The 57,671-nt window shown below is 58.3% G+C and carries 47 protein-coding genes and 2 tRNA genes (1 of these 49 cut by a window edge); 14 read left to right on the top strand and 35 right to left on the bottom strand.

Translation table 11 applies throughout. The features are described from left to right. From AU182_RS09720 to AU182_RS09705, 4 genes are all read left to right on the top strand, one after another. A protein-coding gene (locus tag AU182_RS09720) for an ornithine cyclodeaminase family protein (RefSeq protein ID WP_066964283.1) crosses the window boundary here: on the top strand, window positions 1-614 show its 3' portion. The gene continues 364 nt to the left of window position 1, outside the view; 614 of the gene's 978 nt are visible here — the last part of the coding sequence; its start codon lies beyond the left edge, outside the window; its stop codon occupies window positions 612-614. Between the two features lie 125 nt (window positions 615-739). Then, window positions 740-2,008 (top strand): hypothetical protein, encoded by a 1,269-nt coding sequence (locus AU182_RS09715; protein WP_066964281.1) that lies wholly within the window; start codon window positions 740-742, stop codon window positions 2,006-2,008. Between the two features lie 453 nt (window positions 2,009-2,461). Further along, a tRNA-Cys gene (locus tag AU182_RS09710) sits at window positions 2,462-2,535 on the top strand. Window positions 2,536-2,607: 72 nt separating this feature from the next. Then, a tRNA-Leu gene (locus AU182_RS09705) sits at window positions 2,608-2,694 on the top strand. A gap of 182 nt (window positions 2,695-2,876) precedes the next feature. Here the strand turns inward: AU182_RS09705 and AU182_RS09700 are convergent. Then, the gene (locus AU182_RS09700) at window positions 2,877-3,392 is read right to left on the bottom strand and encodes an HNH endonuclease family protein (protein WP_193754322.1); all 516 of its coding nucleotides are present in this window, start codon (window positions 3,390-3,392) and stop codon (window positions 2,877-2,879) included. Between the two features lie 515 nt (window positions 3,393-3,907). Here AU182_RS09700 and AU182_RS09695 point away from each other — a divergent pair. Further along, window positions 3,908-5,236 carry a S8 family serine peptidase gene (locus AU182_RS09695; protein WP_082859340.1) on the top strand — a complete coding sequence of 443 codons (1,329 nt, stop codon included), beginning with the start codon at window positions 3,908-3,910 and terminating at the stop codon, window positions 5,234-5,236. A gap of 124 nt (window positions 5,237-5,360) precedes the next feature. On the opposite strand, the gene pgsA is transcribed toward AU182_RS09695, so the two are convergent. The 12 genes from pgsA to AU182_RS09635 form a co-directional block, all read right to left on the bottom strand. Then, window positions 5,361-5,933: a CDP-diacylglycerol--glycerol-3-phosphate 3-phosphatidyltransferase gene (gene pgsA / locus AU182_RS09690; RefSeq protein ID WP_066964278.1), complete on the bottom strand. Its 573-nt coding sequence runs from the start codon at window positions 5,931-5,933 to the stop codon at window positions 5,361-5,363. A 98-nt stretch (window positions 5,934-6,031) separates the two neighbouring features. Then, window positions 6,032-7,846 (bottom strand): excinuclease ABC subunit UvrC, encoded by a 1,815-nt coding sequence (uvrC, locus tag AU182_RS09685; RefSeq protein WP_066964275.1) that lies wholly within the window; start codon window positions 7,844-7,846, stop codon window positions 6,032-6,034. A 127-nt stretch (window positions 7,847-7,973) separates the two neighbouring features. After that, window positions 7,974-8,618, bottom strand: a complete 645-nt coding sequence (locus AU182_RS09680) for a response regulator (RefSeq protein WP_066967838.1) — start codon at window positions 8,616-8,618, stop codon at window positions 7,974-7,976. Window positions 8,619-9,045: 427 nt separating this feature from the next. Beyond that, complete coding sequence (gene murB / locus AU182_RS09675; RefSeq protein ID WP_066964272.1) at window positions 9,046-10,062, bottom strand: UDP-N-acetylmuramate dehydrogenase; 1,017 nt, start codon at window positions 10,060-10,062, stop codon at window positions 9,046-9,048. Window positions 10,063-10,154: 92 nt separating this feature from the next. Next, window positions 10,155-10,928: a 3-deoxy-manno-octulosonate cytidylyltransferase gene (gene kdsB, locus AU182_RS09670; protein WP_066964269.1), complete on the bottom strand. Its 774-nt coding sequence runs from the start codon at window positions 10,926-10,928 to the stop codon at window positions 10,155-10,157. Beyond that, complete coding sequence (gene lpxK / locus AU182_RS09665; RefSeq protein WP_066964266.1) at window positions 10,925-11,956, bottom strand: tetraacyldisaccharide 4'-kinase; 1,032 nt, start codon at window positions 11,954-11,956, stop codon at window positions 10,925-10,927. The genes kdsB and lpxK overlap by 4 nt, the downstream gene beginning before the upstream one ends. A 50-nt stretch (window positions 11,957-12,006) precedes the next feature. Beyond that, window positions 12,007-13,845: a lipid A export permease/ATP-binding protein MsbA gene (gene msbA / locus AU182_RS09660; RefSeq protein ID WP_066964263.1), complete on the bottom strand. Its 1,839-nt coding sequence runs from the start codon at window positions 13,843-13,845 to the stop codon at window positions 12,007-12,009. A 114-nt stretch (window positions 13,846-13,959) separates the two neighbouring features. Then, window positions 13,960-14,379 carry a biopolymer transporter ExbD gene (locus AU182_RS09655; protein WP_066964260.1) on the bottom strand — a complete coding sequence of 140 codons (420 nt, stop codon included), beginning with the start codon at window positions 14,377-14,379 and terminating at the stop codon, window positions 13,960-13,962. A gap of 31 nt (window positions 14,380-14,410) precedes the next feature. Further along, complete coding sequence (locus tag AU182_RS09650) at window positions 14,411-15,034, bottom strand: MotA/TolQ/ExbB proton channel family protein (protein WP_066964257.1); 624 nt, start codon at window positions 15,032-15,034, stop codon at window positions 14,411-14,413. A 238-nt stretch (window positions 15,035-15,272) separates the two neighbouring features. Then, window positions 15,273-16,028 carry a hypothetical protein gene (locus tag AU182_RS09645; protein ID WP_066964254.1) on the bottom strand — a complete coding sequence of 252 codons (756 nt, stop codon included), beginning with the start codon at window positions 16,026-16,028 and terminating at the stop codon, window positions 15,273-15,275. 90 nt (window positions 16,029-16,118) lie between these two features. Continuing rightward, complete coding sequence (locus AU182_RS09640) at window positions 16,119-16,955, bottom strand: hypothetical protein (protein ID WP_066964251.1); 837 nt, start codon at window positions 16,953-16,955, stop codon at window positions 16,119-16,121. 174 nt (window positions 16,956-17,129) lie between these two features. Continuing rightward, entirely contained in the window at window positions 17,130-19,742 is a 2,613-nt protein-coding gene (locus AU182_RS09635; RefSeq protein WP_066964248.1) for a DNA internalization-related competence protein ComEC/Rec2, read from the bottom strand. Between the two features lie 230 nt (window positions 19,743-19,972). Here AU182_RS09635 and AU182_RS09630 point away from each other — a divergent pair, with 230 nt between their 5' ends. Beyond that, a complete protein-coding gene (locus AU182_RS09630) occupies window positions 19,973-20,905 on the top strand; it encodes a porin (RefSeq protein ID WP_066964245.1) in 933 nt (310 codons plus the stop codon). 192 nt (window positions 20,906-21,097) lie between these two features. Further along, window positions 21,098-24,034: a pitrilysin family protein gene (locus AU182_RS09625; RefSeq protein ID WP_066964242.1), complete on the top strand. Its 2,937-nt coding sequence runs from the start codon at window positions 21,098-21,100 to the stop codon at window positions 24,032-24,034. Window positions 24,035-24,117: 83 nt separating this feature from the next. Here the strand turns inward: AU182_RS09625 and AU182_RS09620 are convergent, their stop codons facing one another. Then, window positions 24,118-26,370 carry an OsmC domain/YcaO domain-containing protein gene (locus AU182_RS09620; RefSeq protein WP_066964239.1) on the bottom strand — a complete coding sequence of 751 codons (2,253 nt, stop codon included), beginning with the start codon at window positions 26,368-26,370 and terminating at the stop codon, window positions 24,118-24,120. A 229-nt stretch (window positions 26,371-26,599) separates the two neighbouring features. Here AU182_RS09620 and AU182_RS09615 point away from each other — a divergent pair, with 229 nt between their 5' ends. Both AU182_RS09615 and AU182_RS09610 read left to right on the top strand, forming a co-directional pair. Further along, the gene (locus tag AU182_RS09615) at window positions 26,600-28,783 is read left to right on the top strand and encodes a S9 family peptidase (protein ID WP_082859339.1); all 2,184 of its coding nucleotides are present in this window, start codon (window positions 26,600-26,602) and stop codon (window positions 28,781-28,783) included. A 210-nt stretch (window positions 28,784-28,993) separates the two neighbouring features. Beyond that, window positions 28,994-29,434, top strand: coding sequence for a hypothetical protein (locus AU182_RS09610; RefSeq protein ID WP_066964236.1), 441 nt, complete (start codon window positions 28,994-28,996; stop codon window positions 29,432-29,434). A 99-nt stretch (window positions 29,435-29,533) separates the two neighbouring features. Here the strand turns inward: AU182_RS09610 and AU182_RS09605 are convergent, their stop codons facing one another. The 7 genes from AU182_RS09605 to AU182_RS09575 form a co-directional block, all read right to left on the bottom strand. Then, on the bottom strand, window positions 29,534-30,622 hold the full coding sequence (locus AU182_RS09605) for a lipocalin-like domain-containing protein (RefSeq protein WP_066964233.1): 1,089 nt from the start codon (window positions 30,620-30,622) through the stop codon (window positions 29,534-29,536). Continuing rightward, the gene (locus AU182_RS09600) at window positions 30,615-33,008 is read right to left on the bottom strand and encodes an ABC transporter permease (protein ID WP_066964230.1); all 2,394 of its coding nucleotides are present in this window, start codon (window positions 33,006-33,008) and stop codon (window positions 30,615-30,617) included. The genes AU182_RS09605 and AU182_RS09600 overlap by 8 nt, the downstream gene beginning before the upstream one ends. Continuing rightward, complete coding sequence (locus tag AU182_RS09595; protein ID WP_227718204.1) at window positions 32,984-33,709, bottom strand: ABC transporter ATP-binding protein; 726 nt, start codon at window positions 33,707-33,709, stop codon at window positions 32,984-32,986. The genes AU182_RS09600 and AU182_RS09595 overlap by 25 nt, the downstream gene beginning before the upstream one ends. A 107-nt stretch (window positions 33,710-33,816) precedes the next feature. After that, the gene (locus AU182_RS09590) at window positions 33,817-35,328 is read right to left on the bottom strand and encodes a dipeptidase (protein ID WP_227718203.1); all 1,512 of its coding nucleotides are present in this window, start codon (window positions 35,326-35,328) and stop codon (window positions 33,817-33,819) included. Between the two features lie 56 nt (window positions 35,329-35,384). Continuing rightward, on the bottom strand, window positions 35,385-36,788 hold the full coding sequence (gene dbpA / locus AU182_RS09585) for an ATP-dependent RNA helicase DbpA (protein ID WP_066964224.1): 1,404 nt from the start codon (window positions 36,786-36,788) through the stop codon (window positions 35,385-35,387). Between the two features lie 128 nt (window positions 36,789-36,916). Then, entirely contained in the window at window positions 36,917-37,366 is a 450-nt protein-coding gene (locus AU182_RS09580; RefSeq protein WP_193754321.1) for a GNAT family N-acetyltransferase, read from the bottom strand. A gap of 66 nt (window positions 37,367-37,432) precedes the next feature. Then, window positions 37,433-38,005 carry a tRNA-uridine aminocarboxypropyltransferase gene (locus tag AU182_RS09575; RefSeq protein ID WP_066964222.1) on the bottom strand — a complete coding sequence of 191 codons (573 nt, stop codon included), beginning with the start codon at window positions 38,003-38,005 and terminating at the stop codon, window positions 37,433-37,435. Between the two features lie 8 nt (window positions 38,006-38,013). Here AU182_RS09575 and AU182_RS09570 point away from each other — a divergent pair, with 8 nt between their 5' ends. The 4 genes from AU182_RS09570 to AU182_RS09555 all read left to right on the top strand — a co-directional run bounded on the left by AU182_RS09570 (window position 38,014) and on the right by AU182_RS09555 (window position 40,778). Continuing rightward, the gene (locus tag AU182_RS09570) at window positions 38,014-38,463 is read left to right on the top strand and encodes a GNAT family N-acetyltransferase (RefSeq protein ID WP_066964219.1); all 450 of its coding nucleotides are present in this window, start codon (window positions 38,014-38,016) and stop codon (window positions 38,461-38,463) included. A 152-nt stretch (window positions 38,464-38,615) separates the two neighbouring features. Further along, on the top strand, window positions 38,616-39,050 hold the full coding sequence (locus AU182_RS09565; RefSeq protein WP_066964216.1) for an OsmC family protein: 435 nt from the start codon (window positions 38,616-38,618) through the stop codon (window positions 39,048-39,050). 139 nt (window positions 39,051-39,189) lie between these two features. Further along, a complete protein-coding gene (locus AU182_RS09560) occupies window positions 39,190-40,143 on the top strand; it encodes an MlaD family protein (protein ID WP_066964213.1) in 954 nt (317 codons plus the stop codon). Next, a complete protein-coding gene (locus AU182_RS09555; RefSeq protein WP_066964211.1) occupies window positions 40,140-40,778 on the top strand; it encodes an ABC-type transport auxiliary lipoprotein family protein in 639 nt (212 codons plus the stop codon). Before AU182_RS09560 ends, AU182_RS09555 begins: the two co-directional genes overlap by 4 nt. Before the next feature lie 8 nt (window positions 40,779-40,786). On the opposite strand, the gene AU182_RS09550 is transcribed toward AU182_RS09555, so the two are convergent. The 3 genes from AU182_RS09550 to AU182_RS09540 form a co-directional block, all read right to left on the bottom strand. Beyond that, a complete protein-coding gene (locus AU182_RS09550) occupies window positions 40,787-41,347 on the bottom strand; it encodes a cytochrome b (protein ID WP_066964208.1) in 561 nt (186 codons plus the stop codon). An 82-nt stretch (window positions 41,348-41,429) separates the two neighbouring features. Continuing rightward, entirely contained in the window at window positions 41,430-42,275 is an 846-nt protein-coding gene (locus AU182_RS09545) for a PA4780 family RIO1-like protein kinase (RefSeq protein WP_066964204.1), read from the bottom strand. A gap of 65 nt (window positions 42,276-42,340) precedes the next feature. Further along, complete coding sequence (locus AU182_RS09540; RefSeq protein ID WP_066964201.1) at window positions 42,341-43,264, bottom strand: M14 family metallocarboxypeptidase; 924 nt, start codon at window positions 43,262-43,264, stop codon at window positions 42,341-42,343. Window positions 43,265-43,794: 530 nt separating this feature from the next. Between AU182_RS09540 and AU182_RS09535 the strand changes: the two genes are divergently transcribed. Then, the gene (locus AU182_RS09535; RefSeq protein ID WP_066964198.1) at window positions 43,795-44,079 is read left to right on the top strand and encodes a hypothetical protein; all 285 of its coding nucleotides are present in this window, start codon (window positions 43,795-43,797) and stop codon (window positions 44,077-44,079) included. 615 nt (window positions 44,080-44,694) lie between these two features. Here the strand turns inward: AU182_RS09535 and AU182_RS09530 are convergent. The 11 genes from AU182_RS09530 to AU182_RS09480 form a co-directional block, all read right to left on the bottom strand. Then, window positions 44,695-47,085, bottom strand: a complete 2,391-nt coding sequence (locus AU182_RS09530) for a DNA polymerase II (RefSeq protein WP_066964194.1) — start codon at window positions 47,083-47,085, stop codon at window positions 44,695-44,697. Between the two features lie 171 nt (window positions 47,086-47,256). Continuing rightward, the gene (locus AU182_RS09525; protein WP_066964191.1) at window positions 47,257-48,405 is read right to left on the bottom strand and encodes a tetratricopeptide repeat protein; all 1,149 of its coding nucleotides are present in this window, start codon (window positions 48,403-48,405) and stop codon (window positions 47,257-47,259) included. 91 nt (window positions 48,406-48,496) lie between these two features. Next, window positions 48,497-48,985, bottom strand: a complete 489-nt coding sequence (locus tag AU182_RS09520) for a hypothetical protein (protein ID WP_066964188.1) — start codon at window positions 48,983-48,985, stop codon at window positions 48,497-48,499. A gap of 41 nt (window positions 48,986-49,026) precedes the next feature. Beyond that, window positions 49,027-49,989 (bottom strand): 15-cis-phytoene synthase CrtB, encoded by a 963-nt coding sequence (crtB, locus tag AU182_RS09515; RefSeq protein WP_066964185.1) that lies wholly within the window; start codon window positions 49,987-49,989, stop codon window positions 49,027-49,029. After that, on the bottom strand, window positions 49,979-51,484 hold the full coding sequence (locus tag AU182_RS09510) for a phytoene desaturase (protein ID WP_066964182.1): 1,506 nt from the start codon (window positions 51,482-51,484) through the stop codon (window positions 49,979-49,981). Before AU182_RS09510 ends, crtB begins: the two co-directional genes overlap by 11 nt. Beyond that, complete coding sequence (gene crtY / locus AU182_RS09505; RefSeq protein ID WP_066964179.1) at window positions 51,481-52,671, bottom strand: lycopene beta-cyclase CrtY; 1,191 nt, start codon at window positions 52,669-52,671, stop codon at window positions 51,481-51,483. The genes AU182_RS09510 and crtY overlap by 4 nt, the downstream gene beginning before the upstream one ends. Window positions 52,672-52,695: 24 nt before the next feature. Continuing rightward, the gene (gene fni, locus AU182_RS09500; protein WP_066964176.1) at window positions 52,696-53,757 is read right to left on the bottom strand and encodes a type 2 isopentenyl-diphosphate Delta-isomerase; all 1,062 of its coding nucleotides are present in this window, start codon (window positions 53,755-53,757) and stop codon (window positions 52,696-52,698) included. Next, window positions 53,747-54,271 carry a sterol desaturase family protein gene (locus AU182_RS09495; RefSeq protein ID WP_227718202.1) on the bottom strand — a complete coding sequence of 175 codons (525 nt, stop codon included), beginning with the start codon at window positions 54,269-54,271 and terminating at the stop codon, window positions 53,747-53,749. Before AU182_RS09495 ends, fni begins: the two co-directional genes overlap by 11 nt. A 14-nt stretch (window positions 54,272-54,285) precedes the next feature. Continuing rightward, a complete protein-coding gene (locus tag AU182_RS09490; RefSeq protein WP_066964174.1) occupies window positions 54,286-55,473 on the bottom strand; it encodes an ABC transporter permease in 1,188 nt (395 codons plus the stop codon). 17 nt (window positions 55,474-55,490) lie between these two features. Beyond that, window positions 55,491-56,504 (bottom strand): ABC transporter ATP-binding protein, encoded by a 1,014-nt coding sequence (locus tag AU182_RS09485; protein WP_066964171.1) that lies wholly within the window; start codon window positions 56,502-56,504, stop codon window positions 55,491-55,493. Between the two features lie 9 nt (window positions 56,505-56,513). Continuing rightward, window positions 56,514-57,395, bottom strand: a complete 882-nt coding sequence (locus AU182_RS09480; protein ID WP_066964168.1) for a polyprenyl synthetase family protein — start codon at window positions 57,393-57,395, stop codon at window positions 56,514-56,516. Window positions 57,396-57,671 lie beyond the last annotated feature (276 nt).

Genomic DNA, 57,671 nt, shown 5'->3' with positions numbered 1-57,671 from the left:
CACCGACGGATGCGAGCGTGCTCTTGATGGTGGGCACAGGGACACTTGCTCCCGAGCTGATCCGGGCGCACGCTTGTGTTCGTCCCATTAAGGAAGTACTGCTATGGGGTCGCTCCGCCGCCAAGGCGCAGCGAGTTGTTGATTCCATCTCGGATCTGCCGTGCTCGGCCAAAGTGTGCGAAGACATCCAGCAAGGCATGGCACAGGCAGACATTGTGAGCTGTGCAACCCTGAGCAAAACACCCATCATTCGGGGGGAGTGGCTACGACCAACACAGCACATTGACCTGGTCGGCGCCTACCGGCCGGACATGCGAGAGGCCGATGATGCGCTGATCAGGCAGGTAGCGCTGTATGTCGATGTGATGCCACATGCGCTGTCGGAAACCGGCGATCTTTACATCCCCCTAAACAACGGCGTGATTACCGAGTCTTCGGTACTCGGGCACCTGCCCTCACTGTGCCAATCGACGGCACCGGCCTCCCGCGAAGGTGTCACCTGCTTCAAGTCCGTCGGCCATGCACTGGAGGACCTGGTGGCGGCGACACTGGTTCATGCCATGGAGCGAGCGTCGGAAGGCCGTCAACCGACTTCTTCGCGGACCAATTTGTGACGTGCGAACAACTTGGCGCAGACCGGGGTCGCACACCGGCCACTTGAGCGGTAATCTCTGGCACTGTTATCAAAATACGTTGTCATATCATCACTGCATGACATCAAATCAGAGCCAGAAGTTTTATGCTGCACATTTTGAAAGCTTGGCGTTCCTGCAAGCTTGTCATCCTCGGTCTATTGTTGGCGTCTCTCAATAGTTGGTCACCGGCTGCCTACGCGGACAAAAACAAGAGCGTTTACGATATCGACTACCGGGTTCAACTTGACCCGGGTGACGATTTTGCCCAGGTGACGATAGCCCTGTCGGGGAGCGCCCTGCCCAGCCAGTTGACACTGCACTTCAATCCCGAGCGGCACATCGATATCACCGGTGAACACCTTACCCAGAAAGGCGACCGTACCGTCTGGCAGCCGGAACCCGGACGCGCGCAAATCACGTATCGCTTCAAAATCGACGAAAAACGGTCGTCTGGCAGATATGACTCACTGATGACGGAACGCTGGACAATTCTGCGTACCGATAAGCTGATCCCACCGGTCTCCACACGAGCCTCCAAATCCCTCAAGTCCCGGGCAACCCTGCGGGTCAACACACCGAAAAACTGGAACACCCTCGCCCCGTATGCAAAAGACGAGCACGGGGTTTTCCAGCTGAAAGATCCGGGCCGTCGCTTTGTTCGACCGAAAGGCTGGATGATTTCCGGGCGCATCGGCAGCCGCCAGGATGTTATCGACGGCACAGATACCGTGGTGGCAGCCCCGCTGGGTAAAGGCGTGCGCCGACAGGACACCCTGGCATTTTTAAGCTGGACGCTGCCCGAGCTTAAAAAAGTATTCCCGGAGTTCCCCCAAAAGCTGCTTATCGTCATGGCCGGCGATCCCATGTGGCGGGGCGGACTTTCCGGTACCCGCTCCCTGTTTATGCACGCCGACCGACCTCTCATTTCCGGCAACAGGACCAGCAGCATGTTGCACGAGCTGGTGCACGTGGGAACCGGAATTCGCGGCGACAAAGAAAGCGACTGGATTGTCGAGGGTATCGCTGAGTACTACTCACTGGAAACACTGCGCAGGACCGGTGGTATCAGCGAGCGCCGCTATCAGCAGGCACTTGAGGAGCTTGCTGATTGGGGGAAGGAGTCGCCGAACCTGCTAGTCAGACGCTCTTCAGGGCCGATTACCGCTCGGGCCACGGTTGTGCTGCACCAGGTGGACCAAGCGATTCAGAAAGCCAGTAAGGGTCAACGCAGCCTTGATAACGTAGTAACCGCGCTGGCCGCCAACCGCGGGGAAGTAACCCTGCAGAAGTTTCGCGCACTGGCAGAAGAGGCCGCAGGTGCACCCTTGCCCCAGCTGGAAAGGACATTTCTTTCAGGCAAAAAAAAGCCCTGACGTCGGGGGGGGGGGAGAGCGTCAGGGCCAAGACCATTAGGAGTGAAACTTGGAGGATTTCATCCTTACAACACACTGGGTGCCCGTATGGAGGAAGGCACCCGGCCGGCACTACTAAACACGACGTGGGGGAGATGTGTGCTAGCCAGCTACTTTGAGTATTAGCCACACCCGGTGGATTGCCAGTGGATGCCGAAAAAACTTTAGAACGATTGGCAATAGAAACGGCCTTTGCAATACCTCAGGTTATTAGTAGACCCGGAAATGCTCACGCTGATCAAAATAACAGCAACGAGACAATCAACAAGACTGCCCCTTGACTAATCCCCGGCAAACCCTAGAATAGCGCCCTCTTACACGCCAGACGGCGCGTAAGTATCAGAAAATGCTAGGATTTTTTCAGCTTATCCGCTAGAATCCGCGGCGTTTTCACCGCTATCACAGCGGCACCTTGGCTAGGTGGCAGAGTGGTCATGCAGCGGACTGCAACTCCGTGTACGCCGGTTCGATTCCGACCCTAGCCTCCATTTTCCCTCCCGGTCTCACTAGCAGACTGGCTTAGTCGACGGACCATTCTGAAACCGTCGACCGCCCTATCCGCCCGGATGGTGGAATTGGTAGACACAGGAGACTTAAAATCTCCCGTCCTTTGGGACGTGCCGGTTCAAGTCCGGCTCTGGGCACCACCTTCCGTTTTATTCTGAACCTCTCGGCAAATTCACAACTGACAGACAGACCGCTCCCGCAGCAGCTGGCGCAACAGGAATTCCCTGTCACACCATACCCCTTAGCCGATCGAACAGCGCTTTGGCTAATTCTCGATACTCTGTACCGCCCCCCTACGTACCGCACCCCTACCCTGCTGAGCTCAGCCGCGATACGGACTTTCCAGCATCGCCAGAAAAATTCGGGACTCCGCCGGGGTCGCTTGCAACCCATACTTTTCGGCCACCGCCATAAACCGTCGCAAGTAAAATTGCCGAACCGGACCGTACGGGGGCATCCATTCATCCGGGCCCCGATGGCCCTTGCTTTGATTGCGCCCGTCATCCACCAGCCAGAGATTGTCGGGGTCCTCCGCAAATGCCCGCTTCTGTGCGCGGGACCAGTGTGCGCCGCCGCGCTCGTGGGCCCACTTCAGCGGCACGATATGCTCGACGTCGAGATCCGATGCCAATTCAAAGAAGCTCCCCGTATAGGGGTCCATCCACAATCCACTTTCCACCTTGCAACTACTGCGGTCGGTGTAGGTGACCGGCGCCAGCGAATAACGAATCAATAGCTCGTGGCGCGTATCCTGGCAATCACGGTCTGTATCCGACCAGCGCGGCAGCCACTCGCTGCGGCGATATTTATCGCTCTCATCCGCGAGCGCACTCGCCATTGGCGCCGCCAGGATCAGCAAAGACAGAAGAACGAAAACAGGCGAGGTAACAAAATGCAGAGAAGGTTTTAGACGCGGCACGACAGCTCCATTGGCGCGAAAAATCTCAAGTGAGACTATCGTACCGGAAGCGGTGTGACGTGCAAATCCTCAGTTTGCCGAAATCGTGAAAGGCACGGGAGTTGCTGACCACGAAAAAAACCACTCACTGTGGAAACCAGCAAAGCAAGATGTCGATTTCACTGAAATATTATTCCCCGCAGCAATGAAGCAGATGCCAACTGTGCACACTTTTCGACAAAATCGCCCATATATGCCGGAGACATTGCTTTTGCCGGCAGCCCCTTTACTCCCCGGCCATGTCGGCGTTTATATTGTCCCTTCGCCAGGATTGGCGAACACAATAACCGGCAACCGGTCGCGCTGCTCTTCGGGGATTCTTTGCGCGGTTGAGTTGCTTTCGCTTCCCAGATTTAGCCGTAGGGAAATAGGCATTTAGACCAAGGGGGCAATTCATGCTTCTAAGTTGTATTCGTAACTTCTTCGCTGTCATCACCGTTGTATTCTGCTTTTCTGCCGGGGCCGTCGCCGAGTCCTGGGTACTGGTGGTACATGGCAATAAAATTCACCAGAAAACATTGGACGATATTGCTGCCGCAGGCGGAAAAATCACCCTCACTGTGCCTGAGATCGGCGTATTGCTGGTAGAAGGTGACAGTAGCTTTGGCGAGAGCGTCAACACCCTTTCCGGTGTTAAACACGCGGGCGTCAACGCATCCTTCCAGTTCTATGAGCCGATTGTCGCTGAGGGCATGACACTCGACGCCGCGGCGAACCCACCGCTCAGTGGTGATGATGATTTCTTCTTCGACCTTCAGTGGGGGCATGTCGCCGTGAATGCGGTGGAATCCTGGAACGCTGGAAACACAGGCAAAGGCGTACGGGTAGCCATTATCGATGGCGGCTACGACCTGGATCACCCGGATCTGGCCCCCAATATCGACTACAACGCCAGCATGGATTTCACCGGTGAAGGGCTTGCCTACACCCTGCCAGACACCTTCAGCCACGGCACCCATGTTGCGGGTACCGTTGCGGCTGCCGACAACGGCATTGGCACCATCGGTGTGGCGCCCGACGCGACGCTGATCTTGCTCAAAGCCCTGGGTGATGCCGGCTCTGGCTCATTTGGCGCTGTCGCTGCGGCGATTGTGCATGCGGCCAATCAGGACGCAGACGTCATCAACATGAGCCTGGGTGCTGCCTTCCCCGCGAGCGAGCCCGGCGCTGCGGCACTGCGCACCATGATGTCTCGCGCTACCAACTACGCCTACCAGGCGGGGGTGACCATCATCACTGCCGCGGGCAACGACTCAACCGATGGCGACAAAGACCGCAACAACCTGAATCTGCCGGCTGATTCGCCTCACGCCATTTCCATTTCCGCCACTGGCCCGCAGGGCTGGGCTGCAGGTAACGGCAACCTCGACAATCTGGCGATTTACTCCAACTATGGTCAGTCCTTGATCGACTTCGCGGCGCCGGGTGGCGACTACACCTATTACCTAAGCAATAACGATGTGTGCACCGTTGGCCCCATCACCAATCTCTGCGGTGTCTTTGATTTTGTGTTCAGTACCGGTAACGGTGGCTGGTACTGGTCGGTCGGCACCAGCATGGCATCGCCGCATGCGGCGGGCGTTGCAGCGCTGATCATCGGTGCAAATGGTGGCGACATGCACCCTGCCCAGGTTGAGGCAGCCCTCGCCCAGGGGTCACTGGATCTGGGCAAGCCCGGCAATGACGATGTGTATGGCGCAGGCCTGGTTCAGTCTCCCAAATAAGGAGAGAGTCAAAAAAACGCCTTACTTCAGAAACAGCAAAGCCCCCTGACGGGGGCTTTTTTTGTGGGGCTGGCGAGCTGCGTTAGGCCTCTGCCGGTGCCGGCCCTACGAGGTGTACTACCAATCAGCCTTCAGAATCATCGACAGGGTCAGCGGTAAGTGCCGGCCAGGCAGCGCGAATGTACAGCACCATGGTCCAGAGCGTCAGCGCAGCGGCGATGTACAGCAACACATAACCGATGGTTTCCATGATCGGGAACTCCCGCACATCAAACGCCAGAAGTACGATGATTGCCGCCATCTGGGCGGTGGTTTTGATCTTACCGATAAATGAGACCGCGACACTGTTGCGCTGCCCAAGCTCGGCCATCCACTCTCGCAGTGCCGATACAGCAATCTCCCGGCCAATAATCACCGCTGCCGCGATGGTAAACAGACGGTGATTATGCAAATCCACCAGCAAAACCAGAGCCGTAGCCACCATCAACTTGTCAGCGACGGGATCGAGAAAAGCCCCGAACGGCGTGCTTTGATTCAATTTGCGGGCGATGTAGCCATCCAGCCAGTCCGTCGCGGCGGCAATGGAAAATATGAGCGCTGAGGCGATATAGCTCCAATTGTACGGAAGATAAAATACCAGCACGAAAACCGGAATTAGCGCTACGCGCAGCAAGGTCAATTGATTGGCTAGGGTCATGCTGGTCCTTCTACTGTCCGGGAACACACATCGTCGGCAGTGCGTAACTTAGCAACCTGAGACAAAAAAATAAACGTCGGTGAGGTATTTCCGCTGCTCTATTCGTTGTGCAGGGTCGAGTATATATCCTGAGCAAGTTTGCGGCTCACGCCCTCAACACTGGATAGCTCATTCACGGAAGCGCGCATAATCTCTTGCAGCCCCCCAAAATGGCGCAGTAGCGCCCGCCGCCGCGCTGGACCGACACCCGGTATGCCTTCCAGCGGGGATTCGCGACGCTTTTTGTCACGGCGCTGCCGGTGCCCGGTGATAGCAAACCGGTGGGCTTCGTCCCGCACCTGCTGGATGAGGTGCAAAGCGGGAGAATCGGCCCCCAGTACCAACTCACGGCCTTCGGCAACCACATGCAGGGTCTCAAAGCCCGCTTTCCGGGTGGTCCCCTTGGACACGCCAATAATCTGCACACCGGTGACGCCGAGCTGGTTCAGGGCATCCACAGCCTGGGTCACCTGCCCCTTGCCTCCGTCGATGAGCAGGATATTCGGAAACCGCCCCTCACCATTCGACAAGCGGGTGTAGCGACGCTTCAGGGCCTGGCTCATTGCCGCATAATCGTCGCCGGCGGTAATGTCCTCAATATTGAAGCGGCGGTAGTCGGATTTTACCGGGCCACCGGTGTCAAACACCACGCAGGACGCCACCGTCGCCTCACCACTGGAGTGACTGATATCGAAACATTCGAGGCGCTCGGGTAGCCCATCGAGCCGCAGTACTTCCTGCAGGTTTTCGAACCGGTCTTGCAGCTTTTGTTGTGATGCGGTGCGGCTCTGCAGGTTCTGGCTGGCCGCCTGCTGCGCCATCTCGACCCAGGTAGCGCGATTACCCCGCAGGCGATGCACGACTTGGATGTCTTTCCCCGCCTGCTTGGTCAGTGCCTGCTGCAAAGCCTCTAAGTCGTCCAATGGCTCCGACACCAGAATCTGGCGGGGAAGCTCCCTACTGGTGCCCAGGTAGAACTGGGGAATGAAGGCAGACAGCAAGGCGGCATCATCCAGGCCGAGCTTTTCGCTGGGGTAGTAACTTCGGCTGCCGAGGATTCTTCCCTGGCGTACAAACAACACATGGACACAGCAGATCCCGCCGGAAGTCGCGACCCCAAGCACGTCCACATCTGCACCGCCGCTCTCGGCAACCTGGTCGGATTGCAATCGCCGCAGCGCAACGATCTGATCCCGCAACCGCGCCGCCTTCTCAAACGCCAGCTCCATGGATGCCTTCTCCATCTCATCGGCGAGCTCGCGGATAATGCTGTCGCTTTTACCGGCAAGAAACATCTGCGCGTGCCGCACATCCGCCTGATAATCTTCCGGGTCTATAAAGTCTACACAGGGCGCGGTGCAACGCTCGATCTGATATTGCAGGCAGGGTCGGGAACGGTTGGCAAAAACACTGTCTTCGCAGGTCCGGATCCGAAAGGTTTTTTGCAGAAAATTGAGACTGTCTCTCACCGAGGATGCATTGGGAAACGGGCCAAAATAATCGCCCTTCTTGCGTTTGGCACCGCGGTGAAAGGCAATGCGCGGAAAGGTATCTTTGCTGGACAGAAAGATATAGGGGTAGCCCTTGTCATCTTTCAGCATGACATTGTAGGGCGGACGCTGAGACTTAATCAGGCTTTGCTCAAGTACCAGCGCCTCTGTCTCACTGCGCGTTACCGTAACCTCAATGTCCGCAATCTTTTCCACCAGTGCCATGGTTTTTGCGGTCAGCCCGCTGGCCCGGAAATAACTGCTGAGACGATTACGCAGGTTTTTGGCCTTACCCACGTACAGCACCTTACCCTGGTCGTCAAACATCTGATACACACCAGGTTTGCGGGTAACAGTTGTGAGAAAGCGTTTGCTGTCGAACATTGCGTGTACTTATGCCAAAACAAAACAGGGGCCGTTCAGGCCCCTGTTAGAAAAAACGATCGCGTTGTCTGGGTTCAGGACCGATTATGCCACGGTTGCGGCATGCCCAATCGCAGTTTAAGGCAAATTAAACCGCCTCTTCCGGGTCCAGGACGTTGTGTTTGACCGCCAGAAGCGTGAGCTCCACATCAGAATGCAAGCCGAGCTTCTCAAAAATTCGGTATCGGTAGGTGTTGACCGTTTTCGGACTGACCGAAAGTGTCTCAGCAATCTCTGCAACCTTGTTGCCATTCACGATCATCACCGCGGTCTGCAGCTCTCGCTCCGAAAGATCCTCAAACGGGGATCCGCCGCCACTCACACTGCGCAGAGCCAATTTGGTGGCCATGGAGCTACTAATGTAGGTTTCCCCGGCAACGACCGAGTGAATCGCCCTGACCATCTCCTCGAGATCGGCACCCTTGGTCACATAGCCAGAAGCACCAGCCTGAATCAGGCGACTCGGGAAGAGGTCGTCGTCGAGCGCACTCACCGCGATAACCTTCGCCTGAGGAAAGCGAGGAATGAGCTTGCGGGTGGCTTCGAGCCCTCCCATGCCGGGCATGCGAACGTCCATGAGAATGACGTCTACCGCTGTCTCCCGGACGAAGGCAATGGCGTCTTCACCACTCTTGGCCTCGCCAACTACTTGGATATCGTCGACGTCACCTAACATGCGCGAAATACCCATTCGCACCAGGTCGTGATCGTCTACCACTAAGACTTTTATCAAATTAGCCCCAACCACGGATTTTCAGTCAGCCTTGCGCAAGAATTTCCTACTAAATCTGTCCTGCACAAAACCGTGTTTTTTGTTATTGCTCAGCGGGTTAAGCCCGCAAAGATCCATCCACAGAGCCCTCCGTGAACATACCAGACAAACGTCGTGGTGCAAAGCGGGTTCGCCGATGGAGCACGGAGAGGAAACAGGAAAATTTTGCCCATTCTGCAAAATAAAATAACGCCAGCAAACCAGAACCAGTTGAATCATCCGCGCAGTTCACGCGTGCCGGCTTTGGCTCCGGTTCAGCGGCGAAATTCGTTGGGGGAAATAATGGCGGTGCCGTGACTCTCGGTAATGGGACTCATTTTCGTTCCAAAAAAACCGTGGAAAAATAGTCCAAAAGGGTCATTCAGCCTGAGATTCGAAAGACACCGGGTCAGGGATAAAACCTCGGCTCGGGTTCAAGAGTTACGCCAAACTTTTTTTGTACATCACGGGCGATCTCTCCGGCCAGGTTAATCACTTCGCTGCCACACCGGTGCCCGGGGTTGACCAGCACCAGCGCCTGGCGATCATGCACCCCTACCCCATTTCTGGAAAAGCCCCGCCAACCGGCCTGATCAATCAACCAGCCGGCGGCCAGCTTCCAACCGTCTGCGGCAGTGAAAGCAACCAGTTCCGGATGCTCGGCCTTGAGCGAATGATAGAGACTTTCATCCACTACCGGGTTCTTGAAGAAACTGCCAGCGTTGGGAATCTCTACCGGATTGGGCAACTTGCTGTTGCGGATATCGATCACCGCGGCGGCGACCTGCGCCGGGGTAAGCTGATCAAGTGGAAAACCATGTTCGGAAAAATACTGCTGCAACGCGGGGTAGGCAATGTGACGCTGCCAATCACCGGGTAGCTTGAGCACCACCTCGCAGATCAGATACTGGTCTTTCGCCGGCCCCTTAAAAATACTGTCGCGATAGCCGAACTTGCACTGCTCAGCCGTGAAAGAAACAAGCTCGCCGGTGCGCACATCGATTGCGGTGAGGCGTTCAAAGGTATCTTTCAACTCGACGCCATAGGCACCAATATTTTGAATGGGGGCGGCACCAATATTGCCGGGAATCAACGCGAGGTTTTCCAGCCCACCGTAGCCAAGCTCGACACTTTTCATGACCAGCTGATGCCAGTTTTCCCCGGCGGATGCGCGGATTCGGACACCATCACCGGCAGGCTCAAATTCGAGCCCCTGCATACCAAGATGCAGCGCCAGGCCTGGGAAGTCAGCGGTTAATACAATGTTGCTGCCACCGCCCAGGGGCAATATCGGAAGCCCCTGCTCGCGGGCAAACTGTAACGCCTCCCGCACTTCATCCAATGAGGTTGCTGCGCAGAAGTACTTCGCACGCGCGGCAATCGTCATGGTGTTATAGGGCTGTAAATCTACGTCAGGCTGAATCATTGGATACCGGTCTAATCCCAGGGGCGGATTGGCGTCGCCGCTACGGCCGCTGCCATACAGCTGCGAAGACAAGGCGTACTGCAGTCATTCGGTCAGCCAAAGTACGCTTGCATCCGCTCGAGATCCTGCGCGGTGTCGACGCCGCCGGGTACCTCTTCGCAGGCATCGGCCACATGAATCCCATGGCCGTTGTACAGGAACCGCAGTTGCTCCAGAGCCTCGAACTGCTCAATCGGCGCCATCGGCCAACTGACAAACAGGTTCAGCAAACCCGCCCGGTAAGCATAGATGCCAATATGGCGGCGCGGATTCAGCCCGGCAGGCAGTGACTGCCGGTCCACCGAAAATGCGTCTCTTGGCCAAGGGATGGGCGCACGGGAGAAATAGCGTGCGAGGCCGGAACCCTCGGTCACCACCTTGACGATATTAGGATTTAAAAAATCGTCTGCCGACAAAATAGGTTCCGCTAATGTGGCAACGCCCGCGGCGGTGTTTTCTGCCAGGTTGCGCGCCACCTGATTGATTACTGCGGGCGGAATCAAGGGTTCATCCCCCTGCACATTCACCAGAATACGATCATCTGCGACCCCGAGAATGGTCGCCACTTCCTGCAGGCGGTCAGTACCGGAGGCGTGGTCAGGGCTGGTCATGCACACCTCACCACCAAATCCCCGCACGGTATCCGCAACACGCGCATCGTCCGTCGCCACAATCACTCGCTGAGCGGCACTCGCCTGCGCACGCTCAAATACCCGCTGTACCATCGGCTTGCCGGCAATGTCTGCCAACGGCTTGCCCGGCAGGCGGCTGGAGCCAAATCGGGCGGGAATGATGACGTCAAATTCAGGGTTGCTGGAATCGGTCATGCGGGCTGGAAACTCTCAAGGTGATGGTGAATGCGTTGATAAAACAGGTCTGGCAGCTGCGCCCTGGCCTCCAGGGCCCACCAGTGGCTTTGCCAGAAGTCGCGGCACTTGACCGCGTCTTTCATGGTCATGATGACCGGGGTCTCCCCGTCCAGTTGCAACTCCTGCTGGGAGTACTGGTGGTGATCGGGAAACGGCATTTCCATTACCGCGTAGCCAAGCTGCCTAAGCGCGTTAAAGAAGCGCTGGGGGTTTCCGATGGCGGCGACGCCATGGCAAGGCCCAACCTCCGGCCCGGACGCCAGTTTGAGCGTCGATGTCTGATCAAGATTGAATTGATGCCACAACGCGGGCTCCAACTCCATCACGAAGTCCGCCTTGTCACCGCACTGAGATTCTGTCATCGGGACGGGCGCCCCATTGACGACCACCATGTCGACACTGTCGAGTCTTTCCGGGGATTCACGCAGGGGCCCACGGGGCAACAGATGCTCGTTGCCAAGCCCACGTTGGCCGTCCACCACGCAAATTTCCATGCTGCGCCACAGGCCATAATGCTGCAGACCATCATCCGACAGAATCACGTCGCAACCGTGCTGATCGATCAGCGCCCTCGCCGCCTCCGCCCGCTTGGGCGAAACCATCACCGGCAGGCCGGTCATGAGGTGCAGCATCAGCGGTTCATCACCGGACTCCAAAGGGTGTGACTGAGCGGTGACGTTGTAGGGGTAATATTTGGCGCGCCCGCCGTAGCCACGGCTGATAATTCCGGGCTTGTGTCCGCGCTCCTGTAGCCAGCGGCCGAGCTCGGCAACCAGCGGGGTTTTCCCTGCACCGCCCACGGTGATGTTACCCACCACAATCACTGGTACCGGCAGTGGCTCCGGCGGATTGCGCAGCTTGCGCAGGCGGCTACCGTGACGAAAAACCAGCTCCAGGGGCGCGAGCAGGGGCAGCGGCATGCTGCTGTCACTGCCGCCGTCTACGGCGGGATACCAACGTTTGTTTAACCAGTTTTCAAGCGACATGGCTCGATGCGCTCCTGTCCCTGTTATGAGTTATATCGTCCACCAAGATGTCATTCGAGCACACCGCCGGACTGCTGCTGCAGCAACGCCGCGTAGCGGCCACGCTGTGCCAACAGCTCGCGGTGGGAGCCACTTTCCACGATGCGCCCCTGATCCATCACCAGGATGCAATCCGCATTCTCGATCGTACTCAGCCGGTGCGCGATCACAAAGGTGGTCCGGTTCTTCATCACTTCCGTCAGCGCCGCCTGGATATGCCGCTCCGACGCGTTGTCCAGGGCGGAAGTGGCCTCGTCCAAAATCAACAGCGGGGAGTCTTTAAGCAGTGCCCGCGCAATCGCCAGGCGCTGGCGCTGGCCGCCCGACAGTATTTGGGCATTATCCCCGAGCACCGTGTTGAGCCCCTCGGGCAACTCGTCGATGAACTCCCGTGCGTGGGCCAGATCGACCGCGCGCTGAACTTCGGCTTCCGACTTACCTTCCAGCTCACCGTAGGCAATGTTGCGAAAGACGGTATCGTTGAACAGGACAATATTTTGCGAAACCAGGCTGATCTGCGCCCGCAGCTCAGAAACCGGCACCTGGGTAATATCGACACCATCCAGCAGAATCCGCCCCGCGGTGGGCTCGTAAAACCGTGACAGCAGGCTCACCAGTGTGCTCTTGCCCGAGCCGGATGCCCCCACCAGTGCCACTGTCTGCCCCGCCTGCACAGTGAAGTCGATATCGGCCAGCACATCCGGGCCGTCCTCGTTATAGCGGAAGACCAGGTGCTCGAAGGTGACTGTTCCAGTAACCGGCTTGGGCAATGCCAGCTGGCCACCTGCCGACTCTTTGGGGGTATCAAACACTTCAAAAATACTTTCCGCGGCGGCGATCCCTTTCTGGATTTCCGCATACACCTCGGACAGGTTGCGAATAGGTTTCGCCAGCGACGCCGCCGCCCCGATATACGACGCGAACACCCCCGCAGTCATGGACTCCACCATGCCGGGTGCCAGTGCAAACCACACCAGTACGGCGGTAGCCAGGCCCACCAGGGTCTGGATGACCGAAACACTCGCATTGTCGGCCACAACCAGCTTCATAAACTGCTGGCGATTGGCGTTACTCGCCGATTGAAAGCGCGCGTTCTCGTACTTGCGGCCGCCGTACATACGCACCACTTCATAGCCATTGATGGCTTCCTGGGTGACGTGAGTAACATCGCCCATGGTGTTCTGGATACGGTGACTAAGTTTCCGAAAGCGCCGTCCGACAATGGCGACGATCACGGCGATGATCGGCACGAACAGAAAGAAGGTGAGCGTGAGCTTCCAGTTCACCAGCAGCAGGTAGGTTAGAAGACCGATGGCCGTGAACGACGAGCGGATCAGGGTCCGCAGCGCCTTGGTGATCGAGTTGGTCACCTGCTCGACGTTGTAGGCAACCTTGGAAATCAGGAAAGCGCCGGTGTAACGGTCAAAGTAGCTACTGGGCAGCTGCCCGATATGCTCGAACAGCTCGGAGCGAAGCTGGTGAATGACCGCCCGGGCCACATAGGCGAGCCCGTAGCTGCCGATGAAATTACCAATGGCCCGCAGGATAATGATGACCAGCATGGCCGAAGGCACCAGCCAGCGCGCGGTTTCCTGCGGCATGATGCCACCGGGGAAGAATCCGGCCACATAGCGGGAGAGAAACCCTTTGCCCTGCTCAATGCCGGCACCCACGGCATCCAGCAGCAGCTCGGTGACCGCGATCAGCACCACTTCCATACTGGAAAACAGCAGGAAGCCGAATACAGCGACCACAAACAGCGGCCACTGGGGGATGGCATATGAGAGGAGACGGCGATAGGTCTTGGCACCGTGCCGGGGCTTCAGCACCGGCTGGGAAGATTTATCCATAAATATCTTGGCAGCGTGTTCTCTGCTCAATGCAACGGCGAGCGGCCTGTCTGCCGCCCCGAATGCACCGCACACGCAGCATGTGCCACGCCCGGCAGTTAAACACTTTATAGATTACTGTTCGTCCGGCTGCCGGGTAGTAATGCTGAGGTGTACAAATCCCAGCTGCCCCGCGGCATCCATAGCACGAACCACCGCCTGATGTTGAGCGGTGGCATCTGCGGTAATGATCAGCGGGCGATTGTACTCGCCGCCGGACACTTCCGACAGTGCAGATTTGAGTGTGGCCAACTTCTTGTTGATCAGGGCCCGGCCATCCACGGAGTAAGAGCCGTCGGCATTGATCAGCACTTCGATGGTGGAAGGCGGGGTTTCTGCCTGCGGACCCGCGGCCTCCGGAAGATTCAGCTTGAGATGGCTTTCCTTGGTAAAGGTGGTAGACACCATAAAGAAGATCAGCAGCAGGAACACCACATCAATCAGTGGTGTGAGGTTTACCCCGTCCTGCTCGGTATTCTGGCGGCGAAATTGCATTGAGCGCTCCTGAATCTGTCGTCGAGCGCGCTCAGGCCGCCGCTTCGATGCGGCGGTCGCTGTGCAGAGCATCCACCAGTTTGACGGCTTCCTGCTCCATGGTCACCACGATGGAGTCCACGCGGCGCTGAAAGTAACGGTGCGCCATAAGGGCGGGAATCGCCACACTGAGCCCCGCTGCGGTGGTAATCAGGGCCTGCGAGATACCGCCGGCCAGTACTCCAGCGTTGCCGGTGCCCTCGAGCATAATCGCGGTAAATACCTGGATCATGCCGACGACGGTCCCCAGCAGGCCGATCAGCGGTGCCACCGCCGCGATGGTGCCCAGCACATTGAGAAAGCGCTCCAGCTCGTGCACCACCTGGCTGGCGGCCTCTTCGATACTGTCTTTCATTACATCGCGGCCGTGCCTGGAGTTCGCGAGCCCGGCGGCAAAAATACGGCCCAGAGGGCTCGAATCACGCAGTTCCTTAATCTTTTCCGTGGTGAGCTGATTGCTTTTCAGGCTGGTCCAGACCTCTCCGAGCAGCGCGCGTGGCGCGATCTTGCGCTCGTTGAGCGTCCACAGACGCTCGATGAAAATGGCGATGACAGCGACAGAACAAAGCAGGATTGGCAGCATCAGCCAACCGCCGGATTTGATGATTTCTAACACGTTTGTGCCCCAGACTGCGTACGGGATTTTTATGGTTTCTTAGTGTTCGGCGACCGAGTCAATTGCAGCGGGCACCGTGGCCTGAAACTCTACCACAGCTCTGGTCGGCAGCTAAGTGCCTGATTGTTATCTTTTTTTGTGGCTGTGAACCCGGTGGCACAATGGTGCCCGGATGTGCACAGCCCAAAACGCAGACAGCCGCCCGAAGGCGGCTGTGCAAACTACAGGTGCGCGCGGCTTACTTGCCGGGGCGCTCAGGGCGCTGGGGCTTCTCCGGGCGCTCCGGCTTCTCGGGACGCTCGGCCTTCTCGGGGCGCGCCGGTTTCTCCGGGCGATCCAGCTTGGCCACACGTTCGGCGCGGGCCATCTCACGCATTTCCTTCTTCTCTGCGCGCGCCGCGTCGCGACGCTCCAGCTGCGCGGTGCGATCGGGGCGGTTGGAATGGATGCCGCTCATGATCTCACCCAGGTTTACACCCATGGATTTGGCGATCTGCCCCCAGCCCATGCCGTCCACCTGACGCATTCTCAGCACCTCATTCAGCGACTCCTGGGCAGACAGCCCCTCCTCGCCTTCAGCCGCGTCTGCCAGAGAGATACCGGCCAGTTGCTCAGCAAGTGCCATGGTAATCAGCACATTGCCATAGCCCATACCGGTGTTCGCTTCCGCACCCTCTTCCACATCCGGTACTTCATCCGTGCCGGCCTCTACCGAAGAGTCGCTGCCGCCGTCCGCCTCAGTACCGTCTCCCTCAGGGAGCGGCTCCACGTACTGGATACTGCCGTCGCGTAGGCCAGACACGATACTTTGGGATTCTTCACCAAAAAAATCTGCGAAGATGCCGGCAATACGCTCGGCAGGCACGGTTTCAGCTACCTCAACCACTTCAACATCACCGGTGTCTGGCATGTCGTCATCGGCCCAAACCAGGGGTACGGTCGCCATCGCGGTAAGTGCTGCGGCCAGCGCTGTGGACTTAAATGGAATCTTCATCGCTTATTCTCCTTGATGGAAGACTGTTTCGGCACCGCGAGAGGCCAGCCCTTTGGACTTACCACTCCCCCCGCGCAACCGGGGAATCAATTAATTTGCCGGGCGGTAACTGACCTGGATACCGAACCCCTGATCCGGGCTGCCGTCCGCAAGCCCGATGTAGCCATACAGCATGCCCGTCCACTGGTTACTGAGTTTATGACTGTAGTAACCAAAGATTTCGGTTTGCGGGTCACTGGTGTCGGTGGCGGCCTGCTGATAGTCGAGTGAAGCGCCGATGCTGGCGGCATCGCTCAGGCGGTAGCCGGAGCCAATAGAGGTGTACCAGACGTTGCGTAACTCGACGTCCGGCAGATCACCCTTGATCTTTCTAGCCACGGTGACGAAGGGGGTGAAGTTGTCTATGGCGGTGAACACCTCCGCCTGCAGGGTGTAATCGGTCTCACCCGTGCCTAGCCCCTGGTCCTCATCGGCAAGAGGCACCTTGTACTTACCAGAAAGGTCAACGAAATAGCGGTTGCCAATGGGCTCCAGGCTGTAAGTGCCGGTGAGCCAGAGGTCACCCAACCCGGATTGCTTGGTGCGCAGTGGCGCATCCGGCGTCTGATTGCCACCGTTGCCGTTCCCGTTGCCATTACCGGGGCCAACCACAAAACCGCCATCCCCGCCCGGGATCACGCCACCAGGGCCCTCGACCGAAATCCAGGGAAGTGACGCCTTGAATGTCCAGTTGGCCGAGGGGGAGTAGCTGGCAGTAAAGGGCACAGACACGATATCGGTCGCAGCCGTATCACCGTAATCGCCACTGCTCACATCGGTACCCAGGGAGTACTTCCAATCTGCCGCATTCACGGCAACACTCACAGAAATACTCACAGAAACGCCACTGGCAATGACCATTGCCTTCGCGAGCCGACTAATTTTCATACAATACGCCATACATCCGGGATTCATTAGTGATGGAACCGTACCAGTTTATGCCTATGGCACAGTGCGCGATCTCTCAAAAGTCAGCGGTAACCACTCGCGCGCCGAAATTCTAGACTCGGTCCGCATTTACTCTGTGCATTCCACGACATGTAGGACGTGTGCTGCTGCAGATCAACCTGGCCGATCAACGGTCTGAACCTGACTGCACCCGTCCTCCACTCGGGATGGGCGCCAGAACTTCGCAGTATCACGAGCACAGGCCACCCGCGGCTCAGTACTGCTCTGTTGCCAGTAAAACTGAACGGCCCCAAGGTCGGCGGTATTGAAAAGCTCGGCACCCAGTGCGCGGTATCGGGATACAACCGCCGGATGGGGATGACCAAAATGGTGTCGATAACCTGTGCTGAAGACCACCCGCTGCGGGGCCGCCCAGTTGAGCAGTGCCGGCGAGGAAGAAGTGCGCGAGCCGTGGTGCGGTGCCACCAGAACATCAACGGGGAGAAAGTCGGGATAGAGCGCAGCCAACTGGATTTCTACCGCGCGGGAAATATCGCCGGTCAACAGTACTCGGGTATCTCGCCAGGTCAGCAGACCGACACAACTGTGGTCATTCTCCTCACCGTTGAGCGCAGGTGACAGCGGCCACATCCAGCGTACGGTGAGCTCACCAAACTGCACCGAACCGCCCGCCACACAAGGTTGCATGCCGGTAACAAGCGGTAGCGGTTCCGCAATATCCGGGGTTGCGCGACCCAGCAGCCGCTGACCGAGGCGCCCCGGCGCAAACAGCTGGTCTACTGCCAGCATTGCCATTACCCCGGCAGCGCCACCGGCGTGATCACGATCCCCGTGACTGACAATCAATCCGTCGACGCTGGACCGCCCCTGCGCCCGCAAATACGGCGCGACAATACCGGCGCCGGCACTCCAGCCGCTCGCGGTACTGGCGCCGGTATCAAAGATCACGGTGTGCTGGGTGGTGGTCGCCGTCACCGCGAGCCCCTGCCCCACATCCAGTACCGCGAGCTCGAACGTGGCCGGCGCTGGACGCTGCCAGGGTGTGGCGCCAACTGCGATCACCGGAAAGCACAGCAGGCCAAGCCCCCTGCCCGGCACGCCCTTCGGCAGCAGCAACGCCAGCGCACTCAGCACCAGCAGTGCCGACAACCAGGGGCCGGGCACGGGCAGCACCTGCCAGCCCGGCGCAATGCCATCAAGCCATTCGAAGAACGTCAGCAGCCAGGAGAGCTGCATATCGGCCAGTGTCCAAAGCACCGTCTTCAGCGGCACCACCGGACACAAGGCACCCAACAGGATCAGCGGCAGGATCGACAGTCCTACCCAGGGAATCGCCACCAGATTGATCAGCAGGCCACTCAGGCTGATGCCATGGAAGATCAGTACGGATGGCACCAGCAAGGCGAGGAAAATGGCCCACTGGCTGTGCACCCCATTAACCATCCAGGTGCGCAGCCAGGTGCGCAGCGCTTGCAATCGTGTTCCCGCACCTCTCGTCCGAGCGCCCGCTGGACTCGCGCTGGTACTCGCCGATTCGCTGACCGGCCCCAAGTTCAAACGCCCTTGGAAACGTAACAGCAGCGCCGCAACGGCGATAAACGACAGCCAGAACCCGGCATTCAATACCGCCAGTGGCTGCCACAACAGAACGCCGCATACCGCCAGGGCAAGCGTCAGTTGCCCATCGATCCTCCGTCGGAAAAGCAGTGTAACCATGGCCACTGCCGTCATCAGCAGCGCCCGCTGGGCAGACAACGGGGCTCCGCTAATCAGTGTGTAGCCGAGAGCCCCCGAGAGCCCGGCAAACCCGGCGATGGTCAACGGGCTGCACCATCGTCCACCAGTAAAGGCACCGAAAAGTCGCCCGAAGAACCAGCCGAGCAAGAAGAAAGCTCCAGCCACCATACCCACATGGAGTCCGGAAATCGCCAGCAAGTGGGCCGTGCCGGTACGCTGCAACAAGGCTTGCGTCCGGGTGTCGATGTCACTGCGGTCGCCGAGCAGCAGTGCGCGGATAAGCGGCGCCTCGGTGTATCCCGAGCCCTGTGCGGCCGGTTGCGATAGTTGGCGACGCAGGCTATCGCGCAGCGCACCCACCCCGGATCCCGGAGCGATATGAATGGGTGATTGGTCCCGATCGCGCACGTAGCCAGTGGCAAACAGCCCCTGCTCCAGTAACCACGCCTCGTAATCAAAGGTATGCGGATTAACGCTGCCCCGTGGCTCCTTCAACCGCACACGCATTTGCCAGCGGCTGCCGCTGGTAAGGCGCGCGGCATCGGCCGGCGCTACCCGATACCAGCCCAGTTGCAACGTGCGGTTGTGCAAACGCGGGTCGTCTGCATGGACGATCCGCGCCCGGAAACGCGCATCCTGATATCCGCTGGCCCCCGCAACCGGCGGTCCGAACCGGGAGGCGGCAGGCGTAGCCCTGACCAGGGAAGTCAACTCAACGCGCACGTCGTGATCGGTACCGTGCAGATCCGGAGGCAACCGCTGGTCCAGCGCCCGGTGGTTCGACTGCAGGCCCCAGCAGCTACCCAGTAAAAAAGGCAATAACATTCGGACCGCACGTGTTCGCCATCCGCCGCAATGGTCCCTTCCGCGGGTAGTCAGGGCGAGCAGGCCAATGGCGGCCAGCGCCAGTAAACCGCCGCCCGCCAAGTCCGCGGTGCCCGGCAACCGGGGCCAGAAAGCCACCTGCCCGATACCCACGGCGCAGGCCCAGAGTGCCGCGGAAACACCTGTGCGAACACCCGGATTCATCCCTGTCACTGTCGACTGTCCATGTCGATCAACCCCCCTTTCCCTGTGGATTTTTGCTGATTCAACCACGCCAAACAGCCATTACTGACTATTTTTCGACCCTTTCGTCACAAAAGATTCAAATCTTTTTCATCTTTCACATCTTTGTAACATTCGTACAGCAAACTGCGCCGCATCTGAAGAACACACAACGTCAATTCTTTTTTCAACCCTTGGTTACGAGAGCAATCATGAAAAAAACCGCGATTTCCCTGGCTATGGCTGCAGCACTTCCGACCTTCGCCCAAGCCGAAGTCTTCGATTATTACGGCAAGGCCAACGTGTCTTTCCAGTCTGAAGACGAGGGTAACGGTACCGTTACTGACGTATCCAGCAACGCATCCCGCCTGGGTGTGAAAGGTGAGCTGCCTCTGGAGAGCGGTATCAAAGGCATCTACAAAATGGAATTCCAGGTCAACATGGACGGTGAAGGCGACACCTTCAGCCAGCGTAACATCTACGCCGGCCTCGAAGGCGGCTTCGGCCAGATCATCGGCGGCAAATTCGACTCCCCGCTGAAAGTCGCACAGAAGAAAGTGGACCTGTTCAACGACCTGGAAGGCGATATCAAGAGCATGGTGTCCAAGAGCGACAACCGTCCTTCCAATGCCATGCAGTACACCACCCCGTCGTTCGGTGGTTTCAAGGTCGCTGCAGCCTACATCAGCAACAAAGAAGCCGAGCTGCTGGATGACGAAGGCAACGTAATCGACACCCGTGACAACGGCACATCCATCTCCTTCGCCTACGACAACAACGGCGTGTACCTGGCCTACGCCTACGATCAGGACGTTGAAGGTAACGACTGGAGTGTTAACCGCGTAGTTGCACAGTACAACTTCGGCAACCTGCAGGTTGGCGGTCTGTACGAAGAGCAGGAAAAAGCCGACAACAGCACACAAGACGGCTGGGTTACTTCCGTAGCCTACAAAATCGACAGCTGGACCGCCAAGGCACAGTATGGCCAGTCCGACATCGTGAAAACCGACGGCGAAACCTTCAGCCTGGGCCTGGATTACAAACTGTCCAGCGCCACCAAGGTGTTCGGTTTCTACACCGACGAAACCGCGGCTGACGATTACGAGCGCAGCTACTTCGGCGTAGGTACCGAGCTCAAGTTCTGATTCAGACTCGACTCAGGCAACCCACAAAAAGGGCGCACTAAACAGTGCGCCCTTTTTCTATTTTCGGGGGTGACTGCATTCCCGAAGGGCCTCGTTTTCCGGTGTGACTGCGTGTAATCAAAGCGGCGCCGTGTTGCGCGTTGAGCTGTGGTAGCATCAGGGCGTTTTCACAGCACATGGAGTCACCTAATAATGGATCGAACAAAATTCGCCCTCATTTTCGCCGCTGCGCTACTGGTAGCCTGCGGCAAGGACGTGGGCACCACCCAGTCCTCCACGGAACCATCCGCTTCGGCATCCGCCGAGACACTTCCTGCAGGTGTCACCCTGGTTGAAACCTTCGACGGCGATGGCGCCGAGATCGCCATTCCCTACAGCAAGTACAAGCTTGCCAACGGCCTGACCGTCGTCCTGCACGAAGACAAATCCGACCCTCTGGTACATGTAGATGTCACCTACCACGTGGGTTCCAACCGTGAAGATCCGGGTCGCTCCGGCTTCGCCCACTTCTTCGAACACATGATGTTCCAGGGGTCGGTGAACGTGGCCGACGAGGAACACTTCCGCCTCATTCAGGAAGCCGGCGGCACCCTGAACGGTACCACCAATACCGACCGTACCAACTACTACGAAACCGTGCCCGCCAACCAGCTCGAAACCGTGCTGTGGCTCGAGGCCGACCGCATGGGCGTGTTCCTGGATGCGGTGACGGAAGAGAAATTCGAAGTACAGCGGGAAACCGTAAAGAATGAACGCGGCCAGCGCGTGGACAACCGCCCCTACGGGCGCGCCCTTGAAACCATGTACGCGGCCACCTACCCCGATGGACACCCCTACTCGTGGCCGGTTATTGGCTGGATGGAAGATCTCAACCGCGCAGACCTCAACGACCTGAAGCGGTTCTTCCTGCGCTGGTACGGCCCCAACAATGCAGTACTGACCATCGGCGGTGACGTCGACAAGGCGAAAACCCTGGAATGGGTGGCCAAGTATTTCGGTCCAATCCCCGCAGGCCCCGAGGTAGAAAACCTGCCCAAGCAACCGGCCACGCTGGATAAAGATCGCTATGTCACACTGGAAGACAACATTCATCTGCCCGCGCTGGCGATGATGATTCCGACGGTGTATGGCAACCACGCGGATGAGCCCGCGCTGGATGCCGCCGCTGAAATTCTCGGCCAGGGCCAGGACTCCATGCTGTACCAGCGACTGGTGCAGACCGGCCGCGCGGTGCAGGCCTCGGTGAATCATTCCTGTAAAGAACTCGCCTGCGAAATGTGGTTCATCGTCATCCAAAACCCGGCCTCCGGTGAAAGCCTGGCGGAGATGGAACAGGCTGTGCGCGATACACTGCTGGAATTCGCCAAGCGTGGCGTGAAGGAAGATGACCTGCTGAAATTCAAAGCGGGCTACGAATCCAACCGCGTATTTGGCCTGCAGTCTGTTGCCGGCAAGGTATCCACCCTGGCGGCCTTCGAAACCTTCACTGGCAGCCCCAAAGGTATCGACGATGAGATCAATGCGTATCTCGCGGTAGAAACGGACGATGTGACCCGCGTATTCGACCAGTACATCGCATCCAAACCCGCCGTCCTGCTGAGCATTGTTCCCAACGGCAAACCCGAACTCGCTGCCGCGGAACATAACTACGAATGGAAACGCACCATTCCGGAAAGCTATGGCGATGACGACGAAGCACTGGCCCTGCGCCCGGTAAAAGACAGCTTTGATCGCTCGGTTCAGCCCACCCCCGGTGTTAACCCACAGGTAGAGCTGCCCAAGATTGCCGACGGCAAGCTGAAAAATGGCGTGCGGCTACTGGCGGTACAAAATGATGAAACGCCCACTGTCACCGTTCAGGCGGTATTCGGTGTGGGCCAACGGGATGAGCCCCAGGGCAAAGCCGGCCTGACCTCACTGATGACTTCGCTCATGACAGAAGCCACCACCGAGCGCAGTGCCGCGGAGTTCGCCGAGGAGTTGAAGCGACTGGGTGCTTCCATCAGTGTCAGTGCCGGTGATTACGACACCACCGTGACCCTCAGCGTGCTGGCCAAGCACCTGGACAAAGCGGTACCGCTGATGATGGAGCGCATCCTCAAGCCCGCGTTTACCGAGGAAGATTTCGCCCGTATCAAGCAGCAGACCATTGAAGGCCTGCAGCAGGCACGCAAGACCCCGCAAGGCCTGGCAACCCGCGCGGTGGGTGCAGTGATGCGCGGCCCCGAACATCCGCTCAGCTTCCCCACTGGCGGCCTGCCGGGCACCGTGGCCAGCATCACCCTGGACGACGTCAAGGCGCACTACAAGGCGCACTTCCCCGTACACTTTGGTGGCGTAACGGTCAGCACCAGCCTGCCCCATGAAACCATTGTGAAGTCGCTGGACGGTCTGGCTCAGCTCAAGGTATCGGAACCGGTACGACCGGCTATTGCGCTGGAAACGCCGGAAATCAAAGGCCGCACCGTATACCTGGTCAACAAGGATGGTGCCGCACAATCCAGCGTCCGCGTTGCCCAGCACGGCCTGCCCTACGATGCACTGGGTGATTACTACCTGGCCTATCTCGGCAATTTCCCGCTGGGTGGCAATTTCAACAGCCGTATCAACCTGAACCTGCGTGAAGATAAGGGCTACACCTACGGTGCGCGTACCTACTTGCTGGGTGAACCCCAGGAAGGCATGTACATGTTCAGCTCTGAAGTGAAGAAAGAAGCCACCGCAGACGCGTTGAACGAAGTGCTTACCGAACTGGAAACCTTCGACCGCGAAGGCATGACGGAAACCGAGTTCAACTATCTGCGCTCGGCGATCGGCCAGCAGGAAGCACGTAGCTATGAGACACCCAGCGCCAAGCTGGGCCTGCTCAACCGCATCCTGCGCTACGATCTGCCGCTGGATTATCGCAGCCAGCAAAATGCGATTTTGCAGGAAACCGACCGCAACAAACTCAACAAGGTCATTACCGGACTGCTGACGCCGAAGGACATGTCCATCGTCGTGGTCGGTGATGCAGCGAATATCCGTGAAAGCGTCGAGGCGCTGGGTATGCCGATTGTTGAGCTGGACGAAGACGGTTACGTCATCGAAGACAAGGAGCCGGCGCAACCGGAGTCAGCGAGCCTGTAAACGGGCTTGGCCCCAAACAAAAAAAGCGGCCTCGGCCGCTTTTTTTGTGTCTGTCTGCGCACTATAACGCGCCCTTTTTCCCGTCAGACGGCGTGGGCGCGCGCCGCACGGGCGGCGTGCAGCTTCTTGTAGCTGTCGATCAGGCGCAGGTGCTTGTCCAGACCTTCCAGTTGCATGTTGGTGGGTGTGAGGCCGTGGAAGCGCACGGTTCCGTCCACCGACCCAATGACGGCCTGTAAGACATCCTCGCCGTACATACGGCCGAGGTTGAACGTGAAGTCTTCCAGCTCGAGTTCATCGTCCAGGGTTATTTCCAACACCGCCTGCACCGCGCGGTAGAAGAGCCCCCGCTCCACGGTGTTGTCGTTGTACTGCAGGAAGGCTTCAACCAGTTCCAGCGCTTCCTCGTGGCGTTGCAGGGCGAGATAAACCAGTATCTTCAGTTCGAGTACGGTCAACTGGCCCCAAACGGTGTTCTCATCGAACTCCACGCCGATCAATGTGATGATGGTTTCGTAGTTGTCGATCTGGCTCTCTTCCAGACGCTCAACCAGGTCTTCCAGCTGCGCGTCGTCCAGACGGTGCAGGTTCAGGATATCCTCGCGGTAATCCAGCGCCTTGTTGGTGTTGTCCCAGATCAGGTCTTCTACCGGGTACACCTCGGAATAACCCGGCACCAGGATCCGGCAGGCCGGTGCACCCAGTTCGTCGTAAGTTGCTATGTAAACCTCTTTACCCATCTCCTCGAGAATCCGGAATAGGCGGTCGGCCTCGCTCTTATTGATATGAGTATTGGTATGGGTATCGACATTGGTATCGGTATTGGCATGGTTGCCTGACGTCGTTTCCGGGGTAAAGTCCCATTCGACGAATTCGAAATCCGCGCTGGCACTGAAGAAACGCCAGGAAACCACACCGGTGGAGTCGATAAAGTGCTCGACAAAATTCTGCGGCTCTGTGACTTCAAGACTGTTAAACGTGGGCGGCGGCACATCGTTCAGGCCTTCAAAACTGCGCCCCTGCATCAGTTCGGTCAGGCTGCGTTCCAGCGCCACGTGCAGGCTCGGGTGTGCACCAAAAGAGGCAAACACACCGCCGGTGCGCGGGTTCATCAGGGTCACACACATCACCGGGAACTGGCCACCGAGCGAAGCATCCTTCACCAGAATCGGAAAGCCCTGTTTTTCCAGTTCGTCGATGCCCTCGACAATATCCGGGTACTTTGCGAGCACCTCGGCCGGCACGTCGGGCAGCGCCAGCTCCTGCTCCAGAATCTGCTTTTTGACCGCCCGTTCGAAGATTTCTGATAGACACTGTACCTCCGCTTCCGGCAAGGTATTGCCCGCGCTCATGCCATTACTCAGAAACAGGTTTTCAATCAGGTTGGAGGGGAAATACACCACCTCGCCGTCGGATTTGCGCACGAATGGCAAAGAGCAGATACCGCGGTCCCCGCGGCCGGAGTTGGTGTCAATCAGGTTGGAACCGGCCAACTCTCCTTCGGGATTGTAAATCGCCCGCGTGTAGTCATCGAGAATGCCCTCTGGCAGCGCATCGTCCTCCGGCACCGCAAACCATTGCTCGTTCGGGTAATGCACGAATGCCGCGTTCGCGATTTCTTCACCAAAAAACTGATCGTTGTAGAAGAAGTTGCAGTTCAGGCGCTCGATAAACTCCCCCAGTGCCGAGCACAGCGCACTTTCCTTGGTGGCGCCCTTGCCGTTGGTAAAGCACATGGGTGAAGCCGCATCCCGAATATGCAGCGACCACACATGCGGCACGATATTGCGCCAGGAGGCAATCTCGATCTTCATCCCCAGATCCGCAAGGATCCTGGTCATGTTGGCAATGGTCTGTTCGAGCGGCAGGTCCTTGCCCTCAATAAACGTCTGCTGCCCGGCTTCCGGCGTCGCCATCAGCAGTGCCTGAGCATCCTCCGCCAGGTTTTCCACCGTCTCGATCTGGAAATCCGGCTCAGTCTGGATCACTTTTTTTACGGTACAGCGATCGATAGAGCGCAGAATCCCCTGGCGATCTTTTTCCGAAATATCCTCCGGCAGCTCCACCTGAATCTTGAAGATCTGGTTGTAACGGTTTTCCGGATCGACAATGTTGTTCTGCGACAGGCGGATATTATGGGTAGGGATATCCCTCGCCAGACAGTACACCCGCACAAAATAGGCCGCGCACAGGGCGGACGACGCCAGGAAGTAGTCAAACGGGCTCGGCGCCGAACCGTCGCCCTTGTAGCGGATCGGCTGGTCAGTAATGACCGTGAAGTCGTCAAACTTGGCTTCAAGACGCAGGTTTTCAAGGAAGTTGACGTTGATTTCCATGGGAACTACCGGATTTGGAGAGTGTGTGGTGTCCTGCCGTATCGGTCAGGCGACGGCGCGGCATTATGCAGAATTTAGGGTAGCTCGTCTGCCGCAAACTCGATCATCTGTGCTCGCGGGAGCGTTTTCACAATAATCGCCGCTCGTCGCACCGAATAACCCTGTGGTGAATATCTGGTATAGGATATCGCCAGTCGCGGTATAACGATAAACATCACCCGGAGCTGCTATGAAGCCTCATATTGCCTTCCTCGCGTTTACTATCTTCGTCACGGGCTGTGGTAAGCCTGCCGACGAGGATAAACCCACCTCGCCAGATAGCAGCTCGCTGGCGCCTAAAGTCGCCCCACCAGTTGCCAAAAAAGTCCCTCACAAGATGGTAATACATGGCCATGAGCGCATTGACCCCTATTATTGGATGCGTGACGATTCTCGTAGCGACCCTGAAATACTGGGGCACCTGGAGGCAGAGAACCACTATGTCGACCAGATAATGGCCCACACAGAGACGCTGCAAGATGGCCTGTACCAGGAAATGGTTGGACGGCTGGAGAAAGACAAGTCTTCCGTCCCGGCTAAGGTGCGCGGGTATTGGTACTACACCCGCTATGAGTCTGACGGTGAATACCCAATACATGCGCGCAAGAAAGGTAACCTGGAGGCAGCCGAAGAAATCTTGCTTGACGTCAACACGCTCGCAGTAGACCACGCCTTTTACAATGTGGCGCGCACTGCGGTCTCTCCGGATAACACGCTCCTCGCTTATCCCGAGGACACAGTGGGCCGAAGAATTTACAGTATCCGCTTTAAAGATCTGAGTACCGGGGAGCTACTGCAGGACACGCTGGAAAACGCTGAGGACACTGTGGTCTGGGCGAATGATAACCAGACCGTATTCTACATTAACAAGGACCCGCAGACCCTGCTCGGCTATCAGGTGATGCGACACAAACTGGGTACGCCGCAAAGCGAAGACCAGGTTGTCTACGAAGAAAAAGACAGTAGTTTTTTCACCTTCATCTCCAAGTCGCGTGATGATTCAATGATCTACATCCACCACTACTCGACGTTGGTAAAAGGTGTTTCCGTACTGGACGCCGATACGCCGAATGGTGAATTTCTACCACTTCATGCACTCGAACCCAAGCATGAGTACTTTGCGCAAAAGCTCGACGAAGAATATTTCATCCGGACAAACTGGCAGGCCGAGAACTTCCGCCTGATGAAGGCCACCGCTGAATCGGTCAACGATAAATCCCAGTGGCAGGAAGTCATCCCGCATCGCGAAGACGTATTGCTGGAGGAGTTCGTGACATTTGATGGTCGACTGGCCGTTGTCGAGCGAGCCAACGGCCAGTCCGCGCTGCGGATTATCGGATTGACAAACGAAGATGATTTCGAGGTTGGATTCAACGACCCGGTCTACCAGCTCTCTCTGAGCAACAATCCAGGCGTCTCGTCGAGTACCGTCCGGATTTCCTACTCTAGCCTTACCACGCCTAACACCATTTATGATGCCGACCTGCGTTCTGGCGATCTTAAATTGATGAAGCAAGACAAAGTCCTGGGCGATTTCGACCGCACCCGCTACAAGGCCGAGGGTATTCGTGTAACGGCTCGGGACGGTAAGCAAATCCCCGTGTCGCTGGTTTACCGTCAAGATCTGTTCAAGAAGGACGGCTCCCATCCACTATTGCAATACGGCTATGGGTCTTATGGCAACACCATAGACCCGGTGTTTATTCCCAGTATCTTTTCACTTTTGGACAGGGGCTTCGTGTTCGCCATTGCGCATATTCGTGGCAGTCAGAAACTGGGACGGGGCTGGTATGAAGACGGGAAGATGTTCAATAAAAAGAACACCTTTACGGACTTTATCGATGTCACCAAAGGGTTGGTTAAGCAGAAATACGCCGCTCCTGACAAGGTCTTCGCTTCCGGTGGCAGCGCGGGTGGCCTGCTGATGGGTGCGGTGATAAACATGGAACCCGATCTGTATCGCGGAATTACTGCGAAAGTACCTTTCGTGGATGTGGTGACTACCATGCTGGATGAATCTATTCCGTTGACCGTGAACGAGTATGATGAATGGGGCAATCCCAACAACAAGGATAGCTATGAGTATATGCTGTCCTACTCTCCCTACGACCAGGTAAAAGCACAGGACTACCCGAACATTCTGGTGACGACCGGGCTTCACGACTCGCAGGTACAGTACTTCGAACCGATGAAGTGGGTGGCAAAACTGCGCGAACTAAAAACCGATCAGAACCAGCTGCTGTTCTACACCAATATGGAAGCGGGTCATGGGGGGGCCTCAGGCCGCTTCCGTCGGAATAAGGAGCGCGCGCTGGAATACGCCTTCTACCTGGACCTCCTCGGCAAGGGGCACCTGGAAAATACCAATCAGTGAGCGCACTGATTGAACTGGCAATCTTCTAAGTTTGCTGAGAAACGTTGTTATCTGGCGACCACCAGATAGCAACGGTTGACAGACATACTCCGACAACAAGGGCGCGCAACCCGCGTCCTTTGACACTTTCCCCAAATGTGACCTACCGCAAAGCACCGCAGACAAGCCTATCTATACTCGCGCCCCGTCCTGATTTACTGAGATGTACCCATGAAACTGTCTACAAAACTGAACAAGTATGCCCTGGCCCTGCTGGTCGCCGCATGCAGCATGCCGGCCCTCGCTAAAACCAACAACGGTGTGGGGCTGGGCGTGGCCTACGATCTGGGCCTGGGTGTGACCGCGCAATTCCGCGGTACATCCGTATTCGTCAACAGCGATTCGCTGGCCGTCGATATGCGCATCGAGAACTTCAGTAATGACCTCCGCACCGTACACGCCTATATCGACGCCGGCGGTTTTTATGAAGACGGTGGCAATAATGCCGACAACGACCGGGCTGGCGTTCGCCTGCCTTTGGGACTGAGCTTCGGCATCGCCCCCAGCCTGCAGGCCTATATCCAGGCCGTGCCCCATTTCGCGTTCAGTGACAACGAGAGCAATGAAGGCTTCGGCATCGACGGTGCGCTCGGCGTTCGCCTGCGCTTCTGATGCGATCTTGATACGCTTCTGATACATAAGACCCCGGCGGCAGTAATACGAACACTGCTGCCGCCCCTGAATACGAACACTGCTGCCGCCCCTGCCCGCTCAACCCCCGTAGCCGGTCATTTCCAGGTATCCCTCACCCCCGTGGCTGCCCGACACCTCCACTGGCCCCTCCCAGTAGCGCAAGCTGCCGGGATTCCAATAATCGCCGGGCCACGACTGCACCTGCAATTTGAGCGCCGCCGAGGGAACCTCAATGTCCCACACAACCGGGACCCGGCCAAACCGGCTTTTTCGAAACCCGGTGGGCACCAGCTGGAACTCGTCCGCGGTAAGGGTGCGAGCACTGCCTTGTGCAGACACGAGCGTGGCGGAATAGAAATCTTCTTCACCGCGCACGCGGAACAGCATCAGGTGGCGACCATCGTCGAGGTGCAGGGCCATCCAGTCCCATCCCTGCTGATCCGCTTTCAGATACTGGCTACTCCACTCGCGGTCGAACCAGCCCTGCCCGGTTACGGCAAACGTTTCCCCGTTAAATTCGACTTCACCACCGGTAATTGCCAGCGGGTAACTGAAGTACATGGAGCCACCACCCCCCGCCGATTTGGCACTAAAGCCCTGCTCGCCATTGAGCACCGGCGGTTGCTGTGGCCGAAGCTGCAGCCGATAGCGAAAGTCTTCTCCTTTCACATCCAGCTCCCAGGCATTTTCTCCGGTGGCGGAGAGCTGCCAGTGATCAATCCACGCGTTGAACGGCACAGGAGTGACCCCCGCCTGGCCGGTGCCGCCACGTCCGGCGCGGTCTTCAAAATGGTGGGTGCCGGGGCCACTTAACGCCGCGTGAGCCAGCCACAGCTCGTCGCGATGCCAGCCGGGCCCTGCAGAGGGAAACGGCCCCGGGCGTACCCCATTGCGAAACAGGGTCCACTGCACACCAAACCGCTGGCCATCGGCGGTTTTCAGGTTGGCGGTGAGATACCACCACTCCAGCCGGTACTGCGGGTGCGGCCCCATATCTTCGGGCAGCTGCACCGCCATCCCGCGGGCCGCCTGTGCAAACCCGGCCGGAGGCTGGTTGAGTGCCGAGAAGCCCGCAACTACGTCGGCTTCTCTCTCCCCCTGACAAGCACACAGGATCGTTAGAGCGACAAAACACAACGCCAATCTCACGGTGAGGCGGTTACTCATTTTTCAACCCCTCCAGCCGCACCGGATTACCCGCCAACACGCCCACCAGCGCCCCGATGCCGAGACACGCGGCCCACACCTGCAGCCAATAAGCGGGGTAAAGATGCAGGGACAAAGCCCAGCCAAATGCCGCCGGGTTCACTTTTGCCACCAGCACCCAGCCGAGAAATACGCCCAGCGGGATCGCCAGTACCGCCAGCAGCCCCGTGACCAGCATGCTGTGCGCAATCAACCGCCGGCGCAGGCTTGGGCGGCTGACACCGTAGACATGCAGCAGGGTATAACTTCCGTGCCGCAGGCGGAAAATAACCAGCCCCATCAACGCCAGTGCCACCCCGGCAAGGGTCAGGGTGAGCAGATTCAGAAGCCGAGTCATGCGGAAGGTGCGATCAAACGCGTCGTTGGCCGCCTGCTTGAGCCATGCCTGATCCCGCACCCGGCTGCCGGCCAACCAGATGTATTTTTCTGGCCAGTCGCGCCAGGCGGTATCGGTGGGTGTCCGGGTGGCCAGTACAAAGGTGGTGTATTGGGACGGTATGGAAGCGGGCAAGGCAGCCAGGGCTAACACGATTTCCCCCTCTGGCCGGCCATAGTCTGCATAAATTCCCACAATCTCGCGGGTCTGCTGCACGGTGCCCAGCTGGAAAGTCACCGTGTCACCGAGCGTGAGCCCTCGGCGTCGGGCCAGCTGTTCATTCACCATGACGCCGTTCTGTTCCATTGCTCGCCAGTGCGCGGGTGCCGCCTGTAAAAATGGCCAGTCCTGTACCAGTGGCGAGGCAGGATCAACTGCCATCACATCCACCGGTAAAGCGCCCAGCACACCGCGCCCGCGCACCATCGGTAATACGCTGGTGACACCGGGCAATGCAGATAATTGCCCCGTGAAGCCTTCCGGCGCCACCGACTCGCCCGGGTCAAGGTAGAGGTCGCCCTGCAGGCGCTGATCGAGCCAGCGGTCAAAAGTCGTTTCAAAGCCCGTCACCATGGATTGCACAGCGATCGCCGTGGCAATCGCAAACGCCAGCGCAATCAGGGGTAATTGCAGTAGATGGCACAGTGCGCGCATTTCCGCGCAAGACCACTCCAGCAGTGGCCGCTGGCGCCCCATCCATGGCTGCCGGCACCGACGTTCCAACCAGCCAAGAATGCGCGCCAGCATATCCGGCAACAAAAGCCCTGCCCCGACCAGACAACCCAGGGTGGCAGCAAAAATGAGCCACAGGGTTTCGGTGAATAACAAGCAGGTCACCGAGCCGGCCAACACCACCAATGCCAGCGGCCACCGCCAGGTCGGGTTGCCGTGCCATTCCCACTGCGCGTCCGTGCGCGCGGTCATCAGCAGATCCGCGCCGGCCCAGGCAACTACCAACGCCAGGATCAGGACCATGCCGAGCCAGGTTGCCGCGCCCGGAGAGCGCTGGGCATAGAATTCGACGCTGAACAGCCCCTGCAGCGTGCCCTGGAAACCCGACGCCATCGCCCCGGCCAATAGCTCGCCCAGCCACAGGCCCAGTGTGCCGCCCACCAGCGCCACCACAACCACCTCAACCAGCAGCGCCCGGTTAAGCTGCCCCTTAGGCACGCCAAGTCGCGCCAGTATTTGCAAGCTGCGCCGACGCTGTTCCAGTGCGAAGCGATACACCGCACGCACCAGCAGTCCCGCTACTAATAGCGCGAGCACGCCCAGCGCGTTCAGGCTAAGTAGAAAGGCATCCACCAGGGGATCTGGCTCCACCCCATATTCCTGAACGTCGCTGCGATACTCCGGTGGCAAACCCACATCCTGCAGCTCGGCCGCGGGTGTCAAAATCGCAAGAGACTTGCGCCCCACGGGCGCCAGTTCGGCCGCAACCGAAATGTCCGTAAGCAATTCCCCGCGCGGCAACCCCGATGCTTCTCGCAACAAATATGGGGCGGAGGTTGTCACTGTGTGCTGTTCCCAGCGCGCCAGATCTGTGGCATTGCCGAGCAAGGTGGGCCGGTCAAATTCCTCGATCAGCCGCCCCACCGCTTGCGAGGCCCCGGCCGCGTTGCCGTCGCGCTCTCGGTACTGGCGCAGGCAACCAGCACTGAATGGATCGATACCCACCACCACCGGTGCATTCTCCGCCGCAACACGCACTTCCAGTCTTGGGGAGACGCAGATGCCGAGCCTGCGCAGGCGCACAAAGTCCTCTACCGTCAGCGGCTCGCCGTCCTCGCGCACCACACTCAACAAGGGTTCCAGCGCCGCCCGGGATTCATTGACGGCATCCGCCGCAGACCCGGTTAGCGCGCGCACGCCGCTCCACAGCATGGCCGCGCAGACGAGAATCAGCAGCAGGCTCACCAGTTGCCCCGGGTGGCGGCGATAGTGGCTCAGGAAGACGCCGGCGAGACCCATGGGCTCAGGACTCCTTCCCGCAGTTCAAGAATTCGGTCGCAGCGCTGGGCCAGTTCCGGGTTGTGGGTGACGATGAGTGCGCCGAGCTGACGCTCACGCATGGCATCGAAAAACAGCGGCACCACACGTTCGGCGGTCGCATAATCCAGGCTACCGGTGGGCTCGTCCGCGAGCATCAGTTCCGGTTGCATGGCAAAGGCACAGGCAAGCGCGGCCCGTTGTCGCTGGCCGCCCGAGAGTTGATCGGGGTAACGGTGTGCCGTGTCGGCAATGCCGAGCTGTTCGAGCAGTGCGGCGCCATCATGCGCCTGCAGGCCCGCAAGCCCGGCGCGGAATGCAATATTGCGGGAAACGGTGAGTGTGGGTATCAGGTTGCCATCCTGAAACAGCGTGGCGATACGGGTGCGCCGCAGCTCGGCCCAGTCGCGTTCGCTTAGCTCGGAATGCGCCCGACCAAATACACGCAATTCGCCACTGTCGGGCTGTAACAGACCATTGAGCAGGTTGAGTAGCGTGCTTTTGCCCGAGCCTGACGGGCCGATGACCGCCACCGCTTCGCCCCGCCGCAGTTCCAGCGACAGTCCGTGTAACACGCTGATCTGCTCGCGGCCGTTTCGGTAGCAGCGGTGGAGGTTCTGTGCCTGTATCAGGGCATCATTCATAGCGTGGCGGACACGGCTGGTGGCTAGGGGTATCAGCAAGTCTATCGCACCGGGCGCCGCGCATAAAAAAGGGACTGAATTTTCAGTCCCTGTTTCGTCGCAGGCATTAATCTCTAGCCCCGAACCCCTAGCCCCGAATCCCTCGCTTAGAGATTAGCGATCTCGATCATCATCGCCGTGTACATTTTCAGGTTCAGGCGCAGCTGATCCACGGTGATGAACTCGTGTTCGGAATGACCGGTGTAGGCCTTGTCCGGCATCGACGGGCCGAAGCTCACGGCATTCGGCAACAGTTTGGCATTGGTCGAACCACCAATAGCTACCGGGCCCGCGCCCTCGATACCGGTGAAGTGGCGAAACACCTCCAGCAACGGCTCCACATGAGGGGCATCATCTGCTCGGTACGGCTCACCCAGGGTCACGTCCACATCGGCCATCTGGATACCGGTCTTTTTCTGCCAGCGGTCGATGGCGGTGTGGATCTGCTTGTCGAGAAGCTCAGCGCTTTTGCCGGTAGGACGGCGCAGGTTCAAGTAGCTGGTCAGCCCCTTGTCGTCGGCCTTCACCATGGTCAGGGCGCCGGTCATCGGCCCCATAAAGTCATCGCGGTAGGCAATATCGCCGAACTGCTCAGCGAGGATGCCGGTGCCGATCAGGTCGTTGATATAACGCACGGTGGCACCGGGGGCATTGGCAGGCCAGTCGTAATCGTCCAGCACATCCGCCAGGAAGGCAATGGCATTGATGCCGTGATCCGGCTCGGAGCTATGGGTGGCCACACCGCGCGCGGTGATTTCCAGTGCACCGTCTTTTTTCAAGAACTCGAACTTCACCTTCGGATGTGTCGCGGCGCGGGCACGGATCGCCTTCTCCAGTTCGGGGGTCGGGTTGGCGATACTGGCATGGGCTTCGTCTGGCACCTGACTGCGGAAGTAGCCGCCGTGGAAATCACGCAGGTAGGGCTTGTTCTTTTCCGCCACGGCGGAGCCCCCAAAGGTGGCGCGGACTTCGCTCCAACCCTTCTCTGCCGTCACCACCGGATAATCAGCGTCGATGGTGATGTTATACGCGGGCATATCGTAATCTTTCAGGAATACCTTGAGCGGCTCCCAGTCCGATTCCTCGGCCATATAAACGATCAGTTCCACGCGCCGCTTCATCGGCACGCCTTTGTCCTTGATCGCTTTCATCGCATAGAGGGCCGTGGCAATCGGCCCCTTGTCGTCCTCGCTGCCGCGGGCGATGAGCTTGCCTGGTTCACTGGTGCGGTCCAGCTCAAACGGGCTCTTTTTCCATTTGGCCGGGTTGGCGGGCTGCACATCACCATGGGTGACGATACCGATCTTCTCCTCGCCCTGCCCCATGGCAACAATGACCACATAGCCGTGGTCCTCGCATTCCAGACCCAGTGCCTCCGCCTTGCCACACAGGGTGCGTTTGAAGCCGGAAAATTCCGGGTTCTTTTCCAGCGGCAGGTCTTCCCGCGCCACAGTTTGGAACTGCACCAGCTCGGCGAGAGTGTCGGTCATCGCCGCTTCGTATTTTTCCACCGCGTAGTCTGCGGTCTTTTGGGCTACCGGCGACACATCCGCGGCTGCAGCCAGCGGCAACAACAGCAGCGGCGCCGCCATTCGTGCAATTTGAGATCGGAAATTCACAAGTCACTCCGTTGGTGAGGGAAAGGCGCAGTATACCGTTCACGCGGTAGACAAATTCAAACGCCCACGATGCGAGCGCGGAACTTGCGTCCCTTAAGCTTGCCACTGGCGAGCTTGTTCAAGGCTTTTTGGGCCACCGGGCGCTCTACGGCAACAAACGTGGAGAAATCGAACAGCTGGATTTTGCCGATCTGCTTGCCGTCGATACCACCCTCGCCGGTCAGCGCGCCAACTACATCGCCGGCGCGAACCTTCTGCTTTTTGCCACCGTCGATCTGCAGGGTCGCCATAACCGGGCGCGTCGGGGCGAAACCGCGGGGCAGTTCCGGCACTTCCTGCAGGGTAATTTTCTGTTGCATCTGCTCTTCCAGACGCTCCAGTTTGTAAATTTCCTTCTTGCTCACCAGCGAGAGGGCTACACCCTTCTGCCCTGCCCGCCCGGTGCGACCGACCCGGTGCACATGCACTTCCGGGTCGCGGGACAGGTGATAGTTCACCACCACCGGCAGCTCTTCGATATCGAGGCCACGGGCGGCAACGTCGGTTGCGACCAGAATCGACGCACTGCCGTTGGCGAAGAGCGTCAGGGTGCGGTCACGATCCTTCTGCTCCATATCACCGTGCAGTGCCAGCGCCGCAAAACCAGCACGTTTTAGTGCCTCCGCCGCTTCGTCGGTTTCTTTTTTGGTATTGCAGAACACCAGTGCTGAAGACGCATCGTAATTGGCGAGCAGCTGATACAGGGCCGCGGGCCGCGCCTCATTGTTTTCTACCCGGTAGTAATGCTGCTGGATGGAACTCTGGGTGTGCCCTGCAGCCACCTCCACCTTGACCGGATCGCGCAGTACACGGGTTGCCAGGGCATCGATGGTTTTGGGGTAAGTGGCGGAGAACAGCAGCGTCTGCCGTTGCTGTGGCAACTCTGCCAGGATCTGGTCGAGCACCGCCTGGAAGCCCATATCCAGCATACGGTCGGCCTCGTCCAGCACCAGGGTATCCACATTGCTGAGGTCGAGATTGCCCTTGCGCAAATGGTCTTCGATGCGCCCCGGGGTACCCACCACAATATGGGCCCCGTGCTTGAGCGAGCCAATTTGTGGGCCGAACGGCATGCCACCGCACAGGGTCAGTATCTTGATGTTGTGAATCGCCCGCGCCAGCTTGCGCAGTTCCCGCGCCACCTGGTCCGCCAGCTCGCGGGTGGGACATAGCACCAGCGACTGCACCCGAAACTGCTCTACCCGCAGTTTATGCAGCAGCCCCAGACCGAAGGCCACGGTCTTGCCCGAGCCGGTCTTGGCCTGGCCGATCACGTCTTTGCCATCCACGATCGCCGGCAGTGCGGCGGCCTGGATTTCCGTCAGGCGCTCGTAACCCAGGTCTTCGAGGTTCTTGAGGAGAGAGGGCTGCAGCGGCAGGGACTGGAATTCGCGGGGATGATTGGTATCAGCGGTGGTCACAACGGAGGCTCGGTTAGAGAAATAGCCGCGTATTGTAGGGAAGCCGGGAGCCGTTTCCTATCGGAAACGGCATAACCCCACATTAAGTGTCAAAAGCTGGTTTGGCCGGCTGTGCTGCAGGCAACCCGCTACAGCGGGCGACACATAATATCGACGGTGTCACCGTAGTATTCGCAAGACCGGATGGTCTGCCATCCCAGGCGCTCGTAATACGCCCGCGTCTCTGGGGTAAACAGATACAGATTGGGAATGGCGTGCGCTGCACAGTGCTCCAGCAGCGCCTCAATCAGTTGCCTGCCCACGCCAATGCTGCGGTATTCCGGCAACACATAAAAGTTGGCCAGCCACGGCCCCCAGGGCTCTTCGATCTCCATATCCCTGGGCAGCACGCTGATCGAACCCACCGGTATTTCACCGACCAGCGCAATGAGCGTCGTCGGCACCGGCTGCGCGCCGACGCAGCTTTCGAGTTCAGCGGCAAAATCCTGCAGCAACTGCTCCGGATACAAATGACTCCACTCGGCAAAATGCCAGGCCGCGAGCACGGCAACCGCATCGGGCCTTTCGGACAAATTCACGACTTCTATCGCTTTCAATGGTTCAACCACGGGTAATACTTCGCTCATGCACTCTACGATTGTTCGTTAACCCTGCTGCGCTTGCAGTGCAATCATTTTTTCAAAGGGCTGCAGAATCGTCTGAAAATCGGTATCAGGCTCCAGCACCTGCATCGCCTTCGCGATACTCTCAATCGTCGACAGGCTATTCTCCAGCGAGGAATGCCGCACCTGGTAGTTGGAGTGCAGCGCACCCTCAAAACTGACCCGGGGCAATTGCTGCAACACCGGGTGCAGATGGAGCATTTTTTTGGACTTCCGCCAGGTCGCGTCGATCACCACCAGCTGTTCCAACGCCTGTGCCTGCGGCGTACCCGGTTCCACCTGAGACACTTCCGGCAACCAGCTCAGGGACGGATATAGCAGCGCCGAGTGAGGCTTCAGCAGTTCCGCCAATGCAGCGTCCGACAGGCTCTCCGCCACGACCAAGTTACTGTGATCCAGGCACAGGTGCGCCATACGGCCGGTATTGAACGGGTGCTTCTGTTCCTGCGGGTGCTGTATGATCAGCACCTGAATTCGATTGGGAATACGCACCAGCGCGCTGCAATAGCAGACCTTGAGGGGGCGCTGGCACGTTGGGCAGATTTCGCGTGGCATAGAGAGTTATGGACCCGGATTTTTCGACTGATTCATTGACTGCCCAGTGGCTCTCCGATGCGGAGATGCCGTTAGCCAACAAATTCTACCGCACCCACAAATTCCGCGGCAAAGCACGGCGACACGACCCGTGTATGGTGATCCGCGATAGCAAGAACCAGATAATCGCCTGTGGCTCCCTGCGCAAACTCACCGACAGTCAGCTGCTGGCCGGCGTTGCGGTGGCAGAGGAATTCCAGGGCCGGGGTGTGGCGCGGCTGTTACTGGGCCGTATGGCAGAAGCCTACGACGACCACACCTTCACTTTTCCCTACCGCCACCTGGTGCCGTTTTACCAGTCCCTTGGATATGCAGAGGTCACGGAAGCGGGGCTACCGTCCGCCATTATCGACCGGTTTCACACCTACCAGAAACAGGGACGCGATATTGTGCTGATGCACTATCAGTCGAAACAATAGCGAGTTTTGCGTCCTGAAAATCTGGTCGGCGGCGCCATTATTCACCGGTAACCGGTGATTGGCCGTAGAGCAGTGGCCACACTACCCTGATGTAATTTCTATAACCTTTCCAGCCTACTTTTCAGACTCGACTTAGACTCGACGGAGGCTCCATGGACGCTTTTCCCCACCACTATAAAGTCACCGCAAGTGCGGCCAGTGAAGGCAATGTGACGCTCAGCGCCGAGGGCGTGCCCGATCTGCCATCGGCCCCACCGGCGCAATTTGATGGGCCCGGCGACCAGTGGTCACCGGAGGATTTGCTGGTCGCGGCAGTGTCGGACTGCTTCATCCTCACCTTCCGCGCCATCGCCAAGCACTCGAAGCTCGACTGGACGTCACTGGAGTGCACAACCACCGGCACCCTGGACAAAGACGGCCGCACCACCTGTTTCACTGCGTTTACCATTGAGGCCACCCTTGTGGTGCCCGAGGGCACCGACACCGACAAGGCACAGCGCCTGCTCGAAAAGTCGGAACAGGGTTGCCTGGTGACCAATTCACTGAAAGCGGAGGTTTCCTTGAGCGCGGAAGTCACAACCAGCTGAAGCCAATGGCAGCTTTAGACACCGGGTTATGCCTCTCCCTCTGCCCCGCTTGAGGCGCCAGCCCCTTAGCCACCAATAATTTGATCTAGACTTGGACTGGCCGCAGTTCGGGCCGATCTCACCGTCGGAGGGGCCCCTTATGACGACCAGCACAGCGAGCCGGGCACGATGGGCCTTTATGGCCATGGTGCTTGCAGCCGTCATCGCGGGTGCGATCTGGTACTACCAGACCGCCGGCCGCTTCACGACCTATCAGATCCTCACCGAAGATTCCGTATCCGGCCTGATTGCCGGTGCGCCGGTGGAGTTCCATGGGGTGGACGTGGGCAGGGTCACCGAGGTGGAACTCATCGGGCCCAGCTCCGTGCGTATTCTGCTGGATGTCGAAAACGACGCACCCGTGTCGAAGGCAACCGTCGCCACCATCACCGCCCGCGGACTCGCGACCCGCGGATTCACCGGCTATGTGTACGTACTGCTGGAGAACTCGGGTACCGAACAAGGCCCACTCTCCGCCGCCCCAGGCGCGCCCTATCCGCGCATACCCAACGCCCCTTCCCGCTCGGTCAACCTGGATACGGCCATCAGCCAGGTCAACGAGAACGTGCAATCGCTGACCGAACTGCTGCGTACCATGCTGGATAAAGACACCATCGCTGCCTTCCAGCAGGCGGTCGCCAATCTGCAGCAAGTCACCCAGATGCTGGCAGAGAACCAGCAGCAGCTCAGCACAATCATCGCCAATACCGAGCATGCCAGTGGCCGACTCGGGCCGCTGCTGGATTCGAGCAGCGATACCGTTAACGCGTTAAGGCAGGTCAGCCAGATGCTCGCGGGGAATCAGCAGCGGCTCGATACAATCATCACCAATACCGAACAGGCGAGCGGCCAGCTCGGCCCGTTACTGGACGCGAGCAGCCAGTCCGTCAATGCACTCCAGCTGCAGGTGCTGCCCGAGGCCTACCGCACCATGGCCACCCTGAATCAGCTGACCAATTCCATGACGCGATTGACAGACAAGATCAATCACAACCCATCCGTCCTTCTGCGCGGCAGCACGCCCCCGCCCCTTGGCCCGGGCGAAACCGAATGAGTGAACGGGGCTATGGGCGTGCGCTATCTCATCCCGGAAAAACCATACGCCTTGTGGTGGCGACTGCCTTAATATTTTTTTCCGGCTGCTCACTGTTCTCCCCGGTGCAAAGTGACATACGGGTATCTGTCGTCGACAAAGTTCCCCGTGAAGTGCCCCAGAGACAACGGCATCCGGCAACGCTGCTGCTACTGCCTCCCAGCATCAACCCCATTTACGACACCATCCGCATGGCCTATCGCACAGAGCCACATCAGGTCGGTTTTTACCGCCATCACCAATGGGGGGCAACGCCGGCACAGATGCTCCTCCCGTTACTGGCGCGGACACTTGAAAACACACACTACTTTGATGCAGTAGCAACCCCACCCTACTTCGGTCCGCACAGCTACGCGCTGCAAACAACGATCTTAGACTTCGTACAGGACTACACTTCCACACCAGCGACCTTCCAGCTTTCCCTGCGGGTGCAGCTTATCGAGGGCACTTCAAACCGGATTGTTGCAAGCAGAACCATTTCACTACGCGAACCCATACTGCAGGAGTCACCTGCTGCAGGCGTAGTAGCAGCCAATCAAGCCGCCGCAAGCGCTTTACAACAGGCAACGCAGTTTGTACTGGAAAGAATGCCGTAGGCCGGATATCAAAGACGGGAGCCCGGGAGGATTTTCTTCAGGGTGTTATCTCGGGAAATGAAGTGGTGCCGCAGTGCGGCACCGGCATGTAGCAGAATAAAACCGATCAGGGCATATCCCAGCCATTTGTGCACCTCGACCAGTAATGGGAAGCGATACTCGTTATGCGGGATCAGATCCGGTAGCCTCAAGCCAAAGAAATACACCGGAATACTCGCGGCGGAAGACATCAACCAGCCGCTGATCGGTAAGGCAAACATCAAGGCGTAAAAGCACAGGTGCACAAAGCGCGCGGCAACCTTCTGCCAATCGGGGAGTTCTTTTACCAGTGCCGGTAACGCGTTACCTACACGCCACGCCAGCCGCAACAGCGCCAGTCCCAACGCCAGTATGCCGTATTCCTTGTGATACACGATCAGCGTCAGCTTTATCTTGTCGAACCCGACATCCGGCAGACCGCTCATGTACACACCAAGCACGGTGAGCCCGATAAGCAATACCGCCATTAGCCAGTGGAGCAAAATGGCGACGGCGCCATAGTCCCGCTCCGTGTTCGTGAGCCTAGTCATTCGTCGCGACAGCCAGTCAGACACTATTCAATCATAATAGGCTCCCCGGCAAGCTCACATGCGCGGCAGCCAGCAGGTAGCCCTACTCTTCCCAGGCCGGCGCCATGCGCTCGGCCTCTTCTTCGCGAACATCCTCGATCACGGCCATCAGGTCCGCGACGTCGACGCTGCTCGCGTCCTGTTCGAACAACCCGGTCAGGGTAATTTCCGGGTGCAGTTCACCCGCTTCATACAGCGCCCAGATTTCCCGGCCGTAATCGGTCGTTAATAATTCCGGGGCGAAGCGGCCGAAATAGGCGCGCATGTTGTCGACATCGCGCTGCAGCATCATCGCGGCGTTGTTGTTGCCGGCCGCATCCACCGCCTGAGGCAAATCGATGATCACCGGGCCGTCAGGGTCCAGTAGTACGTTGAACTCGGACAGGTCGCCGTGAACCAGGCCTGCACACAACATCCGCACCACATCGCCCATTACCTGGTCGTGATACTCGCTGGCCTGCTCCGCGGTCAGTGTGACGTCATCCAGCCGCGGGGCCGCGTAGCCATCCTCATCCGCCACCAATTCCATCAGCAGTACACCGTCGACGAAACCGAAGGGCTCGGGGACGCGCACGCCGGCTGCCGCCAGCCGATACAGCGCATCGACCTCGGCACTTAGCCACGCCTGCTCCTGCTCCTTCTGGCCGTAGCGGGTCTTCTTCGACATCGCCCGCGCGCGGCGGCTGTTGCGCATCTTGCGACCTTCCTGGTACTGCACCGCCTGCTTGAAGCTGCGCTTGCTGGCTTCTTTGAAGACCTTGGCACAACGCAAGCTGTCGCCGCAGCGCACCACATACACTTGTGCTTCCTTACCGCTCATCAACTGGGCCATGACCTCGTCGATCATGCCGTCATCGACCAGCGGTTGTAATCTCTTGGGTACTTTCATAGGCCTTCTTTTGATTATCGGCGGAGGCGACTTGCTACTGCACAACCGCCGATTTGTTGTGCCTGCTAGCCATGCGCCAGCGCGTAGTCGACGGCCGCACACACGGCAACCGCCTGCGCGGTATTGCACTGCTCGGGCGTGGCGCGGGGGCTATCGGGATAGACTTCGGTAGTGGTCTTGTAGGTGGCATTCGTGACGCTGGCGCAGAGGCCCAGCTTCTTGAGCGGATACTCGATAACACCGCGCGCAACCACCGGCGAACCGATGATTTCGTTGTTGTCGTCGGCCGGGGCGATATGGGTGACCTGCTCTACTGCCGCGATGACGGCCTGCTGGAACTCCGGCTGCGGCTGCTCACTGTCATCCACCAGATAGAAGCCGTCGGGAATGCCACCCGGCGTGAACGGCTTGCCATCGCGGGCGGCCAGTGCGGGACGAAATTCGGTTTCGTCGGTATCAGTGGTCTCGTGCAGGTCGATATGCATCACTACGCGATCAACCAACGGCGCCACCAGTCGCATCAACGCCGCCGACTCTTGCGCGGGACTGTTATCGTAGAACGAACGATTGGGGTCGATCGCATTCGCATTCCAGCGGTGGATGCGCTCATAGCCCCAGGGGCTAATACAGGGGGCCACCAGCAGGTTAGCGCGGCCGGCGTAGCCCGCCGCATGCTGATCCACGAACTCCAGCGCACCGTGTACACCACTGGTTTCGTAGCCGTGTACCCCACCCGTCACCAGCATCACCGGCAGGTCGTCATTCCAGTTGCGGCTGCGGATCGCCAGCAGTGGAAAGCGTTCGTCGCCGTATTCCAGGCGGCCGTACTCCTCCACGTCGAAGCGATCACGCAAGCGCTCGATCTTGCTGACCACCTCAGACTCGTAACTGCGGTGACGGGTCTGTCGCGACAGCCATTCGGCCCGCTCCGCATCGCCCCAGGGTGTACCGGGGGTGCCGATCGGATAGAAGTCGAGGGACGTGGTCATAGCGCGTGTTCTCCAGTGATGAGGATGCTGGCGCGCATTCTAGCACCCGGACCGAAACATAGTGGATAGGACGGGTCGCCAGCGCATAGACTAGGAAGTCAGAAGGCTATAGTTGATCTTGACCTTAGACTGAACGCCAAGGTTACAGTCAGCCTGGATCAGACAGAGCGCCACAATGGCATGAACACCGGCGAATTGGCAAAACGTACCAGGCATGGGCAATGAGCACACTATTGGTTACGACAGTTGTCGCTCTGACGGCCCTCCCTGCAGGAGGTTTAGGGCAAAGCCCGCTGGCAGATACCCGCTGGCGGCTTATCGAGATCCAGTCGATGAGTGTGGAGCGCGGCTCATAGCGCCCTGATGACACGTCGAAATACCCCCTTGCGCTGTATCGCGACGGCGACGCCACAAGGAAGGCGACATCAACTTTATTCGCATAGGCAACATTCGCATAGGCAACGCGCGTTACGAGATCCCGGATGCCGCTATTCTGAGTGGCTGATTTTTAGCGGCGCCCGGTAAACGATATGGAATTCCTGGCCTCATTATTTGTTGGTAAACCTCAAAATATCCTGGCGGTAGCCGCGGTATTTTTCCTCATCTATGTGACGTTGCGGGTGAGCTGGCCGGGCGCAGGTGGGGGGCACCGCTCGCTCCTGATTGCCTCCTTCGCCTGGGGTCTTTACGCCATCTGGGAATTACTTGTGCTGGCCATAACCCCGGAAGCCAATATTCGAGCCGATCTTCTCGTACTATGGCCCGTACTTGGAGTTATTTCAGCCTGGGCGGTTTACAAAATTCTCGATAAATGAGCGTCCGGGGTCCTTTCTATACATCTCTGCACATTTCTTGAGAAAATGCTGGATGAAACAATTTCTTCACTCCAGAATTCATCTCTGAAATGGCTAACTAATGAACTCCATACGCACTTCAACATAACGAGTGCCTACGTATAAAATCACACAGACGTTTCGTACAAAATGCTCTCTGAAACGAGTAGTGCCGTATGGTAAGAAACTTTATCTATCGTCTATTGATCATCACGTGGATAAATCTATCTATTGGATGCACACAGAGTGATGAATCGAGCGAGATCGTAATAACCGAGGTCACCGGTTCAAAAACAGACAAAAACAAAAAAGCGTTATGCTCAGATTTCAGCATTTCGCAGGGTGCGGCAGAGGATTTCTTCAGGAAGTCAGGACCAATTTCACTTAAGTAATTACACGATGAGCACCACTACCTGCCCTGCTATTCATTTGGAACAGCCAGCGTAGGAAATAAAAGTTGCTCATGGGAAATAAGAGCGGGAAACACCGCAGAGCTGAAATGCGGTGACACAGTACAGCACTTCGCCTGTGACGATTGCCTGACACCGCAATAATCAATGCGGCCAATGTCTCGGAAATTATTTTTTATCCCAATGTTTAATCAGACACCCCGAACAGTCCCAACTGGCCATCCACCAAGCTGTCAAAATCCAGATCGATAAACGGCAATATGGCATCGGCCACAGGCTTAAGTTGCTTATCGATATAGTGCTGGTAATCGATCGGTGACTGACGGTAATCCATGGGCTCGGGACCGTTGAGGGTGATGACGTAACGAATCCAACCCTTGTTCTGGTAGCGGGGTGCCAACCCCTGCTGCTGGCGGATTTCATCGGCCATTCGCGCGGCGCGTACTTGGGGCGGGACGTTTTTTATGTATTGTTCCAGCTTGCGCCTGAGCCGCTTGCGGTACACCAGCTGCTCGTCCATCTCCCCTGACCGGGTTTTCTCCACCGTCTCGCGGATATAGTCGGACGGGTCTTCACCCTTAAACACCATTTCGTAGAGCTGGGTCTGGAACTGCTTGGCGAGCGGCGTCCAGTCGCTGCGCACGGTTTCCAGTCCCTTGAAGACCAGCTTTTCCTCATCCCCGTTCACCACCAGGCCCGCATAGCGTTTCTTGGAGCCAGCCTCCGAGCCGCGAATGGTGGGCATCAAAAAGCGCTGGTAGTGGGTTTCAAATTCGATCTCCAGTTCGCACTCCAATGCCAGCTCGTCTTTGAGCTTGTTCTGCCAGCGCGTGTTGATCTCGCTCGCCAGGCCCCTGCCGATCGCATCTGCTTCGTCCGGGCTGGGTTGGCCGCTCAGCCAGACAAACGTCGAATCGGTATCGCCGTAGATGACCTGGTGACTCCCTTCATCCATCTCCTCAATCCAGCGGGCCGTCTGCTGCATGATCTCGTGACCGCGCAGGGTGATGGAGCTGGCCAGGCGCGTGTCGTAAAAGCGGCAGCCGCCACTTCCGAGTACCCCGTAGAAGGAGTTCATGATGATCTTGATGGCCTGAGAGCGGGCGGCATCCTGCTCCCGCTTGGCGATGTCACGCTCGGCCCAGAGACTGGTAATGATGTCTGGCAGGAAATGCTTGTCACGAGAAAAGCGCGCGCCGCGAAAACCGGGGATGGTGTTGTTCTCCGTCCCACCCTCTTCCGATTCCCCTTGCGCCTCCTCAGCCAATCCTTCAATCAAACCCATAGGATCGATCTTGAAGGTGCGGATAATGCTGGGATACAGGCTCTTGAAGTCCAGCACCAGCACGTTGTCGTACAGGCCCGGCCGGGAGTCCATCACATAGCCGCCGGGGCTGGCGAGGCCGCCGTCGGCCGGCAGGTTGGGCGCCACATAGCGGCTACGGTGCAGCTTGGGCAGGTAGAGGTTGGTAAAGGCCGCCACCGAGCCGCCGCTGCGGTCGAGCTCAAGGCCCGTGAGCTGGGCCCGCAGGCGCAGGTAATCCAGCAAGCGGGTGTGCTGGTATATGTCCCACACCAGGCGGCAGTCTTCCAGGTTGTAGGCAGCCAGCTTGGGTTTGTTGTGGCAGAAGTCGTGCTCAATCGCCGCCAGGCGGTTGTCCACGTCTTCGGTGTCCTTACCCCTGCCCAGCAGGGTCTGGGCCACGAACTCCAGACTGAAGCTTTCAAAGCTGTAGGTGGCGTTCTTCAGACCGTCGATGCCGTCCAGTACTACCCGGCCCGGCAGCGTCACGAAGCCTGGGTTGCCTTCCCGGCCATCCCGCCAGCGGGCATCGGTGCCACCGCGCCCGAGCTTCAGGCGCAGGCCATGACGCCCTGCCCGCTTCAGCAGCAGCCGAAAATCAAAGTCCACCACAGCCCAGCCGATGATGATGTCCGGATCCAGGCTTTGGATTCTGGCCTCAAGGGCCTTGAGTAGCGCCCGTTCGTCCTCCACCCAGTGGATGCTGGTGTCAGCGGCCTCCGGTTTGCCGACCATCAACACCTCTTCCACCCCATGCCCGTAGAGACCGACCGAATACAGCTCCCCGTGGCCGGAGCACTCCACGTCCAAAGACACCACCTTGAAATCCGGCTGCACCTCGGCGCCCTTGAGGCGCACGTTGCGATATTCCGTATAGCCGTCTTTGGCCCGGGCCACGCCTTCAAAGTAGAGGCCACCGCGGGCAAACCGCTCCATCAGGTAACGATCGTGAAGACGAAAATCCGCCTCGAATACCTCGATGCCTCGATCTTTCAACACAGTTTGAGCCCGGCGGTGGGCGTCGATGGCTGGGAAATACAGCATGGCCGCTTCCTCGCGGCCAAAGGTCTGGAAGCCCAGCTGCTGCCATTCGTAAGGCACGCCGGCCAGAGCCTCAGTCACTTGCGCGCGGTCCGCGACCTTTACCATAAACACCGGGCGCTCACCCTCAATAACCAGCTTGACCGGCCCCTCGGGCGTGGCCAGCCAGTAGTGAATGCAGGTGCTGCCGCGCTGATCAAAGCTGTGGCGGGTGAGAAGGAATCCTTGGGGCAAGAGACTGTTCTGAGTTGTGGCTTAGATTGGAGATGCCGGCCATTCTACTGGATAAATACACAGAGGTCAGCAATCGCGAGATATGGGCGAAAGGAATCTAGCGGCTAGAGCTAAGTCGAGAGAAAGGAAGAAAGCACAACCGGCTCAACTAGTGCCATATACTGCTCTGACCTAATTTTCTCTACTATTTTTTTGGAATAATTTTTGAACGATACCATTCACCATCAATTCAGCCTCTTTGACCTCCTCATCGCTCATGAATTTAGCTACGTAGTCGTGACCTTCGCCCGAAACCTTATACCATGCGTATGCCTTCACATAATCGCTAGGCACACCTCTACCATAGAAATAGTTGGCAGCGACTTGGCCCTGTGCAGCCAGCAAACCTGACCACGCAGCCTGAAGAAATAAATCAGACGACTTCTCCAAATCTTTTTCCAATCCTCTTCCTAGTCGGTATGACAAAGCCAAATTAAATGCAGCATTCATGTTGCCCTGATCATATGACTTTTGTAGCCACTTAATAGAATCCGCATAATCTTTTTCGACTTTACCCCAGCTAAACTTTCGCATAGCACCTAAAAAATTTTGAGCCTCGGCGTTTCCGGATATTGCAGAGGCCAAGACCCACCTATGAGCCTCCAAATAGTCTCGCTCCACCCCACTACCGTCAAAAAACATTTTCCCATATTTAAATTGCGCACCAGCTTCTCCTCTCGCGGCCAAGAGCCTCACGCCTTCTAAGGAGTGACTATTGGCTGCAAAGTGCTGACACAATGGTTCAATTTTTTTAACCTTCACATAGGACATCTCTACAAACTGATTATTTTCCCATTCCTGCCCACCACGCATTTCATTACCAGCGAGGGAGACGATGCTCTCCTCAACGATTGTCATTTTCTCAGATTGACCTAAAGCATCAACTACAATCCTTGGTGCATTATCTATATAAAACTTTTTCCCAAACTCCTCCTTACTCTTCAACTCCTGACGAATCTCCGAAAGCGACTTTGCACCACCCTGGTTCGATTCATAGCCCAAAACTGTTGTTATGATTTTCTGTTTATGTACTTCCCAGCGCCCCTCTGAATCAAGTTCGGGTTTTCTTTCAAAACCACCTTTGCCATCACAAATGAACACTTTCAGCTTGTAGCTACCGTCATCACGATATTCAGTGATATTCGCAGCACCAGCTACCGGCCACGCAACCGGAAACATCGCCCATTTTCCAACCAAATTTTCTTCGAGAATACTTTTATCTTTAGAAATACAGCTAGCGCTGAAAACAAGAGCCCATAAAAGCAAAAAATGTCTACTCATAAAAACTCCACCTGCAAACCGTAAAAAATCAAAAACCATCGGGCCCTCGCATTTAATTCTGGCCTAAAGGACCTTAGGCAGGGCTCGTTCGTCATCCACCCTGAGGAGGAAGCTGTTCGCTCTGGGCGGTTGCCCCTCGGTTAACCCAACTATTATGACCATAGAGCCCAATGGAATACAGCTCACCCTGGCCGGAGTACTCCACATCCAGGGAAACTACCTTGAAATCCGGCTGCACCTCGGCGCCCTTGAGGTGCACGTTGCGATATTCCGTATAGCCGTCTTTGGCCCCGGCCACGCCTTCAAAGTAGAGGCCACCGCGGGCAAACCGCTCCATCAGGTAACGATCGTGAAGACGAAAATCCGCCTCAAACACCTCGATGCCACGAGTTTGCAACAGGGTCTGGGCCCGGCGGTGGGCGTCGATGGTGGGGAAGTACAACATGGCCGCTTCCTCGAAGCCAAAGGTCTGGAATCCCAGCTGCAGCATTTCGCAAGGCACGCCGGCCAGCCAGTAGTAGACGCAGGTGGTGCTGCGCTGATCAAAGCTGTGGCCGCCGAGAAGAAATACTTGGTGCAAGAGGCCGTGCTGCGTTAGGGCTTGGGCCCGTGAAAAAAGCGCTACGCTGGACGCTGCCAGAGACTGCTACATCTTGGCGACGGCTGGTAGCAGCGAGATGCTAGCGCCTGAGCGAGTCCCTGCCCCAGCAAGCGCGCCTTGTCCACCTTGGTGGTCGAGATGCGCGAGTCCCAGGCCCGGGCACCGTGCGCTTTGACCTTGATGCCGATTTCCCGGTAGACGCCGCGGGCGGTGGCGATGGCCCAGGCGCAGCGAGGCGGCAAGGCCGACAAGCCACCTTGTGCGGAGTCATAGTAGGGTTCCGCCAGATCGATGAGTTGTCGGGCCAGACGGGCCAGAGCCTCACGATGCTGTGGCGCTGTGATCTCTTGGCGTGGAATGCCGGCTTCTTCCAACCATTGTTCCGGCAGATAGCAGCGACCGATCTGTGCATCCTCGATGATGTCGCGGGCGATATTGGTCAGCTGGAAGGCCAGCCCCAGGTCGCAGGCGCGATCCAGGGTGGCCTCATCTCTCGTGCCCATGATCCAGGCCATCATGACGCCCACCACACCGGCCACGTGATAGCAGTAGTCCACGGTATCGTCGATGGTGACATAGCGTCGCTGTGCCACGTCCATGGCGAAGCCGTCCAGGTGGGCCTGGGGATAGCACTCGGGAATCCCATGGCGGAGCGCGACTTCCTGAAAGGCGGCGAAGGCCGGACTTTGCATGGGCTCCCCCGCATAAGCGCGACGTGTTAAGTCTCGCAGCTCGTTCAGGCGCGCCTCGCTGCTTTCGCTCCGAGCTTCGTGAGCTTCGTGAGCTTCGTGAGTTTCATAAGTTTCCTGCGCAGGAAAGCCCAGCTGCTGGTCGTCGATCACGTCGTCGCAGAGGCGGCACCAGGCGTACAGCATCATGGCGCTGCGCCGTGTGGCCGGAGCGAACAGCTTGGCGGCGGTGGCGAAACTCTTGGAGCCCGCGGCGATCGTCTGCGCGGCGTGCTGTCCCAGCTTATCCCTCATTGAGTCCCTCCAGCATCAGCCCCGCAGTGGCCTTGGCGGAACCGATCACTCCCGGCACCCCGGCGCCGGGATGGGTGCCGGCCCCCACCAGATAGAAATTGTCGATCCTGGCGTCCCGGTTGTGGGGCCGGAACCAGGCGCTCTGGGTGAGTGTCGGCTCAAGAGAAAAAGCGGAACCCAGGTGGGCGTTGAGCTCCTCGCGAAAGTCCACGGGCGTGAAGTGCCGGCAGGTCACCAGATGCGCCCGAAGCCCGGGAATATAGTGACGCTCGAGATAGTCGAGAATGCGGTCGCGGTAGATCGCACCCTGGGTTTCCCAGTCGATGTTCGCCTTGCCCAGATGTGGCACCGGCGCCAGGACATAGTGCGCGCTGCAGCCTTCCGGCGCCAGGCTCGGATCGGTGACGCAGGGGGAATGCAGATAGAGGGAAAAATCCTCGGCCAGAGTGTCCGCATTGAAGATTTCGTGGATCAATTCCCGGTAGCGCGGGCCGAAGCACACCGTATGGTGCTCGAGGCCTTGCGGTGGCCGGTCCAGACCGAAATAGATCACGAACAGCGACATGCTGTAACGCTTGCGGCCCAGGGCCCGGCTTTTGCGGGCGCCGCGGGAGTGCCCGCTCAACAGCTTGCTGTAGGTATGCATTACGTCCGCGTTGGAGGCCAGTGCATCCGTCGGCACAAGCCGGCCATCCGTCAGGGTGACGCCGTTCACCCGATCCCCCGTGGTCTCGATGCGCTCCACTTCCGCGTTCAGTTCGAGGGTGCCGCCGAGGTCCTCGAACAACTGGACCAGGCCCCGTACCAGGGCGCCGGTGCCGCCCCGCGGAAACCATACACCCCACTCCCGCTCCAGCGCGTGGATCAGCGTGTAGATCGAAGAGGTAGCGAAAGGGTTGCCCCCGACCAGCAGGGAGTGAAAGGAAAAGGCCTGGCGCAGGTGCGGGTCTTCAATGAATTTCGACACCATGGCGTAGACGCTGCTCCAGGCCTGAAGCCGAGCCAACTGCGGCCCGGCGGCGAGCATGTCGCGAAATGAGAGAAACGGAACGGCACCGAGCTTGCGATAGCCCTCCTCGAACACCGCCCTGGAGTAACTCAGAAACCGTCGATAGCCCTCCACGTCTCGTGGGTTACGCTCGGCGATCTGTCGATCCAGTGCGGCCTGATCGTTGACGTAGTCAAAGGCCGGGGCATCTTCCCAGCAGAGACGGTAAAAGGGCGCGACCGGTAGCAGTTCGACATAATCCGCCAGGTCCTTACCCGCCAGTTTAAAAAGCTCTTCCAGCGCGGAGGGATCGGTAATTACCGTGGGGCCGGCATCGAAGGTGAACCCTTTGTCCTCATAGACATAGGCGCGGCCACCGGGCTTGTCGCGCTTTTCCAGCAGAGTGGTCTGGTAGCCGCCCGCCTGCAGGCGAATTGCCAGGGCCAGGCCGCCGAAGCCGGCACCGATCACCAGAGCACGCTGGGGTTGGGATACGGGTCGTGTCATGTGCGTATTCCGAAAGAAGTGGATGCGATCTTTTGTGGTGAATTCAGCCACACCGCCTTGAGTGCTTCGCCAAGGGGCACCGGCGGTTTGCCGATCAATATGCGCGCCTTGTCGGCCGGGGTCAGGCGTCCGGCGTAGAAGCGTTCGATGAGCGGTTCCGACAGGCCATAAAAGCGCTGCATGACCTGCCAGCGTCGCTCCGGGCGGCCAGCCAGAAACAGCATGCGATTGAGCAGGCGAAAGTAGCCCTGGCGCCGCCATTCACAGGCGGCGAACGCATGGATAGTCTGGAACAATGACGCCGCATCGAGATTTCCAAGCTCGGCGATGCACTCCGCCAGTGCCATGGCCTGGGGCAATGAGTAACCGGTGGTGGGGTGAAATAGACCCGCGCGCAGGCCACTTCGCGGTTGGCCCTGGGCGCTCTGCCAGAAGGTATCGAAATCGCCCGCCAGGGTAATCGGCAGCACGCCGCTCTCCTCCCGCAGGGTATCGACGATGTGCCAGTCGCGATCCCGCGCATAGGCCTCGATATGCGCACGCAAGTGGGATGCGTCCACCTCCGGGCGGTCCACATAGTGGGTATCCTCGATCAGCAGGGTATCGTGGCTGAACGGCAGCACGTAGACGAACCGGTAGCCGTCCTGTTGAGGCACGCTGGCGTCCATGAGGATCGGCTCTTCCAGGCCATGGGGCTTGTCCAGGCGCACTTCGCGACCGAGAAATGCCTGATAGCCCAGGGTCAGATGCGCGCTGTCGATGGGCCCCCGGCCGTCGATCACCGCATGCGCGTGCAACACTCGGCCATCCTCAAGCTCCACGCAGTCCGGAGAAAGACGGGCCACGCGCGTGTCGGTCCACAATCTGTCGCCCAGGGCTTCCTCAAGCACGCGGGCGAAATCCCGGGAAAAGATGCTCGCATAGCCTCCGTTCAACAGGCGCTCGCGGTGCGGAAAAATCACCCGGTGCTGCTCCCAGCGGCGGCCAACCAGGGGCGCCAGCCAGGCATGTTGGGCTGCAGAGAGATCACCCTCGTGAAACGACCAGGTGTGCTCACCACCAGGGCGACGCTCGCTTTCCAACATCAGCAGACGCAACCCCGGTTGCGCCTGTATCAGGCGCAGGGCGATCAGGCCGTTGGCCAGGCCGCCGCCCACCAGTATCAGGTCATGGTCCGGCGCGTTCACGGGCAATACCCCTTGGCGACAAACCTAGTCATGGGGCTCTCCGAGAGGAACACCGCGATCATCCAGCAGTACCGCCGCGCGCAAGGCATGCAGATCCGCACTGCCGCTACAGAAACAGGCGATACGCAACTGCTGGATGACCACCTCGAAGTGCTCGACCACTGCCTGACTGGAATCGGTGGCACTCTCGAGCACTGCAGCGGCCTGCCCCACCAGATCCGCGCCCAGGCGGATTGCCTTGGCCGCGTCCACCCCATCGCGAATACCGCCGGAAGCAATCAGCGGCGTATCCGGCAAGGTCTTGCGTACCGCCCGAATGGCCTGAGCGGTGGGGATACCCCAACCGGCGAAAGCCATGGCGACCCGGCGCCGGGTCTCATCTGTCGCGCGCTCCGCCTCCACCGCCGCCCAGCTGGTGCCGCCGGCGCCGGCCACGTCGATCATCGCTACCCCCTCTTCCACCAGCGCCCGCGCCACTTCGGGGGAAATACCCGCACCCACCTCCTTAACCACCAACGGCACCCCGAGGGACGCAACCAGCGTACCGATGGCCTGAAGCACGCCACACCAGTCGCGGTCGCCGCCCTCTTGCACCGCCTCTTGCAAGGGGTTGAGATGGACGATCAATGCATCCGCCTCGATCATCTCCACTGCCCGCAGTGCCCATTCGATCCCCCGGGGTTCCCGCAGCTGACCTGCGCCGATATTCCCAAGCAGGGGGATATCCGGGGCGATGCGTCGCAATTGCCTGGTCAGGCCGTGATCGCTGCCAGACTGCAGCGCAACGCGCTGGGAACCGATGGCCAAAGCGATACCCAGGTGCTGGGCGGCTTCTGCCAGGTGATGATTGATATCTTTGGCCCGCGCGGCACCGCCGGTCATCGAACTGATCAACAGCGGCGCGTTTAAGGGTTTATGGAAAAATCGTGTACTGAGATCGATATCGTCCAGGTGCAACTGTGGCAAGGCACAATGGGCGAAGCGATAATCGGCGAATCCGGTAAGGGCCGAAGTCTTGGCCCGACGCGCGTCCAGCACGATATCGAGATGATCATTCTTGCGTTTCACCAAATCGTCATCGGTCATGCCGCGCTCCCGCTAGAGATGCAGCCTGTTGCTGCTTTAGGCGTTTCTTGAGTTTTCTGACATCTGGTGCATAGAGAAATCCGAAGGACACCGTACCCTCTCGGGTGCGTACCGCATGATGTATTCGGTGCGCCTGGACCAGACGCTTCAAGTAGCCACTCTTCGGCCGCCAGCGAATCGGCCAGCGCCGGTGAACCATTCCGTCGTGAAACAATGAGTACACTACGCCGTACAGCGTAATGCCGGATGCGATTGCCATGAGTGGCTTCCAATAAAGGTCACCCACCGCAAACAGTCCGATCACGACCAGTGAAAACACAACCACATACAGATCGTTTTTCTCGAACACGCCGCCAGTGTTTTTAAGATGGGGTTGGTGATGGGATTCGTGATGGGACTTGTGCCAACCCCAGCCCCAACCGTGCATGATGTACTTGTGGGCGTACCAGGCGAACACCTCCATGCCCAGGAAAGCCACGACCACAAGTACGAGCGTCCACAACCATTCCATCATGGATTAGGCCTCCCTTATGCCGGCGTCTTGAATAGGGGTACGGCCGCTAACAGCAGGCACACCAGGCCAACCGCAGCCAGGATGCCGCCGGGCTGAGCCAGCTGAGCCCAGCTGTCGCCGCGAATCAACGCTCCGTAAAAACCTTCGATCGCCCACGCATTGGGTGTAAACAAGCTCAGGGTCTGCAGCCAGTCAGGCATCATGAAACGTGGCACCATCGAACCGCCGACGGCGGAAATAATGAGCACAAAAAATGACGAAAAGGTCGTCGCCTGCTGGGTTGTTCGACACAGCGACAGAAGTAACAGCGCCAGCCCGGCACTCGCGGCGGCGCAGGCGAATGCCATCACAACAACTTGCGCCAGCGCGCGCTCTATCTCCAAACCGAACCCAAACCTTGCGACCAGAAAAATAGCGCTGGCCTGCAAAAATCCCACGGTTAGCAAAAACAGAAACCGTCCCAACAGCAACCGAGCGTGTGCCGCTTTGCTCAGCAGCAGGCGTTCGGAGATACCGTTTTGCCGCTCTTCCAAACTGACCATGCCGGCATTCACGGCGGACAATAACAAGAACAGAATCGTGGTGGCGCCAGCATAGTAAGCAATGCCACTCAGCCCAGAGACTGAAGCTGGCGCCTGGCCATAAACCGGCTGAAACTCGATAAGCGCGTCATCGGTGATTGCACCGCCCGTCTCGCTCGCCATCGAGTCCAAAGCGGCATCCAGGCGCGCCTGCTGTTCCGGGGTGAAACCATCAACCAATGCTTCTGTGCTTTGCGCAAGACGTTGCGCAAGCACCTGTGGTTGTTGGGCGGCGAGGCTTTTTCGCAGCCAGCCCTGTAAAGACAGCGCTGCAATTTCACGGGTCGGCTCGCTGACGATGGTAAACAGCGGCCCCCTGTTAGCGCCTGCCTGTCCGTGGATGATTACCGCTGTATCGAAATTGCCCTGTCGCACCTCTTCCAGCAGTTGAGCACGGTTTGCATCGGGCAGTGCCGTGATCTCCACTTCTTTACTTTGTGTCAGGTACTGCGCGAAGTCTTGCATTACCGGATCTTCCGATTCCAGCGCGAGCCCTACCCGCAAGTGCAAGTCGCCTTCCGCGGCGCCAGAGAAGATACTGGCAAAGATAGCAAATACCAGGCTGGGCAAAGCAAAGGCCAAAAGTAACGCACCGCGGTCACGCCACAAGCCCAGGGCCATCACTCGGAAAATTGCCCTCATGATTCCTGCTCCGACTCAGACTCCACCACAGAATCGGTGCGGTTAACGGTAACGTGCTGCATCACGTGTTTTAATCCGGGCCGGCGTACCGAGACCTCGGCAATGGCATCACGCGCTCCCACAAGGTCGCGATAGAGATGATCGATCAGCTTATCCAGCGGCAGGTCACTTTCCAGACACCACTCACTGATCTCTTTATCACTCTCATCATTACTCTCATCAATACTGTCATCACTGCGACGGCGGAATCCGATCTCCCGCAGCCGATCACCGAGTGCCGGGGGAACCATGGGTACCGTGCGTACAACGAAAAGCTGACGGTTACCAAAGGTTTCGTGTACCAGTGTCTGGGGCTCGGCCAAGGCTCTCAGCTGGCCTTGATGAAGAAGCGCTACGCGGTGGGATAGCACTTCCGCTTCATCTAATTCATGGGTAACCACGACCACGGTCGCACCCTGCTCGGCGCGGCGGCGAATAAGGTCGTGGATTGACATGCGCACGCCCAGATCGACCCCGGCGGTGGGTTCGTCCAGCACAAGTAGAGCGGGCTGCGAGACCAGGGTGGCTGCCAGGTGTAAGCGCCGTTGCATACCACCGGACAGCTGGTCGACCCGCACATCGGCCTTGTCTGTTAACTCGATTTCTTCCAGCACCTGACGAACCCGTGCGCATATTTTCTGGCGACGGACACCGGTGCAGCGCGCAAAAAACGCCAGGTTCTCACGCCCCGTCAGGTGCCGGTATAAACCCAGAAACTGAGGGGTGAAGCCGATGGAATGCTGATAAGCCTTGCCCGGAAAAAGCGCCTTCCCTGCGATGAATATTTTCCCAGAGGTAGGACGCAACTTGCCGGTGATGGCGCGTAACAACGTCGATTTTCCTGCACCATTCGGTCCCAGGATGCCGAGTATTTCACCGGGTTCCACCTGCAAAGAAACATCGCCCAAGGCGCGGTGGCTGCCGTAAACGACCTGCAGTCGGTCAATGGTGAGTGCTGCCGTCGCCGTCATTCGCTCGGTTCAACTCCAGAGCCTTTGCGCCGCACCGTTGAAGGTGACGAACTGTTGTTCCACGAGCGCTGCGAGTGACGATTCCTCGTGCCCTGCTCTGCGTAATTGCTCTCTTGCCAACGCTTGTGCGTCGTTCAATGCGCCACGAGCTTCCTCCGGTGTGTAAAGCGAAAGCAAAGTGGTTTTCCCCACATCCTGCTGCGTGTCCTTACCGGTCTCTTGTGCAAAGGTACTGTGGTCCAACATATCGTCGTACAGCTGAAACAGCAGACCAAAGGCACGAGCAAAGTGCGTGAATGCCTCGATCGCATCTGCGTCCATCCCCCTGAGCCGCGCACCGGTGACGACAGCAAACTCAATCAGACACCCTGTTTTCTGGTGATAGTGCTGCTCAATTTCGCTCTTGGCGCCCACAGGCTGATCCTGCAAATCAGCGATCTGCCCGCCAACTAATCCCATAGAACCAACAACATGACTGAGATGCGCGCTGATGGCGACTTTGGTGGAGGCGTCGACGTTGGGGCAATTCGCGACAACGCCGTACGCAAGATTAAGGAAGTTTATTGACGCAAGAATGGCGGTGCTTTCGGAAAAACGTACGTGTGTGCAGGGGCGACCACGGCGCATCGTCGCATCGTCCATACAGGGCAGATCATCGAGAATCAGCGAAGCGGTATGCACCATTTCCGATACGCAGGCCATACGGAGAAAGTAGCTGTCAGTGGCGCCGTTCGCAGCCAGAAGCGTAAGAAGCGGACGCAAGCGTTTGCCGGGACCCAGCAAAGCGTAATGCATGGCTTGATGCAGATGCGTGGGCGATGCCTCTTGCGCTGGCAGAAGTTCCAGCAAGGTTGCATTTATCAGGCTCTTTAAATGGACCACTTCCATCATTGGCGCCGATACAGCAACTGGAGCCTGTCTCTTACTGGCTGGAGGCGCGACAATCGCGGGATCTGCGACGGACGCTTGCGGATTGTGTGTAAAAGTCACCCTATACCCTCGGTTGACTACCAATGCGACAGCAATAAAGCCAGGACTGACTCCATCGAACCGCAATTTGAGAAATTATATTGTCGTTGCCTATTTTGTAGACCAGAACGCCGGCGATATTAGAGGTCAGAACCTCCTTTCTTATAAGTACGCCGATGTAACGAGCCAACTACACGT

Source organism: Microbulbifer sp. Q7 (assembly GCF_001639145.1).
In the GTDB taxonomy this organism is placed as follows: domain Bacteria; phylum Pseudomonadota; class Gammaproteobacteria; order Pseudomonadales; family Cellvibrionaceae; genus Microbulbifer.
The sequence above is the reverse complement of the archived record's forward strand: the minus strand, read 5'-3'. Positions and strand labels throughout refer to the sequence as shown.

Bases quoted from the DNA above. Each gene is read 5' to 3' on its own strand.
- AU182_RS09715 (WP_066964281.1), top strand. From the start codon at position 740: ATGCTGCACATTTTGAAAGCTTGGCGTTCCTGCAAGCTTGTCATCCTC.
- AU182_RS09700 (WP_193754322.1), bottom strand. From the start codon at position 3,392: ATGGCGAGTGCGCTCGCGGATGAGAGCGATAAATATCGCCGCAGCGAG.
- AU182_RS09695 (WP_082859340.1), top strand. From the start codon at position 3,908: ATGCTTCTAAGTTGTATTCGTAACTTCTTCGCTGTCATCACCGTTGTA.
- pgsA (WP_066964278.1), bottom strand. From the start codon at position 5,933: ATGACCCTAGCCAATCAATTGACCTTGCTGCGCGTAGCGCTAATTCCG.
- uvrC (WP_066964275.1), bottom strand. From the start codon at position 7,846: ATGTTCGACAGCAAACGCTTTCTCACAACTGTTACCCGCAAACCTGGT.
- murB (WP_066964272.1), bottom strand. From the start codon at position 10,062: ATGATTCAGCCTGACGTAGATTTACAGCCCTATAACACCATGACGATT.
- kdsB (WP_066964269.1), bottom strand. From the start codon at position 10,928: ATGACCGATTCCAGCAACCCTGAATTTGACGTCATCATTCCCGCCCGA.
- lpxK (WP_066964266.1), bottom strand. From the start codon at position 11,956: ATGTCGCTTGAAAACTGGTTAAACAAACGTTGGTATCCCGCCGTAGAC.
- msbA (WP_066964263.1), bottom strand. From the start codon at position 13,845: ATGGATAAATCTTCCCAGCCGGTGCTGAAGCCCCGGCACGGTGCCAAG.
- AU182_RS09655 (WP_066964260.1), bottom strand. From the start codon at position 14,379: ATGCAATTTCGCCGCCAGAATACCGAGCAGGACGGGGTAAACCTCACA.
- AU182_RS09645 (WP_066964254.1), bottom strand. From the start codon at position 16,028: ATGAAGATTCCATTTAAGTCCACAGCGCTGGCCGCAGCACTTACCGCG.
- AU182_RS09640 (WP_066964251.1), bottom strand. From the start codon at position 16,955: ATGAAAATTAGTCGGCTCGCGAAGGCAATGGTCATTGCCAGTGGCGTT.
- AU182_RS09635 (WP_066964248.1), bottom strand. From the start codon at position 19,742: ATGAATCCGGGTGTTCGCACAGGTGTTTCCGCGGCACTCTGGGCCTGC.
- AU182_RS09630 (WP_066964245.1), top strand. From the start codon at position 19,973: ATGAAAAAAACCGCGATTTCCCTGGCTATGGCTGCAGCACTTCCGACC.
- AU182_RS09625 (WP_066964242.1), top strand. From the start codon at position 21,098: ATGGATCGAACAAAATTCGCCCTCATTTTCGCCGCTGCGCTACTGGTA.
- AU182_RS09620 (WP_066964239.1), bottom strand. From the start codon at position 26,370: ATGGAAATCAACGTCAACTTCCTTGAAAACCTGCGTCTTGAAGCCAAG.
- AU182_RS09615 (WP_082859339.1), top strand. From the start codon at position 26,600: ATGAAGCCTCATATTGCCTTCCTCGCGTTTACTATCTTCGTCACGGGC.
- AU182_RS09610 (WP_066964236.1), top strand. From the start codon at position 28,994: ATGAAACTGTCTACAAAACTGAACAAGTATGCCCTGGCCCTGCTGGTC.
- AU182_RS09605 (WP_066964233.1), bottom strand. From the start codon at position 30,622: ATGAGTAACCGCCTCACCGTGAGATTGGCGTTGTGTTTTGTCGCTCTA.
- AU182_RS09600 (WP_066964230.1), bottom strand. From the start codon at position 33,008: ATGGGTCTCGCCGGCGTCTTCCTGAGCCACTATCGCCGCCACCCGGGG.
- AU182_RS09575 (WP_066964222.1), bottom strand. From the start codon at position 38,005: ATGCCACGCGAAATCTGCCCAACGTGCCAGCGCCCCCTCAAGGTCTGC.
- AU182_RS09570 (WP_066964219.1), top strand. From the start codon at position 38,014: ATGGACCCGGATTTTTCGACTGATTCATTGACTGCCCAGTGGCTCTCC.
- AU182_RS09565 (WP_066964216.1), top strand. From the start codon at position 38,616: ATGGACGCTTTTCCCCACCACTATAAAGTCACCGCAAGTGCGGCCAGT.
- AU182_RS09560 (WP_066964213.1), top strand. From the start codon at position 39,190: ATGACGACCAGCACAGCGAGCCGGGCACGATGGGCCTTTATGGCCATG.
- AU182_RS09555 (WP_066964211.1), top strand. From the start codon at position 40,140: ATGAGTGAACGGGGCTATGGGCGTGCGCTATCTCATCCCGGAAAAACC.
- AU182_RS09550 (WP_066964208.1), bottom strand. From the start codon at position 41,347: ATGACTAGGCTCACGAACACGGAGCGGGACTATGGCGCCGTCGCCATT.
- AU182_RS09545 (WP_066964204.1), bottom strand. From the start codon at position 42,275: ATGAAAGTACCCAAGAGATTACAACCGCTGGTCGATGACGGCATGATC.
- AU182_RS09540 (WP_066964201.1), bottom strand. From the start codon at position 43,264: ATGACCACGTCCCTCGACTTCTATCCGATCGGCACCCCCGGTACACCC.
- AU182_RS09535 (WP_066964198.1), top strand. From the start codon at position 43,795: ATGGAATTCCTGGCCTCATTATTTGTTGGTAAACCTCAAAATATCCTG.
- AU182_RS09525 (WP_066964191.1), bottom strand. From the start codon at position 48,405: ATGAGTAGACATTTTTTGCTTTTATGGGCTCTTGTTTTCAGCGCTAGC.
- crtB (WP_066964185.1), bottom strand. From the start codon at position 49,989: ATGAGGGATAAGCTGGGACAGCACGCCGCGCAGACGATCGCCGCGGGC.
- AU182_RS09510 (WP_066964182.1), bottom strand. From the start codon at position 51,484: ATGACACGACCCGTATCCCAACCCCAGCGTGCTCTGGTGATCGGTGCC.
- fni (WP_066964176.1), bottom strand. From the start codon at position 53,757: ATGACCGATGACGATTTGGTGAAACGCAAGAATGATCATCTCGATATC.
- AU182_RS09495 (WP_227718202.1), bottom strand. From the start codon at position 54,271: ATGATGGAATGGTTGTGGACGCTCGTACTTGTGGTCGTGGCTTTCCTG.
- AU182_RS09490 (WP_066964174.1), bottom strand. From the start codon at position 55,473: ATGGCCCTGGGCTTGTGGCGTGACCGCGGTGCGTTACTTTTGGCCTTT.
- AU182_RS09485 (WP_066964171.1), bottom strand. From the start codon at position 56,504: ATGACGGCGACGGCAGCACTCACCATTGACCGACTGCAGGTCGTTTAC.
- AU182_RS09480 (WP_066964168.1), bottom strand. From the start codon at position 57,395: ATGATGGAAGTGGTCCATTTAAAGAGCCTGATAAATGCAACCTTGCTG.